We start from the raw sequence: 46,183 nt of genomic DNA, 5'->3' as shown, positions 1-46,183 counted from the left end.
ACCCTCAACCGCCCCCGCGCCCCCATCAACGCGAACCCCAACAAATTCGCCCCCCGCCACCGCTCGGGATCCCCCGCCGCCACATCATCCGCGGCCAGCCCGATCCCCCACACCCGGTCCACCGGACTCGCCTCCACCAGCACCCGATCCCCCGTGCCCAGCAGAAACGCCCGCAGTTCCTCATCCGCCGCGAACTTGTGGACGCTCCCCTCGACGACGATCCCGAACCGCTCCCGCGCCCAGATCTCCTCGTCGAACCCCCGCACCAGCCGCCCCGCCTTCTTGGCCTGAGACGGATGCCCCGCCGCGAGCACCCGCGCGAGAGCGTCCTCGTCGCTGAACAGCCGCGCCTTGCCCGCCATCATCCAGTGCTCGGCGGTCGCATACGTCACCCCGTCCACGGTGAACGGCGACGGCCACCACTGGCTCAGACAGCTCGCGCCCACGCGTCCGTCCGGGCGTGGCCGGTGGCCCCAGAAGTGCAGGTACTTGACCCTGGCCCCCGAGCGCACTTCCCTGATCAGGGCTTCCCGCGAATCGATCTTTTCCGCGGCCCCCGCCGCGAGCTTCCCCGTGATCCTGTCCATACACGCGAGTCTTGCAGGCACCACTGACACTCCGTCCCCCCTTTTCCGTACGGACTCGACACCTGGTCGACAGATTCCGTCGCGTAACCAAAAGGCAACAACGGAATCACTTGTTGGAGTCCCTTTGCTCTGTCAGGATCGGCATTCAAATCGAGCTGGAGCTACGCCACCCGCCAGCGGACGAAGCGGGGCGAAGGCGGAGGAGAGCGACATGCACAACCCGGGCAGCGTCACCCCGGACCGATTCCCCGCTCAGGAGTACTTCGCGGACGGCGCGCAGTTCATCGCGGGCCGCCTGACGAAGGGCACCTCGGGCCACACCCACGCGGTCGTCGACCCGGCGACCGGCGAGGACGTCTACACGTACGAGCTGGCTGGCACGGCGGACGTGGACGCGGCCGTGGCCGCCGCCCGCGCCGCCTTCCCGGGCTGGTCGGGCGCCACGCCCGGCGAGCGCTCCGACGCGCTGCACCGCTTCGCCGCCGTGCTCGCCGAACGCGCGGACGACTTCGCCCGCGCCGAATCCCTCCAGTGCGGCAAGCCCCTCAAGCTGACCCGCGAGTTCGACATCCCCGGCACCATCGACAACACCGCCTTCTTCGCCGGTGCCGCACGGCATCTGCAGGGGCAGTCCGCCGGTGAGTACTCGGGCGACCACACGTCGTACGTACGCCGTGAACCCATCGGTGTCGTCGGCTCCATCGCGCCCTGGAACTATCCCCTCCAGATGGCCGCCTGGAAGATCCTCCCGGCGATCGCCGCGGGCAACACGATCGTCCTGAAGCCCGCCGAGCTGACCCCTCTCACCTCGCTGATGTTCGCGCAGGCCGCCACCGAGGCCGGCATCCCGGACGGTGTCATCAACATCATCACCGGCACCGGGAAGGTCGCCGGTGAGCATCTCGTCGGTCACCCGGATGTCGCCATGACCTCCTTCACCGGGTCCACCGCCGTAGGCAAGCGCGTCGCCGAGATCGCGACCGCCACCGTCAAGCGCATCCACCTGGAGCTCGGCGGCAAGGCGCCCTTCGTGGTCTTCGACGACGCCGATCTCGAGGCCGCCGTCAACGGAGCCGTCGCCGGTTCGCTCATCAACACCGGGCAGGACTGCACGGCCGCCACGCGCGCGTACGTGCAAAGGCCCCTCTACGAAGCGTTCGTCCAGAAGACCGCCGCCCTCATGGCGGGCGTCCGGGTCGGCGACCCCTTCGCCCCGGGCACCGACCTCGGGCCACTGATTTCGCACGTCCAGCGCGACCGCGTCGCCGGGTTCGTCGACCGGGCACGTGCCTACGCGCGCGTGGTGACCGGCGGCGAGGCTCCTCAGGGAGATCTCAAGAACGGCGCGTACTATCGCCCCACCCTGGTCGCGGACGCCGCCCAGGACAGCGAGATCGTGCAGTCCGAGCTGTTCGGGCCCGTCCTCGTGGTCCTGCCCTTCGACACCGACGACGAAGGCATCGCGCTCGCCAACGACACCCCGTACGGCCTCGCCGCCTCCGCGTGGAGCCGCGACGTCTACCGGGCGAACCGCGCGACCCGCGAGATCAAGGCGGGCTGCGTGTGGATCAACGACCACATCCCGATCATCAGCGAGATGCCCCACGGCGGCTACAAGGCGTCCGGCTTCGGCAAGGACATGTCCGCCTACTCGTTCGAGGAGTACACCCAGATCAAGCACGTCATGTTCGACAACACCGCGGTCGCCAGGAAGGACTGGCACCGCACGATCTTCGGGGACCGATAGCAGAACTGACGGCCGCCGGAGCCGCGGCCGTCTCCTCCCGAAAGGGCAGCACGCGCATGAAGCAGTACGAGCCCGACCGCCTGACCCCGGCCGAAGTGGCCGCCGTGCGGCGCAGCTTCCGCAAGAGCAGGTCCGCGATGACCCGCCGTTCGGTGCTGCGCGCCTCCGCGGGCGGCGCGCTCGCCGTCGGCGGACTCGGGGCCCTGAGCGGCTGCGGGATCCCCGCGGCAGGCAAGACGCAGGGCGGCGTGTCCGCCGACGACCACTCGGCCAAGGAGAGGGAGATCGACTTCTCGAACTGGCCCGAGTACATCGACACGGACGACAGCGGCAAGCACCGCCCGACGCTCGACGCGTTCACCAAGCGGACCGGCATCAAGGTCAAGTACACCGAGGACATCAACGACAACGACGAGTTCTTCGGCAAGATCCAGCCGCAGCTCGCCGCAGGGCAGGCCACCGGCCGTGACCTGATCGTCCTCACCGACTGGCTGGCCGCCCGCATGATCCGCCTGGGCTACGTCCAGAAGCTGGACGCGTCCAATCTGCCGCACGCGTACGCCAATCTCTCGGACCAGTTCCGCAGCCCCGACTGGGACCCGGGCCGGGCGTACTCGTACGTGTGGCAGGGCATCTCGACCGTCATCGCCTACAACAAGAAGGCGCTCGACGGCGTCGAGGTGAAGTCGATCTCCGACCTGCTCGACAACGCCAAGCTCAAGGGCCGCGTCGGCTTCCTCACCGAGATGCGCGACAGCGTCGGCATGACCATGCTCGACATGGGCAAGGACCCGGCGAAGTTCACCACCGACGACTACGACGCGGTCATCGCCCGCCTCCAGAAGGCCGTCGACAAGGGCCAGATCCGCCGCTTCACGGGCAACGACTACACGTCCGACCTCACCAAGGGCGACTTCGCCGCGTGCGTCGCCTGGGGCGGCGACATCGTCCAACTCCAGTCGGACAACCCGGACGTCGGCTATGTCATCCCCGAGGCCGGCTACATGACGTCGACCGACAACATGCTGATCCCCAACAAGGCGCGCCACAAGACGAACGCCGAGCGGCTGATCGACTACTACTACGAGCCCGAACCGGCCGCCGAACTCGCCGCCTACGTCAACTACGTCAGCCCGGTCGCGGACGTGAAGCCGTATCTCGCGAAGATCGACAAGTCGGCGGCGAGCAACCCGCTGATCCTTCCCGACAAGGCCATGGCGGCCAAGTCCCACGCCTTCCGCTCCCTGAGCTCGAAGGAAGAGACGGCCTACCAGCAGAAGTTCGCAAAGCTCACAGGGGCGTGACGACGATGAACACCAAGGACAACAGCGGCGACGTCCGCCTCTCCGGTATCAGCAAGACCTACGACAACGGCTTCACCGCCGTCCAGCCGCTCGACCTGACCGTCCCCCAGGGCTCCTTCTTCGCCCTGCTCGGCGCCTCCGGCTGCGGCAAGACCACCACCCTGCGCATGATCGCGGGCCTGGAGGAACCTTCCTCCGGCACCGTCCACCTCGGCGACCAGGAAGTCACCAACCTCCCGCCGTACAAGCGGCCGGTGAACACCGTCTTCCAGTCGTACGCCCTCTTCCCGCACCTCGACATCTTCGAGAACGTCGCCTTCGGCCTGCGCCGGCGCGGCATCAAGTCGGTGAAGCAGCAGGTCGTCGACATGCTCGACCTGGTCCAACTCGGCGAGCAGGCACGGAAGAAGCCGCACCAGCTCTCCGGCGGCCAGCAGCAGCGCGTCGCGGTGGCCCGCGCCCTGATCAACCACCCCAAGGTGCTGCTCCTCGACGAGCCCCTCGGCGCCCTCGACCTCAAGCTGCGCCGCCAGATGCAGCTGGAGCTCAAGCGCATCCAGACCGAGGTCGGCATCACGTTCATCCACGTCACGCACGACCAGGAGGAGGCCATGACCATGGCCGACACGGTCGCCGTGATGAACGCGGGCCGCGTCGAGCAACTCGGCTCGCCCAGCGACCTGTACGAGAACCCGAACACCACGTTCGTCGCCAACTTCCTCGGCACCTCCAACCTCATCGAGGCCGAGGTCGACTCCAAGAGCGGCGACGAGATCATCCTCAAGGCGGGCGGCGGCAAGCTCGTCCTGCCCGAGGCGCGATGTTCGGCGCCCACGACGACCGGCGGCAAGGTCCTGGTCGGCGTACGCCCGGAGAAGATCACCCTCACGCCCGCCGACGACGCGGGCGAGATCCCGGCCGGCCGCAACCGCATCACCGGCAAGATCGCCGACTCCAGCTTCATCGGCGTCTCCACCCAGTACGTCATCGACAGCCCGGTCTGCCCCGAGTTCGAGGTCTACGCCCAGAACATCGACCGCGACGCCCGGCTGCGGCCCGGCGCCGATGTCGTCCTGCACTGGAACCCGGCCCACACCTTCGGCCTCGACGCGGCGCAGGACATCGACGCGGGCGTCGACATCGAGGAGGAGGCCGCCTGATGGCCGCTGTCACCGAGGCGCCGCCCCTGGCGCCCGCGCCGGAGGAGAAGCCTCCGCGCAAGAAGCGGGGCCGCTGGACGCCGTACTGGCTGCTGCTGCCCGGGATTCTCTGGCTGATCGTCTTCTTCGCGCTGCCGATGATCTACCAGGGCTCCACGTCGATCCAGACGGGCTCCCTGGAGGACGGCTACAAGGTCACCTGGCACTTCGCGACCTACTGGGACGCGCTGTCCGAGTACTGGCCGCAGTTCCTGCGCTCGGTCCTCTACGCCGCCGCCGCGACCATCCTCTGTCTGCTGCTGGGCTACCCGCTGGCGTACCTCATCGCGTTCCGCGCGGGACGCTGGCGGAACCTGATCATGATCCTGGTGATCGCGCCGTTCTTCACCAGCTTCCTGATCCGCACGCTCGCCTGGAAGACGATCCTCGCGGACAGCGGCCCGGTCGTGAGCGTCCTCAACACGCTGCACGTCCTGGACGTCACCAACTGGCTCGGCTGGACGTCGGGCGACCGTGTCCTCGCGACTCCACTCGCGGTCGTCTGCGGACTGACGTACAACTTCCTGCCGTTCATGATCCTGCCGCTCTACACCTCCCTCGAACGCATCGACGGACGGCTGCACGAGGCGGCCGGTGACCTGTACGCCAAGCCGTTCACCACCTTCCGCAAGGTCACCTTCCCGCTGTCGATGCCCGGCGTCGTCTCCGGTACCCTGCTGACCTTCATCCCGGCGGCCGGTGACTACGTGAACGCCGAACTCCTCGGCTCCACCGACACCCGCATGATCGGAAACGTCATCCAGACGCAGTTCCTGCGCATTCTGGATTACCCGACGGCGGCGGCACTCTCCTTCATCCTCATGGCCGCCATCCTCGCCATGGTGACCATCTACATTCGCAAGTCCGGGACGGAGGATCTGGTTTAAATGGCCGTCGTACGCTGGTTCAAGCGCCATTTCGTCGTCATCGCCGGGCTGTTGACGCTCGGATATCTCCTTCTCCCGAACGTCATCGTCACGGTGTTCTCCTTCAACAAGCCGAAGGGGCGCTTCAATTACGAGTGGCAGCAGTTCTCGCTGGACGCCTGGAAGCAGCCGTGCGGTGTCGCCGACATGTGCGGCTCGCTGAGCATCAGCCTCCAGATCGCCGTCTGGGCGACCATCGGCGCCACGCTCCTGGGCACGATGATCGCCTTCGCGCTGGTCCGCTACCGCTTCCGCGCCCGCGGCGCGATCAACTCGCTGATCTTCCTGCCGATGGCGATGCCCGAGGTCGTCATGGCGGCCTCGCTGCTCACCCTGTTCCTCAACATGGGTGCCCAACTGGGCTTCTACACCATCCTGATCGCCCACATCATGTTCTGCCTCAGCTTCGTCGTCACCGCCGTCAAGGCCCGCGTGATGTCGATGGACCCGCGCCTGGAGGAGGCGGCCCGGGACCTCTACGCCGGTCCGGTGCAGACGTTCGTCAGGGTCACCCTCCCCATCGCGGCCCCCGGAATCGCGGCGGGCGCGCTGCTCTCCTTCGCGCTCTCCTTCGACGATTTCATCATCACCAATTTCAACGCGGGTTCGACCGTCACCTTCCCCATGTTCGTCTGGGGTTCGGCGCAGCGCGGGACACCCGTTCAGATCAATGTCATCGGTACGGCCATGTTCCTCGTCGCCGTATTGTTGGTGCTCTTCTCGATGGTGATCACCAACCGCCGCAACAAGGTAAAGGCATAACCGCTAACGCCCTGTAGGGAGTTGAAATCATGGCCCCAAGCGCCATGAGCCGTAACACCAATTGGACGAAGTCCCTCTCCGAGGCCCGGCCGGTTCCGTACTGGCTGGACGACCCCGGCAAGCCCCACCCCGAGCCCGCGCTCACCGGCGCCGAGACCTGCGATCTGCTGGTCGTCGGCGGCGGTTACAGCGGACTGTGGACCGCGCTCATCGCGAAGGAGCGCGACCCGCAGCGGGACGTGGTGCTGGTGGAGGGCCGCGAGGTGGGCTGGGCCGCCTCGGGTCGCAACGGCGGTTTCTGTGCCGCCTCCCTCACCCACGGCCTGTCCAACGGCCTCACCCGCTGGCCGGACGAGATCCACCAGCTGGAGGAGCTGGGCGCCCGCAACCTCGACGAGATCGAGAGCGCGGTCGCCCGCTACTCCCTGGACTGCGAGTTCGAGCGTACCGGCGAGATCGACGTCGCCACCGAACCCCACCAGGCCGAGGAACTCCACGACTGGCACGCCGAGTTGAAGAGCCAGGGCCTCGCCGACGGCACCGAGTTCCTCGACGCAGAAGCGGTCAGGGAACAAGTCGACTCACCGACCTTCCTCGCCGGCCTGTACGACAGCCGCGGCGTCGCGATGCTCAACCCGGCCAAGCTGGCCTGGGGGTTGAAGCGCGCCTGCCTCCAACTCGGCGTCCGCGTCTACGAACACACCCCCGCCCTCGCCCTCAAGCCGTACGGCGCCGGCATGGCCGTACGCACCCCCTACGGCTCGGTCCGCGCCCGCCGGGTCGCGCTCGGCACCAACATCTTCCCGAACCTGATCAAGCGCGTCCGCTCGTACACCGTCCCGGTCTACGACTACGCCCTGATGACAGAACCGCTCTCCGCCGACCAGTTGGCGTCGATCGGCTGGAAGAACCGCCAGGGCCTCGGGGATTCGGCGAACCAGTTCCACTACTTCCGGCTGTCGGCCGACAACCGCATCCTGTGGGGCGGTTACGACGCGATCTACCCGTACGGCGGCCGGGTGCGCGCCGAGTACGACGACCGGCCGGAGACCTACGCCAAGCTCGCCGAGCACTTCTTCACCTGCTTCCCGCAGCTGGAGGGCCTCAACTTCAGCCACGCGTGGGGCGGCGCGATCGACACCTGCTCGCGCTTCTCGGCGTTCTTCGGCACCGCCCACCAGGGCAAGGTGGCCTATGCGGCGGGCTTCACCGGACTCGGTGTCGGCGCGACCCGCTTCGGCGCCGACGTGATGCTCGACCTGCTCGCGGGGGAGCGGACCGAGCGCACGGAACTGGAAATGGTCCGCAAGAAGCCGCTGCCCTTCCCGCCCGAACCCTTCGCCTGGACCGGCATCGCGCTCACCAAGTGGTCGCTGGCCCGCGCGGACGACCACGGCGGCCGGCGCAACCTGTGGCTGAAGACGATGGACAAGCTGGGCCTCGGCTTCGACAGCTGAGGACCGGTCGGCGGGTGTGATCCGGTTCACTCCATCGGGGTGCCGGAACCCGCGTAATGCTCGCCGCAGACCTCCCTCTCTCCTGTGACGCGACCAGCGTCGACATGAGAAAGGGAGGTCTCCTCATGACTGGGGCGAAGACGGCCGTCGAGTGGCTGGCATCCGTGGCTCCGGATCCCGAGGCCTGCCGCTGGGAATGGGAGCGCAACCCCCTCGGGGTCGCGCTGCTGCCCGCCGGCAAGGCCTGGGACGTACTCATCCTGCCGGGTGAGCTCGGTTATCCCACGCTCGATGTGCTCACCCGGGTCATCGACCAACTGGGCCCGGTACTCGTCGACTTCGGCGACGCGCGCATGGGCTTCCTCGTACCGCCCGGCACCGCGACCCGCTGGCTCGGCACCGGCATTCGTACGGCCGGACTCGGCACCTGGATCGTCGTGCCGTACCCGGGCCGGTCGACCGGCGGGGTCCGCTGGCTGGTACCGCCGGACGGCTCCGGCACCCTCACCGACCCCGCACTCCTCGAACTCGCCATGCACGAGGCGGCGGCGGGGCTCGCCACGGAGGGGGAGTAGCGATGGACGGGTAGCCGGCAGATGTCTCGGCAGCGCATGTCCTGACCGCGCATGTCTTGACAACGGTAATTGGTCTGGACCAAATTGGGCGCGCTCCACCCCTCCAAATCCCCCATGCCCGGAGGCACTTGTGGACCGCTCCAGACCTGTACTCGCCGTGTTCGCGACCGTGGCCCTGGCCGTGTCCGGCATCACCGCGCTCTCGTCGGCCGCCCGTGCGGCCGACGCGGACCTGGCGAAGAACGGAGGCTTCGAAGCGGGCCTCGACAGTTGGTCCTGCTCCGCGAGCAGCGGTACGACGGTCAAGTCGCCCGTGCACGGCGGCAGTTCGGCGTTGCAGGCGACCCCGGCCGGCAACGACTACGCCCAGTGCGCGCAGACGGTGACCGTGAAACCGAACTCCTCCTACTCGCTCGCCGGTTACGTCCGCGGCAGCTACGTCTACCTCGGCGCGAGCGGCACCGGCACCACAGACGTCTCCACCTGGACCCAATCGGCCCCCGACTGGCAGCGGTTGACGACCAGCTTCACCACCGGCGCGTCCACCACCAAGGTCACGATCTACACGCACGGCTGGTACGCCACCGGCGCCTACTACGCCGACGACATCTCCCTCATCGGCCCGGCGGTCGACGTAGGCCAGCCGCCAACCACCCCCACAGGCCTCGCCGTTGGCACGGTCACCTCCTCCTCGGTCGCCCTCTCCTGGTCCGCCGTCACCGGCGCGACGAGCTACGCGGTCTACCGTGACGGGGTGAAAGTCCAGACGGCGAGCGGCACTTCGGCCACCGTGAGCGGCCTGTCGTCCGCGACGGCGTACAGCTTCCAGGTCACCGCGGTCAACGACGCGGGCGAGTCCGCGAAATCCACGGCGGTCACCGCGACCACGTCCACCGGCTCGGGCCCCACCTCCGGCCTGCCGACCCACGCCCTCGTCGGCTACCTCCACGCGAGCTTCGCCAACGGCTCCGGTTACACGCGCCTGGCCGATGTTCCCGACAGCTGGGACGTCATCGACCTGGCCTTCGGCGAACCGACCTCCGCCACCTCGGGCGACATCCGCTTCAACCGCTGCCCGGTCAGCGCATGCCCGAACGTCGAGAGCGACGCCGACTTCAAGGCGGCCATCAAGGCCAAACAGGCGGCGGGGAAGAAGGTGCTGATCTCCATCGGAGGCGCCAACGGCCAGGTCCAACTGACCACCACGGCGGCCCGCGACACCTTCGTCTCCTCGGTCTCGAACATCATCGACACCTACGGCCTCGACGGCCTGGACATCGACTTCGAGGGCCACTCACTCTCCCTGGACGCGAGCGACACGAACTTCAAGAGCCCCACAACTCCCGTGGTGGTCAACCTGATCGCGGCCCTGAAGACCCTGAAGGCCAAGTACGGCGCGAAGTTCGTGCTGAGCATGGCGCCCGAGACGTTCTTCGTGCAGATGGGCTACCAGTTCTACGGCACCGGCAAGTTCGGCGGCCAGGACCCGAGGTGCGGGGCGTATCTGCCCGTCATCTACGCCCTGCGCGACGACCTCACCCTGCTCCACGTCCAGGACTACAACTCGGGCCCGATCATGGGCCTCGACGGTCAGTACCACACCATGGGCGGCGCCGACTTCCACATCGCGATGACCGACATGCTGCTCACCGGCTTCCCGGTGGCGGGCGACACGAACAACGTGTTCCCGGCCCTGCGCCCCGACCAGATCGCCATTGGCATGCCGGCGTCGGTCAACGCGGGCAACGGCTATGTCGCCCCGGCCGAGGTCACCAAGACCCTGGACTGCCTGACGAAGAAGGTGAGTTGCGGCTCGTACACGACCCACGGCACCTGGCCCGCCCTGCGCGGACTGATGACCTGGTCGATCAACTGGGACCGCTACTCGAACTGGGAGTTCCAGAAGACGTTCGACGGCTACTTCGGCTGACATCCCGGGTCAGGAACAACCAGAACGAGGCGAGCAGCACCGTGCACAGGCACCAGCTGGCCACGACGTCCAGTGGCCAGTGGTAGCCGTGCCGCACCAGACCGAACGGGACGGCGACGTTGACGAGGGCACAGGCGACGACCAGCCCCCGGCGCGCGTACGTCGCCCGGAGCCAGGGGAGGAGGAGCAGGGTCGCGGAGCCGTACGCGATCATCGCGGTGGCGGTGTGGCCGGAGGGGTAGTAGCCGGTGCCGGGCGGTACGGCCGGGGTGCCGCCGCGGGCGATCAGTTCCTTGAGGGGGACGACCAGCGCAGGCACCAGGGCCATCAGCAGGGTCGCCGCGAGGGGCGCACGCCACCAGCGGTCCATACCTGCGGCGCGGGCGCGCCAGGCGACGTAGCCGAGGACCACGGCGAGGACGGGGAGCGCGACCCGGACGTCGCCGAGGTCGGCGAGGAGTTTGGCGAAGAGGTCCGGGTGGACGAGCGCGCGGCTGAGCCGGGCGTCCAGGCGGAGCAGCGGGCCCTTGGCGGCGACCTGCCAGGTGATCAGCGCGAAGAACAGCGCGGGAAGGGCGATAAACAGCCAGAAGAAGGAGGTCGGCCGGCCCGGAACAGGGGGGGTAGTTCCGAGCCGGCCGTCCGGATCGGCGGGTCGCGCGCCCCGGGGGGTTTGGGGCGGGCGACTGTCCGATCGGTGAGGAGATTCGGAGCCAGAGGCTCCTGTTGTGTGCGCGAGGGCACGACCAGGTCGAAGCTGGGGAGGCCCCGGCCTGAAGTCGCCCACAGTCCCCTGTGGGCGGGGTGTATCTCTCATCTGGGTAGAACCTACGGCAGGGGCGGCGGGTACGACAGGCGGATTCGCGTCCCGTCATGCACCCCGCACACCTTCTTCACACGGCCTGCCGCCCGCCGCCCCAGCCTGTGAATCACTGTGGATGAAAGGGCTGGGGCGGGTGGGACGCATGGGGCACGGCCCCTGTGCGGGAACTACGGGTTCCCCGTGGCCTGGACGGGCTGGAGTGTGTGGCTCAGATACGTGCGAACGCCTGCTCGATGATGTCGAGCCCCTCGCTCAGCAGTTCGTCCCCGATGACCAGCGGGGGCAGGAAGCGGAGGACGTTGCCGTAGGTGCCACAGGTCAGGACCAGCAGCCCCTCCTGGTGGCACGCCTTGGCGAGCGCGGCGGTCGCCTCCGGGTTCGGCTCCTTGGTCGTACGGTCCTTGACGAGCTCGATGGCGATCATCGCGCCGCGTCCGCGGACATCGCCGATGATGTCGAACTTCTCCGCCATGGCACCGAGCCGGGCCTTCATGACCACCTCGATGTTCTTGGCCCTGGCGTTGAGGTCCAGCTCCTTCATGGTCTCGATGGAACCGAGCGCACCGGCGCAGGCGACGGGGTTGCCGCCGTAGGTTCCCCCGAGGCCGCCCGCGTGCGCGGCGTCCATGATCTCGGCGCGACCGGTGACGGCGGCGAGCGGCAGACCGCCCGCGATCCCCTTCGCGGTGGTGATCAGATCCGGGACGACACCCTCGTCCTCACACGCGAACCACTGCCCCGTACGGCAGAACCCGGACTGGATCTCGTCGGCGACGAACACGATCCCGTTGGCGGCGGCGAACTTGCTCAGTGCCGGCAGGAAGCCCTTCGCGGGCTCGATGAAGCCGCCCTCGCCGAGGACGGGCTCGATGATGATCGCGGCGACGTTGTCGGCGCCGATCTGCTTGTTGATCATGTCGATGGCCTGCGCGGAAGCCTCGGCACCGGCGTTCTCCGCACCGGTCGGCCAGCGGTAGCCGTAGGCCACCGGCACGCGGTACACCTCGGGCGCGAACGGCCCGAAGCCGTTCTTGTACGGCATGTTCTTCGAGGTCAGCGCCATGGTGAGGTTGGTACGGCCGTGGTAGCCGTGGTCGAAGACGACGACGGCCTGGCGCTTGGTGTACGCCCGCGCGATCTTGACGGCGTTCTCGACGGCCTCGGCGCCGGAGTTGAACAGCGCGGACTTCTTGGCGTGGTCACCCGGGGTCAGCTCGGCGAGCGCCTCGGCGACCTCGACGTAGCCCTCGTACGGCGTGACCATGAAACAGGTGTGGGTGAAGTCGGCGAGCTGCGCGGCGGCACGCCGTACGACGGCCTCGGCGGAGGCGCCGACGCTCGTCACCGCGATGCCTGAACCGAAGTCGATGAACCGGTTCCCGTCGACGTCCTCGAGGATCCCGCCGCCCGCACGCGCGGTGAACACGGGCAGCACGGAGCCCACACCGGCCGCGACCGCGGCGGTACGGCGGGCCTGCAGCTCCTGCGACTTCGGGCCGGGGATGGCGGTGACGACGCGGCGCTCCTGCGGAAGTGCGGTCATGAGGGGCTCCTGGGGGGTGGTGCGGACGCTTTTCTTCTTTCTTCCTTTCTCGCAGGCTAGGGCGGGTGACCGGGGGTGGGCATGCTCCATGTGGGCGGTGTCGGCGGGCCGGCTTGTCCGTGGTGGACATGGCGAGCCGATCAGGGGAGTGGGCCGGTGCGGCCGCGTAAGCGGTGAACTCCCCTTGCGGGCGCGTTAGATTGACTCGCTGACGGTGTACGGAACGGCTGGTCAAGGGGCGAGGGCGATGGACAGCGACGGGACGCGGGACGCGCGACACACACAGGCCAATCCTGTGCCGCGTCCGGCGGGGCCGCCGGAGGTACCGGCCATGCCGCCGCGGCCTGCGCGGACACCGGGTACGACACCCCCGCCCGAACAGCCACCGAGGTTCGGCCCGGCCGTCGCCGACTGGCTGAACGAGCCCCGCCCGGCCGCCGGACCCGGCATCTGGCGCTACGGATATCGGCCGCCCAAGGCCGATCGGGCCTCGGCGCGGCTCTCGCCGGTCGCGATCCTCGGTCTGCTGATCCCCCTGGTGGTGGCGCTGATCCTGTGGTCCTTCTGGCGCCACGGCGCAGTTCCGTACCAATGGGTCGTGCTCAAGCTGTTCACCCCGAACGACTGGTGGTGGGCCGGCACCACGTCTCCCAAGGGGTACAAAGGCGCAGAGGCCATCAGCGTCTACGACGGTGTCTTCTTCGCCCTGCTCGTCTATGCCGTCGTCAGGCTGGGCGGCTGGCTCGACGGCGCCCGCCACGTCATCGGCGGTCGCCCACAGCCCGTTCGCGCTCTGCTGGCGGCCGTCGGCGGCCTGGTCGCGCTGAGCTTCGTGTTCCCCAACGCCTTCGGCGCCGGCTGGAACGCCTTGCCGGTCCAGGACCCCCTGTTCTCCCTCATCGTCCTGATCTCCGGCGGCTACGGTCTCTTCGGGTCGGTGCTCTTCACCGACACCCTGTACGGCCTCATCACCGTGGCGGTCCTGTGGCCCTTCGCCCGCCTCGGCGGCTGGTGGACGCTCGCGAAGGAACGGCTCGCCGCGCGCAACCACACGGAAGCGGCCGACGCCAAGCCCACGCCCTCCGCCCTTCCGCCCGCCCAGTGGCCCGAACTGCGGGAGGCGGGCCAGTACGAGGCGGCGGAGCTGCTCACCGCCGAAGTACTCACGGGCCGTATGAACGACGTGGACTGCGCCCGGGTCGGGCACGCGTGGGAAACCGCCCGCAAGGAGGCACGGCTGGTCGCCTTCACCGACACGGTGCTGCGCAACGGGGCGGCGGCCTGGGTCCACCCGTCGGGCGCCCGGGACCTGCCCGGCCGTGCCGCACGGCACGACGTACTCGAAGGACAGGTGCGCATCGGCCAGTGGACCGCCGGGGACCGTACGCCGTCGGCCTACCGCGGCGCGGGTACCGCTCTCGGCCCCGACGCGCTCGGCACCTCGCTCCTCGTCGTGGGGCCGTCCGGCTCCGGCAAGACCAGGCACGTGGTCGCCCCGGTCGTAGAGTCCCTGGCCCTGCGGGCGCTGACCGGACAGTGTGCCGTCGTGGTGGTCTGCGCGGCCGGCACCCCGCTCGGCCCGGACTCGGCGTTCGACGTCGTGGTGCGGATCGGCGACCCCGCCTCCGTCTACGACCTGGATCCGTACGCCGACTCGACCGACCCCGACGCGGCCGCCGGATTCCTTGCCGAGGCACTGGTCGGAGACCTCGACACCGTCGGTGCCCAGCGGGCCGCGACGGCACTCGCCCAACTCCTCGGGCCGTATCGGGCGGTGCACGGCACCTTCCCGTCCCTGCCGGTGCTGCGGGAACTCCTGGAGGGCGAGCCGACGGAGCTCGCCACCCTGCGCCAGGCGCTGTCGGCGCCGGAGCACGCCGGGTTGCGCCGGGATCTCGACGCCCGTGCCCGGCAGACCGGTGGCGCGGCGGACCCGGGCCCGGTGCTCGCCGACCGGCTCGCGCTGCTGGACCGGCCCGTGTTCGCGGAGTTCTTCGCCACGGGCGACGCGGCCGCCCGGCCGTTCTCCCTGCGCGCCGTCGCCCACCACCCCCTGCGCGTCCGCATCGACGTGCCGGCCCATGGCCACGAGGAGGCCTCCCGGCTGATCACCCGGCTGATCCTGGCCCAGTTCGACCACGTCGTGCACGACACCGGTCGCCGTCACTTCGCCTGTCTCGTCCTCGACGACGCCACCGGCACGGTGACCACCGAGTCGGTACGGCGCATGCAGCGGCTGCGCTCCCAGAACGCGGGCGTGGTCCTTGCCCTGCGCACGCTCGGCGACGTTCCCGAGGCACTGCACGGACCGCTGCACGGGGCGGTCGGCTGCCGGATGGCCTTCTCCGGAGTCACGACCTGGGACGGCAGTCGCTTCGCGCACGCCTGGGGCACCGAGTGGGTGGAGACCACGGACGTCGCCCAGCACACCGTCTTCGCGGACCAGCCGATGACCCGGGCCATCCACGCCCTGCGCAAGCTGGTGACGGGCCGGGCGGTGACGACGCAGGCGGTGACCGTACGGCAGATCGAGCGGGAGCGGTGGTCGGCGTCCCAACTGGCACACGAGGTGCCGCCGGGGCACGCCGTGCTGTCGCTGACCACGGTCGACGGCGAGCACGCTCCACCGTCGCTGGTCGACCTCCGCACCCCCACCCCCTGAACCGGACAAACAGGTACGGCCCGACCATACGGTGAGGCAGAATCGGCACAGGTCGTTCATACGCGACGGCCAAAAGATCGCAATGATCGCCTGTGCCTGATCCTCTTCGACCTGAAGGCCCCATGCCCCCCACGCTCGCCTCCCTCGTCCACCACTCCGCGCTCAAGCTCACCGTGCGCGCCGGCGAGGACCGCCTGGACGTGCCCGTCCGGTGGGCGCATGTCAGTGAGCTGGCGGACCCGGTGCCGTACATGGAGGGCGGGGAGCTGCTGCTGATCACCGCGTTGAAGTTGGACGCGGAGGATCCCAAGGCCATGCGGCGGTATGTGAAGCGGCTGGTGGGGGCCGGGGTCGTCGGGCTCGGGTTCGCCGTCGGGGTCAACTACGACGAGATTCCGAAGGTGCTGGTCGACACCGCGGAGGAGGAGGGGCTGCCGCTGCTCGAAGTGCCCCGGCGGACCCCCTTCCTCGCGATCAGCAAGGCCGTCTCCGCCGCGATCGCCGCCGACCAGTACCGGGCCGTGACCGCCGGTTTCGCCGCGCAGCGCGAGCTCACCAAGCAGGCCCTCACCGACGGCCCGGAGGGGCTGCTCGGCGCGCTCGCCGCGCAGGTCGACGGATGGGCCGCGCTCTACGACGCGTCCGGAGCCGTCGTCGCCACCGCACCGGAGTGGGCCGGCCGCCGGGCCGCCAGGCTCACCGCCGACGTCGAACGGCTCCGGGACCGGCCCGCGCCCGCCTCGTCCGTGGTGGGCGGGCCGGACAACGAGGACCGGGTCGAACTGCACACCCTCGGAACCGGACGCCGCCCGCGCGCCGCGCTCGCCGTGGGGACGGAATCCGCGCTGGGGACGGCGGAGCGGTACGCCGTGCACTCCGCGATCGCGCTCCTGACCCTCACCACGGAACGCTCGCAGTCCCTGCAGGCCGCCGAGCAGCGGATCGGGGCGGCGGTGCTGCGGCTGCTGCTCGCCGGGCACCCGGATCACGCGCGGGCGGTCGCCGGGGAGTTGTACGGCGGGCTCCTCGACGCGCCGTTCCGGGTGATCGTGGGGGAGTCGGCCGCAGCGGGCAGCGATCCCCTGGGCGGGCTCGCCGAGGTCGTCGAGTCGGCGGCGGCGCGGTCCGGGGAGACCGTGCTCGTCGTACCGGAAGGGCCGGAACGGCTGGTGGTGCTGGCCTTGGACGGGGGCGCGGCGGTCGAGGCGTGCGGGGAGTACGCGGCGGTGCTGGAGGCCGAGCGTGCCTCTTCGGACGGGCGGGAGCAGGGCGAGAACGACGAACTGGTCGTGGGGCTCTCGGCACCGGCCGGGCCCATCGCCGCGGCGGCCGCCTACAAGCAGGCCGAGCAGGCGCTGTCCGTGGCCCGCAGGCGCGGGCGGGTGTTCGTCGAGCACGAGCAGCTCGCCGCCGGGTCCGTGCTGCCGCTGCTCGCCGACGACGCGGTGCGGGCCTTCGCCGACGGGTTGCTACGGCCGCTCTCCGAGCACGACGCGACCGGCCGGGGCGATCTCGTCGCCTCGCTGCGGGCGTGGCTGTCCCGGCACGGCCAGTGGGACGCGGCGGCGGCCGACCTCGGAGTGCACCGGCACACGTTGCGGTACCGGATGCGGCGGGTCGAGGAGATCCTCGGGCGGTCGCTCGACGATCCGGACGTACGGATGGAGCTGTGGCTGGCGTTGAAGGCGACGGCCGCGGCGGAGTGACGGCCGCAGCCGAATAGCGGCCCCTGCCGAACTGTAGTGTTCCCGTCCGGCACCACTACGTCTCGGCTAAACGCACCGCAGTGCTCCCGCCCCTACGGTTGACCGAGTAGCCCCAAGACCACCCCCAACGCGGAAGGGCCGGGACATGACTTCCACCCACGCCTTCTGGCTCGCCGGCCGCCAGGCCACCGGCGAGGACACCTTCGACGTCACCTCCCCGTGGGACGGACGTCTCGTCGGCAAGGTCACCGTGCCGACCGACGCCCAGGTCGAGGAGGCGGTGGCCGCCGCGTACGCCGTACGGGACGAGTTCGCCGCGACCCCCGCCCACGTCCGCGCCGCCGCCCTCGACCACGTCAGCCGACGTCTCGTCGAGCGCACCGAGGAGATCGCGCAGCTCATCTCCGCCGAGAACGGCAAGCCGATCAAGTGGGCGCGTGGTGAAGTCGGCCGGGCCGTGTCCGTGTTCCGGTTCGCCGCCGAGGAGGCCCGGCGCTTCAACGGCGGCGAGGCCCAGCGCCTCGACACCGACGCCGGCGGCCAGGGCCGGCTCGCCCTCACCCGGCGCTTCCCGAAGGGCGTCGTCCTCGGCATCGCGCCCTTCAACTTCCCGCTGAACCTGTGCGCCCACAAGATCGCCCCCGCGATCGCGGCCGGCGTGCCGATCATCCTCAAGCCGGCCCCGGCCACCCCGCTCTCCGGCCTGATCATCGGCGACCTGCTCGCCGAGACCGAACTGCCCGCCGGTTCGTGGAGCATCCTCCCGGTCGCCAACGACCACATGCCCGCCCTCGTCCAGGACGAGCGGCTGCCGGTGATCTCCTTCACCGGTTCGGAGAAGGTCGGCTACGCGATCATGGACTCGGTGCCGCGCAAGCACTGCACCCTGGAGCTGGGCGGCAACGGCGCGGCCGTCGTCCTCGGGGACTACTCCTCCGACGCCGACCTCGACTGGGCCGCGACCCGCATCGCCACCTTCTCCAACTACCAGGGCGGCCAGTCCTGCATCTCCGTGCAGCGGGTCATCGTCGACGCGGCCGTCTACGACCGGCTGCTCCCGCGCATCGTCGCGGCGGTGGAGGCCCAGGTCACCGGCGACCCGTCCGACCCCAAGACCGATGTCGGTCCGCTGGTCAGCGAGGCCGCAGCGCAGCGCGTCGAGTCGTGGGTCCAGGAGGCCGTCGACGCCGGCGCCACTCTTCTCACCGGCGGCAAGCGCGACGGCGCCTCGTACGCGCCGACCGTGCTGACGGACGTACCGGCCGACACGACGATCTCCTGCGAGGAGGTCTTTGGACCGGTCCTGACCGTGACGAAGGTGGACGGTGAAGCAGCCGCCTTCGCCGCCGCCAACGACTCCAAGTACGGCCTCCAGGCAGGGGTGTTCACCCACGACGTGCAGGTCGCCTTCCGCGCCCACCGCGCGCTCGAGGTCGGCGGAGTCGTGATCGGCGACGTCCCGTCCTACCGCGCCGACCAGATGCCGTACGGCGGCGCCAAGCAGTCCGGCGTCGGCCGCGAGGGCGTGAAGTTCGCGATGGACGACTACACCTACGAGCGGGTGCTGGTGCTCACAGGGCTCGCGCTCTGACCGTTCTCTCACCGAGCAGCTCTAGCTAATGGGATCCATTTTCATATAGCCTTCTCGAAGGGGCCCGGCACCGATGCCTTCCGGTGCCGGGCCCCTTCTATGCGTCGACCCCTCCGGACCCTCAGCCGGAGAAGCCGACGCGCGCGAGCCGCAGCGGGCCGCGCAGCCTGAGGTGCACATCGTGCACACCATCGGCGACGATCCCGGCGCCGAGGATGGTGTAGTCGTAGGGGCCCGATGCGGGTGCGGGCAGGGCGAGTTCGGCGAGTGACGGGCCGCCGTCCAGGGACAGTTCTACGACCCCCTCGCCCGCCACCTCCACGGTCACCTCCGTCACACCGGCGCCGAAGTCGCAGTGCCGGTAGACCAGTTCGGCCGTGCCGCCGCCCGCCGGAGTCACCGCGTCGCCCGCCGTCTTTGTCCGGTCGACGATCTCGCCGCCCGACAGTTCGTCGAAGTCGGCTGCGGTCAGGCCCTGTTGGAGGAGATCACGGGGTGCGGCGGGTTCACCGGTGAGCGTCACCGTCGTACGCAGGCGGATGTCCTCGCTGGAGGCGCCGACGAGGAGGTCGTACGGGCCGGGTTCCAGGCGTCGGCCGCCTCGCGCCACATCCCAGAACTCGAAGGCGTGGAAGGGGACTTCGAAGGAGAGTTCCGCCCGCTCGCCCGGGGCGAGTGTCACGCGACGGTGTGCGGTCAGTTCGCGGCGCGGGCGCGGGACCGACGGGTCGGCGGCGTGCGTGTACAGCTGTGCGACCTCGTCGGCCGTCACATCGCCCGTGTTGGTGACCGTGAACTGCACCTGCACCGCGCCGAGTTCGACCCGGACGGTCAGGTCGTCGTAGGAGAAGGTCGCGTACGACAGGCCGTGGCCGAACGGGAACAGCGGGGTGCCCTCGAAGTAGAGGTAGGTCTGCCGGCCGCCGATCACGTCGTAGTCGAGGAGGTCGGGCAGGTCGGTGTCGGCGGCGTACCAGGTCTGGGGGAGGCGGCCCGCCGGGGAGACGTCTCCGGCGAGGACGCGGGCCAGAGCCGTGCCCGCAGCCTGGCCGCCGTGGGCGGTCCACAGGATCGCGGGGAGGCCGGGGAGGTCGGCGGGGTCGACCGTGTACGGGTACGCGGAGACCAGTGCCAGGGCCGTCTTGGGGTTCGCCGCCCGGGCCGCGCGCAGCAGGCGCTGCTGGTGGGCGGGGAGTTGGAGTGTCGTACGGTCCTCGGTCTCGCGGCCGTTGATGTGCGGGTCGTTGCCCGCGACGACGAGCACCACGTCCGCCGCCTCCGCGGCCCGGGCCACCGCGTCCTCGCCGCGCTCGGCGACCAGCAGCTCGAGAACTTCCCCGCCTTCTTCGGCAACCTTCACGCCGTCGGCGGCGACAGAGACGTGGCGACCCGTACCGACGTGCAGCAGGAGGTGACCGTTCTCGTGGGGTTCCAGACGGAATGTCTCCTGGACGACCCAGCCTCCGGGCTGGTCCGCGGAGGCGCGCACATAGCCGTCCTCGGCGACCGAGAGGTAACGGCCGTCGGGGGCGCGGAGGGTGAGGACGCCGTCGCCCCAGTCGACGAGCGCGAGTTCGGTGCCGGCGGCGTCGGTGGTGAGTGGCGGGAGGTCGGTGCGGCCCGCGAGCAGGGCGGGGTCCAACGCGCCCTCGGCGCCGCGCACTTCGACGGACACGTCCGTCAACGGCACGTGCAGGAAGGCGCCTTGGGATGTCCGCAACCTGACCCGGTCCACGCCCTCCGCGAACTCGACGCGCTCCGCGCCGAACCGCTCGTACAGGCCCTCCAGCGGAGTCGAGCGGTGGATCAACGTGCCGCTGTACCAGTCGAGTTTGCACTCGTCCGCGAGCAGACCGACGACGGCGAGGCGGGTGTCGTGGGCGAGGGGCAGCAGGTCGCCGTCGTTCTTGAGGAGGACGACCGCCTGTTCGGCGGCCTCCTGGGCGAGGGCCCGGTGCGCCGGGGTGTCGAAGTCCTTGCTGCCGGCGTGCGGGTCGTGTGCCGGGTCGAACTCGCCGAGCCGGAACCGGACCGAGAGCTGACGGCGTACCGCCGTGTCGATGTCGGCCTCGGTCAACAGCCCCTGATCCAGGGCACCTTGGACGCGCGCCACGATCGTCGAACCGTCCGTGCCGTGGTCGGTGAAGCTGTCCACGCCGGACAGCAGCGAAGCCGCCGTCGCCTCCTCGTGGGTGTCGAAGTAGTGCTCGGAGTCGACCAGGTTGGAGGGCGCGCCCGCGTCCGAGCAGACGAGGAGGTTCTCGTCGGTCCAGGTGCGCAGGTGCTCGCGCAGATACGGCGAGACGTGGTTGGGGCGGCCGTTGACCAGGTTGTAGGCCGGCATCACGCCCGCCACCGCGCCCGCCTCGACCGTCTCGCGGAACGCGCGCAGGTCGTACTCGTACAGCACGCGCGGACGGACGGAAGAGGACGAGACGTCGCGGCCCGTCTCGTTGTTGTGGGCCAGCCAGTGCTTGAGGACGGGGGCCGTGCGCCAATACGTCGGGTGGTCGCCGCGCAGGCCGCGCGTGTACGCGGTGGCGATCGCCGAGGTCAGCTTCGGGTCCTCCGAGTAGCCCTCCTCGTTACGGCCCCACAGCGGGTGGCGCAGCAGGTTCACGGTGGGGGACCACACGTTGAGGCCGACGCGGTCGTCGCGGGCGCGCATCGCGCGGGCCTCCTTGGACACCGCGTCGCCGATCCGCCGTACGAGATCCTCGTTCCAGGTCGCGCCCAGGCCCACCGCCTGGGGGAAGACCGTCGCCGGGCCCATCCATGCGACGCCGTGCAGGGCCTCCTGGCCGGTGCGGAACGCGGCGACGCCCAGGCGCTCCACGGCGGGTGCGTACTGGTGCAGAAACCCGACCTTCTCGTCGAGGGTGAGCCGTGCCAGCAGATCGTCGATGCGCTTCGCGAACGGCAGCTGCGGGTCGCGGAAAGGCGGCGTAGGCGGCGTTTGTGCGGTCACGTGGGGTTCCCCTTGCGATGGAGCGGCGCGGCTCTTTCGAAGCGCTTCGATGCTCATTCGACGCAGGGGTGGGTGTCAAGAGACCTTCACCGTTATTTCAAGCAGCACATACGGACAGGTCATCCCCTACACCTCGGAGGAATCTTGGGAACGACCCTTGTGCACCCTCGGGCGTTCACTTAACCTCGCAGCAACATCGAAGCGCTTCGACTAAGTGCTCTGTTCCACTCAAGACACCGCAGCCGACGGCTCCACCGCCGGGTGTCCTGGTGCGCCATGAAGGGTTGACGCAATGACGCCGAACGCCTCCGCCGCCTCCGCTCCCAGCCGGAGAAGTTTCCTCGCCTCCACGGCGGTCGTCGCCGCAGCGGTGGCGGGAGGGGTACCGCTGCTCTCCGCCTGCGGGGCCTCGGACAGCGGTTCGGGCGGGGGCAGTTCGGAGGGCAAGGGCGTCAAGAAGCTGCTGCCGGCCTTCGTGGCCAGCAATGTGGTGACCCCGGACCTCGCCTCCAAGAACGGCTCCGCGATCGGCTTCACCAGCAAGCTCGACCTCGCCACGCTGAAGACCTCGGTGCCGAAGAAGCTCGGCAAGGGCGGCAAGGTCTCCATCATGTCGCCGTTCTGGGGCTCCCCGCCGAAGAGCGACAACGCCTACTACAAGGCGATGAACAGCCTCATCGGCGTCGACGTGGCCTGGCAGAACCAGGACGGCAACACCTACGACCAGAAGCTCGGCGCGGTCCTCGCCTCCAGCGACATCCCCGACATTGTGGTCGTCCCCGGCTGGAACATGGGCGGCAAGATACCCAGCGCCATCATCGGCAAGTTCGCCGACCTCGGCCCCTACCTGGCCGGTGACAAGGTCAAGGACTACCCGAACCTCGCGGCGATCCCGTCCGACGCCTGGCAGCGCTGCATCTTTGGCGGCAAGCTGCGCGGACTGCCCATGCCGTCCTCGTACGTCCCCAACATCGTGCCGCTCTACCGCAAGGACATCTTCGACAAGGAGGGGTACGAAGTCCCCACCTCCGCCGACGAGTTCATGGCCCTGGCCAAGGAGATCACCAACGCCAAGGCCAAGCGCTGGGCCTGCATGGACATGAAGTGGACCGCCTTCAACGCCTGGGGCGTGCTCTCCGGCAGTGAGAAGTCGCTCGGCTGGAACCTCGTCGACGGCAAGCTGGTCAACCGCATCGAGACCCAGGAGTACCTCGAAGCGCTGGAGTGGACCCGCAAGCTGTTCGCCGCCGGATACGTGCACCCCGACGCCAAGCTCGGCAAGAGCCAGGCCACCGACCCCGGGCCCAAGTTCGCCGCCGGCGAGTTCCTCATCTACAACCAGGACATCTCGCAGTGGTGGAGCCGCACCGCCGAACAGGCCACCCAGAACCCGGACTACAAGATCTGGGGCATGGACATCTTCGGCCACGACGGCGGCGACCCGACCCTCTGGGCCGGCGAACCGGCCGGCATCTTCGCCTTCATCAGCAAGAAGGCCTCCGAGTCCGTCGTGCGTGACGCGCTGGCCGTCGCCAACGTCACCGCCGCGCCGTACGGCACCAAGGAGTACATGCTCACCAACTACGGTGTGGAGGGCACCCATTACACCGTAAAGAACGGTGTGCCCACCAAGACCGACCAGGGCAACAACGAGGTCATCAACGCCTACGTCATGGTCGCCAGCCCCGCCGCGACGATCGCCCACCCCGACTTCCCCGAGGTCGCCAAGGCGCAGGTCGAGTGGCAGCAGCGGATGGGCGCCTTCACAAAGAAGTCGAGCTTCTACGGCCAGCAGATCACCGAGCCGAGCCGCTACACCAACCTCTCCAACGACTTCGAGCAGTTGGAGGACGACATCGTCCGCGGCCGCAAGAAGATCAGCGACATGCAGCAGGCCGTATCGGACTGGAAGAGCAAGGGCGGCGACCAACTCCGCGCCTGGTACCAGAAGTTGCTCGACGACAACGGCACTGCGGCGAGCTGACCGGGTACCGAGGCAAGGAGAACGGCCGTGTCCCACAGCACGGTGCCTCGGAGCAGGACCGAGGCCGACACGACGGACAAGACCCCGGTGGCGTCCGGCGGCGCCACCGGCACCCGGCAGAAACGTCCCGGCGGGAAGGTGAGCCTGCGGCTCAGGTTCAGACGCGACCGCGTCCTGCTCCTGATGACCCTGCCGGCCGTCCTGCTCATCCTCGTCTTCAACTACCTGCCGATCCTCGGCAACATCGTCGCCTTCGAGGACTACGACCCCTACGTCAGCGACAACGGCATCGTCTCGATGCTGCACAGCCCCTGGGTCGGCCTGGAGAACTTCCAGCAGATCTTCGCGGACTCGGCGTTCTGGAGCGCCGTACAGAACACGCTCGTTCTGTTCTCCCTCCAACTGGTCCTGTTCTTCCCGATCCCCATCCTGCTCGCGCTGCTCATCAACAGCGTGGTCAGGCCCCGGGTCCGGGCACTCTCCCAGGCCATCCTCTACCTCCCGCACTTCTTCTCCTGGGTGCTGGTCATCGCCGTCTTCCAGCAACTCCTGGGCGGGGCAGGGCTGTTCTCGCAACTCCTGCGGCAACACGGCTTCGACGGCCTCGACGTGATGACCGACCCCAACACGTTCAAGTTCCTGATCACCGCGCAGAGCGTGTGGAAGGACGCGGGCTGGGGGATCATCGTCTTCCTCGCCGCGCTGTCGTCCGTCAGCCCCGATCTGTACGAGGCCGCCGCGATGGACGGCGCGGGGCGCTGGCGCCGGATGTGGCACGTCACGCTGCCGGCACTCCGACCGGTGATCGCGCTGTTGCTGGTGCTGCGGGTGGGCGATGCGCTGACCGTCGGCTTCGAACAGATCCTGCTCCAACGTGACGCCGTGGGACCGGGAGCGGCGGAGGTCCTCGACACCTTCGTCTGGTGGAACGGCGTCCGCAACCAGGACTTCGGCTACGCGGCCGCCGCCGGACTCGTCAAGGGCGTGATCAGTCTCGGCCTGGTCCTCGCCGCGAACAAAGTGGCCCACCTCATGGGCGAGCAGGGGGTGTACAAGAAATGACCGCCGTCATCGACCAACCCGTCGAGCGCTCGAAGTCTGCCAAGTCCGTACGGCCGCCCGGGCGTTGGGCCGCGCCGCCCCGGCCGACCTGGGAGGAGGAACCCAGTAGGGCCGGTCTCGCGGGCAAGGGGCTCGTCCTCACCCTCGCCTGTTTCGCCATCCTCTTTCCGCTGTGGATCGTCCTCGTCACCAGCCTCTCCTCACGCAAGACCATCGATGAGGCCGGCGGTCTGGTCATGGTGCCCAAGGGCATCACCTTCATCGCCTACAGGGAACTCCTCAGCGGCGGCCAGGTCACCCGCGCGGCGGTCATCAGCGTCCTCATCACCGTCGTCGGTACGGCGTTCTCGATGACGGTTTCCGTTCTGTGCGCCTACGGCCTCTCGCGTATCGGGTCGCTGGGGCACCGGTGGATTCTGATGATGATGCTGGCCACGATGTTCTTCAGCGCCGGGCTCATTCCGACGTATTTGCTGGTCCAGTCGCTCGGCCTGACCGACAGCTATCTCGCGTTGATCCTGCCCAGTGCGCTCAGTGTCTTCAACATCCTTGTGTTGCGCGGGTTCTTCATGGGCATCTCGCAGGAACTCATCGACAGTGCGCGGATCGACGGGGCCGGTGACTTCCGGATTCTTTGGGTGATCGTGATGCCGTTGTCGCGTGCGGTGCTGGCCGTTATCACGCTGTTCTACGCCGTGGGTTATTGGAGCGCCTGGTTCAACGCGTCCCTGTATCTCAACGACCAGGACATGATGCCGTTGCAGAACGTCATGATCCAGCTTGTGCAGAAGCAGGAGGCTCCGGTGGGGCTCGGTCAGGCGATCAAGACGGGTGAACTGTCCGGGCTGGCCGTGCAGATGGCGGTCATGGTGATGGCTTTGTTGCCGGTGGCTGTGCTTTCGCCGTTTGTGCAGCGGCACTTTAAGAAGGGGATGCTCACAGGCGCCGTTAAGGGCTGATTTGTTTTTGTCTGCAGGCGCGTTGGGGCTGGTCGCGCAGTTCCCCGCGCCCCTTGGGTACGTCTCCTTACCCCATCTCATACAGCGAGGTATGTGCATGCTTGCGTCCCGAGTGAGCCGCCGGGCCGTTCTTGCCGGGGCTGCGGCTGGCGCCGCGCTCACCGCCATGCCGGGTTTCACCGCGAAGGCGAATGCGGCGGAAGCCCCTTCCTATCGCTGGCGAAACGTTGCAATCGGCGGCACCGGCTTCGTCACGGGCGTCCTCTTCCACCCCTCCGTCCGGGGTCTCGCCTACGCCCGTACCGACATCGGCGGTGCCTACCGCTGGGACGACCGGACCGCCCGTTGGACCCCGCTCACCGATCAACTCGGCTGGGACGACTGGAACTTGCTCGGGGTGGAGGCTCTCGCCGTCGACCCTGCGCACCCGGATCGGCTCTACCTCGCCGTCGGCACGTACGCCCAGTCCTGGGCAAGCAACGGGGCGATCCTCCGTTCCGAGGACCGCGGTGCCACCTGGACCCGTACCGACCTCGCCGTGAAGCTGGGCGGCAACGAGGACGGGCGCGGTGCGGGGGAGCGGTTGCTCGTCGATCCGCGTGACAGTGACACCCTGTGGCTCGGTACCCGGCACGACGGGCTGCTCAAGTCGACGGACCGGGGCGCCACTTGGGCAGCGGTGACCGGCTTCCCGGCGACCCCGAGCGCCTCCGGTCAAGGCGTCACCTTCCTCGTCGCCGTCGGCCGTGCCGTCTACGCCGGGTGGGGTGACGGCGACGGGAGCGCGACTGCCGTCAACCTCTACCGCACCACCGACGGCAGCACCTGGACGGCCGTCCCCGCGCAGCCCACCGGCACCTCCGCCAAGGTCCCGATCCGCGCCGCGTACGACGCCCGCAGCCGCGAGCTGTACGTGACGTACGCCGACACACCCGGGCCCAACGGGCAGTCCACCGGCAGCGTCCACAAGTTCGCCCCCGCCACTGGTCCTTGGACGGACGTCACCCCCGTCCAGCCCGGCAGCAGTGACACCTTCGGCTACGGCGGAGTCGCCGTCGACGCCTGTCGCGCCGGGACCGTCGTCGTCTCCACCAACAACCGTTGGGCGGCCGTCGACACCCTGTACCGGACCACCGACGGTGGTCGCACCTGGACGTCCCTCAAGGACGTTGCTGTCTTCGACGTGTCCGAGACTCCTTTCCTCAAGTGGGGTGCGGAACAGCCGAAGTTCGGCTGGTGGATCCAGGCGGTGGCCGTCGACCCGTACGACTCGCAGCACGTCGTCTACGGCACCGGCGCCACCCTCTACGGCACCCGTGACCTCACCCACTGGGCACCGCAGATCCGTGGCCTGGAGGAGACGTCCGTGATCCAGCTGATCTCGCCCCCGGTCGGGGAGGCGCACCTGATCAGCGCCTCGCGGGACATCGGCGTGATGCACCACGAGCGGCTCACGGCGTCTCCGTCGCGCGGCATGGCGACGAACCCCGTGTTCGGGTCGGCGACGGGAATCGCGCAGGCCGCGGGCAGGCCGACGTATGTCGTCCGCACGGGTTGGGGCGACAACGGCAACGGTGCCTACTCGGGCGACGGCGGCCGGACCTGGGCGCCCTTCGCTGCCCAGCCCTCCCTCGCCCACGACGCACCGGGGCCGATCGCCACCAACGCCGACGGCAGTACGCTGCTGTGGTCCTTCGTGCACTGGGACGGCACGAAGTACGCAGCCCACCGCTCGGCGGACAACGGCGCGACCTGGTCCGAGATCTCCTCCTTCCCGAAGGGCGCCACGCCGGTCGCCGACCCGGCCGACCCGACGCTCTTCTACGCATACGACACCGACACAGGAACGCTATACGCCAGCACTGACAGTGGCCGTTCGTTCACGGGGCGTGCGAGTGGGCTGCCTGCCGGGGACAGTCAGTTCCAGCTGGTCGCGGCGCCGGGGCGGTCCGGTGACCTGTGGTTGAGCGTCAAGTGGAACGGGCTCTACCGGTCCGTCGACGGGGGCGTGAGCTTCGACAAGGTCGCCAGTTGCTGGGCCTCGTACACCCTCGGCTTCGGCAAACCCGGCCCCGGCGCCGACTACCCCGCGATCTACCAGGTCGGTTCGACCGAGACCATCACCGCCGTCTACCGCTCCGACGACGAGGCGAAGACCTGGGTGCGGATCAACGACGACCAGCACCAGTGGGGTTGGATCGGTCAGTCCATCGCCGGTGACCCACGCGTGTACGGCCGCGTGTACCTCGCCACCAACGGGCGCGGCATCCAGTGCGGGGAGCAGATCTGATGCCTCGGCTCAGCGACGCCACGCGCGGCCGCATCCTCTTCGGCGGCGACTACAACCCCGAGCAGTGGCCCGAGGAGACCTGGCACGAGGACGTCCGGCTGATGAAGGACGCCGGCGTCAACTCCGTCACCCTCGGCGTCTTCTCCTGGGCCAAGCTCGAACCCGAGCCGGGAGCACGGGAGTTCGGCTGGCTCGACCGCCTGATGGATCTGATGCACGGCAGTGGGATCGGCGTCGTCCTCGCCACGCCCACCTCCTCCCCGCCCCCGTGGCTGGGCCGCCTCCACCCGGAGACCCTGCCCCGCGACGCGGACGGCCGTATCGAATGGTGGGGCGGGCGGCAGCACTTCTCGCACTCCAGCGCCGTCTACCGCCGCCACGCAGCGGCCATCACCGAGGACCTGGCCGCCCGTTACGCCGGCCACCCCGCCCTCACGATGTGGCACATCAACAACGAGTACTGCACCTTCGACTACGGCGACGAGGCCGCCGTCGCCTTCCGCGGCTGGCTGCGCGCCCGGTACGGCACGCTGGACGCCGTCAACTCGGCCTGGGGGACGGCATTCTGGAGCCAGGGCTACGACACCTGGGACGGCATCCTGCCCCCGCGTCACGCCCACTACCTCAACAACCCCACCCACGTGCTCGACTTCCGGCGCTTCACCTCCGACATGCTCCTGGAGTGCTACACCGCCGAGCGCGACATCGTCCGCCGGCACACCCCGCACATCCCGGTCACCACCAACTTCATGCCGTTGTGGATGGGCCAGGACGGCTGGCGCTGGTCCGAGGAGGAGGACGTCGTCTCGGTCGACCTCTACCCCGATCCGCGTGATCCGCTCGGCGCCCAAAGTGCCGCCCTCGTGCAGGACTTGACCCGCTCGCAGGCGCACGGCCCGTGGATGCTCATGGAACAGGCGGCCGGACCGGTCAACTGGCGCGGTGTGAACCACCCCAAGCCCCGTGGCCTCAACCGTCTCTGGTCCCTCCAGGCCGTGGCCCGCGGCGCCGACGCCGTCTGCTACTTCCAGTGGCGCCAATCCCGCCAGGGCGCCGAGAAGTTCCACTCCGGGATGCTCAGCCACGCGGGGGAGCGGGGCCGCACGTTCCAGGAGGTCAAGCAGCTGGGCGCCGAACTCGCCCGCATCGGAAGTGAGGTGACGGACACTCACATCACCTCCGACATCGCGATCCTGCACGACTGGCACGCGTGGTGGGCCGGCGCCCAGGACGGCCGTCTCTCCACCGAGGTCGACCACCCCGAGGTCGTCCGCGCCTGGCACCGCGCCCTCTGGGAATCGCACCTCACCACCGACTTCGCCCACCCCGAACACGACCTCTCCGCCTACAAGTTGGTGGTCGTCCCCCAGCTCTACCTCCTCACGGACACCGCGATCGACAACCTCCTCGCGTACGTCCGTGCCGGCGGCACCCTCGTCTCCGGCTTCCTCACCGGCATCGCCGACGAGGACGACCGCGTACGGCCCGGCGGCATGGACGCCCGCCTCCGCGACCTGTTCGGCATCCGCACCCTGCACGAGTGGTGGCCACTGGACGCGGGGGAGACCGCCGCGTGCGAGGGCTTCCGCGGCACACTCTGGTCGGAGGAGATCGAGCCGGAGGACGACACCGTCGACGAGGTGATCCCTTACAAGGGCGGCGAGTTGGACGGTCTCCCCGCTGTCCTGCGCAGGGGCCGTTCCTGGTACGTCTCGACACTCCCGGAGCCGCACGCGCTGCGCGCCCTGCTCACCCGTATCGCCACCGACGCGGGCGTCTGTCCGGTGCTCGCCGAACTCCCGCCGGGCGTCGAGGCCGTACGACGCGGAGAACTGCTGTTCCTGCTCAACCACAGCCGCGACCCGATCACCGTCGAACTCCCGGGCGCGCACCGTGACTTGCTCACCGACGAGACCGTCGAGGGCGAGGTCACCCTCGGCCGCTACGGCGCGGCGGTACTGCGACCATGACCGGCCGCTCCGCCCACACCACCTGGGAACCTCTCCCAGCCTCCCGCTGGGAGGACGCCTTCCTGAGCGGCAACGGCCACCACGGCGCCCTCGTGTTCGGCGATCCGAACGACGACCTCGTCATCGTCACCCACCACACCCTCGTCCGCCCGAACGGCGGAGAGCACGCCCGGCCCCCGCGTCTCGCCGCCGAACTCCCCGCGCTCCAGGACCAGTTGCTCGCAGGAGACCTCACCGCAGCCGAAGACTTCACGGACGGCCGCCCGCTCCAGTGGGTGCAGCCCTTCCACCCGGCCTTCCAGACACGGCTGCACAGGCCGCCCGGCCCGGCACGCGACTACCGCCGGTCCGTCGACTTCACCACCGGCGAGGTCAGCGCCCACTGTGACGACTGGCGCAGCCGTGTCTTCGTCTCCCGTGCGGACGATGTGATCGTCCAGCACGTCACCGCCCCCGACCTCACCCTCGACCTCGCGCAGGACCATCAACTCCCAGGAGCGCCAGCCGGGTTGGGCGTCGGTCACGGCACACTCCTCACCCCCGACGGCGCCCTGCTCAGCCTCCGTGTCCGCTACCCCGACAGCGACCGCGCGTACACCGGGGTGACCCTGGTCGTGGTCACCGGCGGAGCAACCCGGCTCGCCCCGCCCGGAGTTCACATCGCCGGGGCCACCGAGGTCCTCCTCCTCACCCGCGTCCGACGCCACACCGGCGAGCTGGACGTCGTGGCGGAGACACGTGCCCTGCGGGACCTCCTGCTCGATGAGCGGCAGCCCTACGACACCCTCCTCGCCCGCCACCTCCCCCTCCACTGCACGGCCTACGACCGCGTCACCCTCGATCTCCATGCCGACGACACCGAACGCGCCCTCCCCGGCACCGAGTTGCTCAAGCGGCCCCGCAGCCCGGCCCTCCTGGAACGCCTCTTCGCCGCCGGCCGGTACCACCTCCTCTCCTCCAGCGGCCTGCTCCCGCCCCGGCTCACCGGACTGTGGACCGGTGACTGGAACACGGCGTGGTCCGGGGCGTTCACCAATGACGCGAACCTCAACCTCCAGACCGCCTCCGCCGCGAGTGCCGCCCTCCCCGAAGTCACCGACGCCCTCGCCTCCTTGATCCACCGTCAGTTCGACGACTGGCGGGAGAACGCCCGTGCCGTCTTCGGCGCCCGGGGTGTCGTCGCGCCCGCGCACACCGACGGCGAGTCCGGGCTGTCGTACCACTTCAGCCGCGAGTACCCGCTGCACCTGTGGACCGCGGGGGCCGACTGGCTGCTCAAGCCGCTCGTCGACCACGACGAGACCCGTGGCGAGCGAGATCCGCGCACGGCCGCCGCACTGGCCGAAGTCGCCTTGTTCTACGAGGACTTCCTCAGCCGCACCGACGCCGGCGGCCAACTCGTCGTCGTCCCCTCCTATTCGCCCGAGAACCGTCCCGCGAACGCCAGTTGGGGTGCCGTCAACGCGGCGATGGATCTCTCCGCCGCCCGGCACGCGCTGCACACGGCCGCCGACTACCACCCGGACACCCCGGAGGCCCTCCGCTGGCGTGCCCTCGCGGAGCGGCTTCCGCCGCACCGGGTCAACGCGGACGGCGCCCTCGCCGAATGGGCGTGGCCGGGGCTGGGCGACACCTACGACCATCGGCACCTCAGTCATCTCTACGGTGTCTGGCCGCTCGACGAGATCAACCCGTACGACACCCCGCGGCTCGCCGCCGCCGCGCACCGGGCGCTCCAACTCCGGGGCGCCGAGAACGATTCCGCGCACGGGTATCTCCATCACGCGCTTGTCGCCGCCCGTCTCCGGGACTGCGAACGCGTCGCCCACACCCTCGGGCAGGTGCTGGACGGCGACTTCTTCCACGCCTCCCTGATGAGCGCGCACTACCCGAAGCGTGACGTCTACAACGCGGACGCCGCGCACACCCTGCCCGGCGTGCTCGTCGAGGCGCTCGTGCAGTCGACCCCGGACCGGCTGGTCCTGCTGCCCGCGCTGCCGGCGGCCTATCCGCACGGTCAACTCACCGGCGTGCGCACGAGGTTCGGGGCGGAGGTCGACCTGAGCTGGACACCCCACTCCGCCACAGCGGTCGTCCGACCCTCCCGCACCCACCGCGTCGAACTCCGGACTTCCTCCGGCACGGAGCCGCTCGACCTCGTCGCCGGAGAAGACCGCGTCCTCACCCTGGGGGCGCGGTAGCCACTCGCAACTCCCCCCACCCATGGAAGGGACACCATGGCAACACGCAAGCTGGGCCGCGTCATTACAGCGGTTCTCGCCCCCGCACTCGCGCTCGGTGCCACCGTCGGCCTCGCCTCGGCCCCCGCCTCCGCCGCCGTCTGGAGCTCCTGCGACCAGTGGGGCACCACGACCCTGAACGGCTACACGCTCTACAACAACATCTGGGGTTCCGGCGCCGGCAGCCAGTGCATCTGGGCCAACTCCGGTACCAACTGGGGCGTCAACGCCAACCACCCCAACACCGGCGGCATCAAGTCCTACCCCAACGCCAAGAAGGTGATCAACAAGTCGATCACCTCGCTGACTTCGCTCACCAGCAGCTACAACGTCACGGTGCCGTCGTCCGGCGCGTACAACACGTCGTACGACATCTGGGACACCAACTACGACTACGAGATCATGCTCTGGATGAACAAGACCGGAGCCGTCGGCCCGCTCGGCACCTCGCAGGGCACCCTCACGCTGGGCGGTCACACCTGGACCGTCTACAAGGGCAACAACGGCGCCAACGACGTGTTCTCGTTCGTGCGCACCTCGAACTCCAGCTCCGGCACGGTCAACGTCCTGCCGATCCTCAAGTGGATCAAGGACACCAAGGGCTGGTTCGGCAACGTGACCATCGGGGACCTGCAGTTCGGGTTCGAGATCACGTCCTCGTCCGGTGGGCTCGACTTCACCACCAACAGCGAGAGCGTCACCAGTAGTTGACCCACCCGGGCACCTCGGTGCTCCGCTCAGCCGCCCGGTCCTCGTACTCCGCGAGGGCCGGGCGGCGCCACGACGAGCGCGGCGACCCAGCAGCCGAGTGCGGTCAGCACGAGGCCGAACACCGCCGGATTGACGTACCCGGGAACGGTGTTGGTGACGTAGCTGCCCCCGCCCGTCATCTCGCAGACGAACCTGAGCGGGACGAAGTCCACCGAGTAGTCCACGACTTGGGCGGCTCGGGGGTCCTCCGGCCCGCCCTCCTGCCCGTTGGTCGTACGACAGGGCAGTATCGGCGAGGAGTCGGCGCCACCGTCCTCGGCCTGGAGGATCGCGCCCAGGACGTAGAGCAGACCCCAGAGATACAGGGCGAACGCGGCGAGACCCGCAGCAAAAGCGAGCTTGCGTAACACCATCGGAGGAGTCCAGCAGAACAAGATCGGTACTGCTGTGACGGAGGCCACAGTTCCGCGCAACGGAAGCGTCACGGCCCGGGCGCCCTGCCCCCTACTCCGCCACCGGCAACGTCGCCCCGTCCCGCAGGAACAGCGGAATCCGGTCCAGCGGCGCGTCGACCGTGACCGCCGTACCGCCCTCGTACGTCTCGCCCGTCCACGCGTCCGTCCACCACGCGCCCGCCGGAAGATACGCCGTACGGACCGTGGCGCCCGCCGTCAGCACCGGCGCGACCAGCAGGTCCGGGCCGAAGAGGTACGCGTCGTCGACCGACCAGGCCGCCGGGTCCTCGGGGAACTCCAGGAACAGCGGCCGCATCACCGGCAGCCCCTCCTCGTGCGCGGCGCGCATCACGTCGAGGACGTACGGCTTCAGGCGCTCGCGCAGCCGCAGGTACTTCTCCAGGATCGGCAGGGCCCGATCGCCGTACGACCAGACCTCGTTGGGGCCGCCGGTCATGTCGGGGCCCAGTGGCATGCCCGGGTCGCGGAAGCCGTGCAGGCGCATCAGCGGGGACAGCGCGCCGAACTGGAACCAGCGGACCATGACCTCCTGGTACGCCGGGTCGTCCGGGTCGCCGCCGTGGAAGCCGCCGATGTCGGTGTTCCACCAAGGGATGCCGGAGAGCGCGGTGTTGAGACCGGCGGCTATCTGGCGGCGCAGGGTCGGGAAGTCGGTGCCGATGTCACCCGACCAGAGCGCGGCGCCGTAGCGCTGACTGCCCGCCCACGCCGAGCGGTTGAGGGTGATGATCTCGTCGTCGTCCGAGCCCGAGGACCGCAACCCCTCATAGAACGTGCGGGAGTTCTCGGCCGGGTAGAGGTTGCCGACCTCCAGGCCGGGGCCCGCCCAGTAGCGCAGGTTCTCCGGGAAGCCCGGCTTCAGCTCGGGCTCGCAGGCGTCCAGCCAGAACGCCGTAATGCCGTACGGGACAAGGTAGTTGTCGCGGATCTTCGACCACAGGAACTCGCGGGCCTCGGGGTTGGTGGCGTCGTAGAAGGCCACCTGGACCGTCGACGCCACACCCTTGTCGGGCCAGTCGGCGTGAGCCATCGGGCCGTACTGGGTGCCGATCAGGTACCCGCGCTGTTCCAGCACCGAGTGGTTCTCGCTGAGCGGGGAGACGGAGGGCCAGACGCTCACCACCAACTTCACGCCCAGCTCGTCCAGTTCACGCACCATCGCCGCCGGGTCCGGCCACTCCGCCGGGTCGAACTTCCAGTCGCCCAGGTGCGTCCAGTGGAAGAAGTCGCAGACGATCGCCGAGAGCGGGAGTTCACGGCGCTTGTACTCCCTTGCCACGGCGAGGAGTTCGGCCTGGGTGCGGTAGCGCAGCTTGCACTGCCAGAAGCCCGCCGCCCACTTCGGCAGCATCGGCGTACGGCCCGTCACCGCGCTGTAGCGGCGCTGGCCGTCGGCCGGGTCGCCCGCGGTGATCCAGTAGTCGATCTGCCGGGCCGAATCGGCCACCCAGCGCGTGCCGTTGCCGGCCAGCTCCACGCGGCCGATCGCCGGGTTGTTCCACAGCAGGGTGTAGCCGCGGCTGGAGACGAGCACCGGGATGCCCACCTCGGCGTTGCGCTGGACCAGGTCGAGGACCAGCCCCTTCTGGTCCAACTTCCCGTGCTGGTGCTGGCCGAGGCCGTACAGCTTCTCGTCCTCGTACGCGGCGAAGCGCTGCTCCAGGCGGTGGTGGCCGTTGCCGACCGCCGTGTAGAGGCGCGAGCCGGGCCACCAGAAGTGGGCGCGGGCCTCCGCGAGGAGTTCGGCGGAGTCGTCGGTGCGCAGGAAGCGGATCAGGCCCTCCGCGTCGACATGGACGGTCAACGCGCCGACGGCCAGGGTCCCTTGACCCTCCTCGATCTTGATGCTCGCCTCGGTGGGCGGCGCCGTTTCCAGGAGTGCGCCCGGCAGCCCGTCGAGGACGGGTCCGCCGAGCCGCGTCCGCACCCGGACCGAGTCCGGGCCCCAGGGCTCGATCCGTACGGTCTCCTGACGCCCGCTCCACTCCAGCGCGCCGTCCCTCTCACGGAACGTTCCGATGGTGGGGGAGGACTGCGCGAGACTGACCTCGGACTGGATTTCGGCAGGCTGATTCACGAGGAGTGCTCCTGGAGGAAAGCAGACAGGGGGTAACCGCACAAACGCGTGGAGCGTGGCTGGTCAAGAAGCTGACGGTGCCGGTCCCGTACTCGCCCGCACCGTCAACTCGGGGGAGATCAGCACGACTTCGTCGCTGCCGCGCCCGTCCAGCTTGGCCACCAGGTGCTCCACGGCGTAACGGCCCATCTCCTGCGCGGGGATGGCGACGGACGTCAGCCGCACCGAGGCCTGGGTGGCGACCTGGTCGGGGCAGACCGCGACTACCGACACGTCCTCCGGTACGGCCCGGCCCTGCTGGCGCAGCAGGGCGAGCAGCGGCTCGACCGCCGACTCGTTCTGCACGACGAAGCCCGTGGTGCCGGGGCGCTCGTCGAAGATCCGGGCCAGAGTCATGGTCATCGCGTCGTACCCGCCCTCGCACGGCCGGTGCAGTACCCGCAGGCCCAACTCCCTCGCCCTGGACCGGAGTCCGTCGAGGGTGCGTTCGGCGAAACCGGTGTGCCGTTCGTAGACCGCGGGCGCCTCGCCGATGACAGCGATGTCCTGGTGACCGAGCTTGGCGAGGTGTTCGACGCACAGCGCGCCGGTCGCCCCGAAGTCGAGGTCGACGCAGGTCAGTCCGGTGGTGTCGGCGGGCAGGCCGATCAGCACGGACGGCTGGTCGGTGCCGCGCAGCAACGGCAGCCGCTCGTCGGCGAGTTCGACGTCCATCAGGATCATCGCGTCGGCGAGCCCGCTGCCGGTGACCCGGCGTACCGCGTCGGGACCCTCCTCGCCGGTGAGCAGCAGCACGTCGTAGCCGTGCAGGCGGGCGGTGGTCGCCACAGCGATGGCGATCTCCATCATCACCGGCACGTACATGTCCGTGCGCAGCGGGACCATCAGCGCGATGATGTTCGACTTGCTGCTGGCGAGGGCGCGGGCGCCCGCGTTCGGGTGGTAGCCCAGCTCGCGGATGCTCTGCTCGACCCGCTGCCGGGTGGCTCCGGAGATGGACCGCTTGCCGCTGAGGACATAGCTCACCGTGCTCGCCGAGACTCCGGCGTGCTGGGCGACCTCGGCGAGGGTGACCATCCAGCTCTCCAAGCTTTGTGAAGCGCTTCGACAGTGCGCGTTGCTGACAAGGGCGAGTGAGGGTGGTTCGACATTAGCTTCAGGCGGTGTGGGTGTCCATAGGTTGTCGAAGCGCTTCGACACTTTCTCCGAAGACCCGGCTCAACGGGGTGCCCCCGGGATTCTCCGCGCGGGAAAGGCAACCTACGGGCGGGTCGGCGGCCACTGAGAGGTCGTAGACGAACCGTCCCCCGGAAGGACCCCCGATGCAACACCGCAGACCCCGCCTCTCGAAGAAGGCGAAGGTGCTGGCCGCCGCCGCGGTCGCCCTCACGGCCGTCGCCGGCGTCACCGTCGCCCAGGCGGGCGAGACCAGCAAGAAGTGCGGGGCCTTCGACACCGTCACGCTCGGCAAGTACTACGTGAACAACAACCTCTGGGGCCAGGACAAGGCCACCGGCAGCCAGTGCGTCTGGGACAACTCCCAGTCGGGATCGACCATTTCGTGGGGCACGTCCTTCAGCTGGGCCAACAACAGCAAGGGCACCGACGCGGACGTGAAGTCGTACGCGAGTACCGTCCTCGGCTGGCACTGGGGCTGGAAGGTCGACAAGGCGACCACCGGGCTGCCGATCCGGGTCGGCGACCGCAAGCCGGTGAAGACGACCTGGGACTTCTCGCTCAGCTCCAATCCCGGCACGCTCGACGTCGCCTACGACCTGTGGCTGCACTCCAAGAACACCGCCGACTGGGCGGACCAGCCCACCGACGAGATCATGATCTGGCTCAACCGGCAGGGCGGCGCGGGCCCGCTCGGCGCCAAGTACGGCAGCGTCAGCCTCGACGGCGCCATGTGGGACATCTACCGGGGCAACATCGGCTGGAACGTGTACTCCTTCGTCCGCACCGCCAACACCACCAAGGCGACCCTGAACATCGACGACTTCACCCAGGCCCTGGTCCGCCGCAAGCTGCTCGGCAACGACAAGTACGTCTCCGGCATCGAGTCCGGCACCGAGGTCTTCAAGGGCTCGGGGCGCCTTGACACGAAGGCGTACTCCGTCGACATCGGCTGAACGGCCGCGCGAAGGGTGGCTGCTTCGCGGCGGATCGGGTACATACGAACGGGTAGCACCCGTCGGTAACCAAAATGGTCCGAGAACCCGATTCGCGGCGAGGTGAGCCTCATGTCCGCTCCACCCAGCAAACCAACCGTCTCCGAACGCGAGGCCCGCCAGGTGGCGGAGGCCGCCCGGGAACAGGACTGGCGCAAGCCCAGCTTCGCCAAGGAACTGTTCCTCGGCCGCTTCCGGCTCGACCTCATCCACCCCCACCCGCTCCCGCCGGACGAGGACGTCCAGCGCGGCGAGGAGTTCCTCGCCAAACTGCGCGTCTTCTGCGAGACGGAGATCGACGCCGCCCTCATCGAACGCGAGGCCCGCATCCCCGACGAGGTCATCAACGGCCTCAAGGAACTCGGCGCCCTCGGCATGAAGATCGACACCAAGTACGGCGGCCTCGGCCTCACCCAGGTGTACTACAACAAGGCGCTGGCCCTCGCCGGCTCGGCCTGCCCCGCGGTCGGCGTGCTGCTCTCCGCGCACCAGTCGATCGGCGTACCGCAGCCGCTGAAGCTCTTCGGCACGGACGAGCAGAAGGCGGAGTTCCTGCCCCGCTGCGCCCGCACCGACATCAGCGCCTTCCTGCTCACCGAACCGGACGTCGGCTCCGACCCAGCGCGCCTCGCGACCAGCGCGGTGCCGGACGGGGACTCCTACGTCCTCGACGGGGTGAAGCTGTGGACCACCAACGGCGTGATCGCCGACCTCCTGGTCGTGATGGCCCGGGTGCCGAAGAGCGAGGGCCACAAGGGCGGCATCACGGCCTTCGTCGTGGAGACCGACTCGCCCGGCATCACCGTCGAGAACCGCAACGCCTTCATGGGCCTGCGCGGCATCGAGAACGGCGTCACCCGCTTCCACCAGGTCCGGGTCCCCGCCGCCCACCGCATCGGCCCCGAGGGCGCGGGCCTGAAGATCGCCCTCACCACCCTCAACACGGGCCGCCTCTCCCTCCCCGCGTCCTGCGTCGCCGCCGGCAAGTGGTGTCTGAAGATCGCCCGCGAGTGGTCGGCGGCCCGAGAGCAGTGGGGCAGGCCGATCGCCGAGCACGAGGCGGTGGGCGCGAAGATCTCCTTCATCGCGGCGACGACCTTCGCCCTGGAGGCCGTACTCGACCTGTCCTCGCAGATGGCCGACGAGGACCGCAATGACATCCGCATCGAGGGCGCGCTGGCCAAGCTCTTCTCCTCCGAGATGGGCTGGCTCATGGCCGACGAGCTGGTCCAGATCCGCGGCGGCCGGGGCTTCGAGACGGCCGCATCCCTCGCGGCCCGCGGCGAGAAGGCGGTCCCCGCCGAACAGGTCCTGCGCGACCTCCGCATCAACCGCATCTTCGAGGGTTCGACGGAGATCATGCATCTCCTCATCGCCCGCGAGGCCGTCGACGCCCACCTCAAGGTCGCCGGCGACCTCATCGACCCGGACAAGTCCCTGCAGGACAAGGCGAAAGCGGGCGCCAACGCGGGCGTCTTCTACGCCAAGTGGCTCCCGAAACTGGTCGCGGGCAACGGCCAACTCCCGGGCACGTACGGCGAGTTCCGCCAAGGCATCGACCTCTCCAAGCACTTGCGGTACGTAGAGCGAAGCGCCCGCAAGCTCGCCCGCTCCACGTTCTACGCCATGTCCCGCTGGCAGGGCCGCATGGAGACCAAGCAGGGCTTCCTGGGCCGGATCGTCGACATCGGGGCCGAGCTGTTCGCGATGAGCGCGGTCTGCGTAAGGGCCGAACTCCTGCGCACCCAGGGCGATCACGGCCGCGAGGCCTATCAACTCGCCGACGCCTTCTGCGCGCAGTCCCGCATCCGCGTCGAGGAACTCTTCGGCCGCCTGTGGACCAACACCGACGACCTCGACCGCAAAGTGGTCAAGGGAGTCATGGGCGGCGCGTACACCTGGCTGGAGGAGGGCATCGTCGACCCGTCGGGCGAGGGCCCGTGGATCGCGGACGCGTCCCCTGGGCCCAGCAAGCTGGAGAACGTGCACCGCCCGGTCAACTGACCCCGGATCAGCAGTACTTGTCGCTCGGATCCCGCGTCGTCCAGGAGCAGGTGTCGACCTTGCTGCCGGTCGCTCTGGTCAGCGTCGCCGTGTCACTGGTGTTGTTCCAGACATAGGCGGCGCGGTTCTGGAACGTGTTCGACGCGGTGTCCGAGCCCTTGCCGGTGTGCACCTTGATGTACTTGCCCGCGCCGATCTTGATGTTCTTGAAGGTGTACCGGTGGTTCGAGACGTCCTTGAGGATCCACCCCTTGAGGGAGATCGCCGACCGGCTGGTGTTCTTGATCTGCACCCACTCGCCGTTCAGGCTCGCGTTGGACCGGTTGTCCGAGCCCGGGCTGTCGAACCAGACGTGGTAGATCGTGACCCCGCCGGCGGCCTCGGCCGGGGTGCTCAGCAACGTGCCGGTGAGTATCGCGGCGCCCGCGAGCGCGGGCAGGGCAGTGCGTATCCGCATGGAGAATCCCCCCAGGATGTCGTCCACGCGCCGGTCGTCCACCGGCGCAGGACTGAAGTGTTATCACACGACCTTCACGCCGTATTCACAAAGGGGGATTTCCCTTCAATCACCGACGAGAGCCGATAAGCCACCCGCCCGAGGGAACCGCTGTCCCCCCGGCCACCCGTTGCGGCAACAATGGAGGGATGAGCGACAGTCCAGCACCCCTCGCCGACCCACATCTCGTCTACGACCCCGTCGTGGGCGACGGTCCCAAGGCCCTGGTGATCCTGGGGTCCACCGGGTCCATCGGCACCCAGGCCATCGACCTCGTGCTGCGCAACCCGGACCGCTTCCGGGTCACCGCACTCTCCGCCAACGGCGGCCGGGTCGGGCTTCTCGCCGAGCAGGCGTACCAGCTCAGGGTGCGGACGGTCGCGGTCGCCCGTGAGGACGTCGTACCGGCACTGCGGGAGGCGCTCGCGGCGCGATACGGCGCGGGGGAGCCGCTCCCCGAGATCCTGGCCGGCCCGGACGCGGCCACCCAGCTCGCGGGCTCCCCGGACTGCCACACCGTGCTGAACGGCATCACCGGGTCCATCGGACTCGCGCCCACCCTCGCCGCCCTGGAGGCGGGCCACGTCCTCGCGCTCGCCAACAAGGAGTCGCTCATCGTCGGCGGCCCGCTGGTGAAGGCGCTCGCCAAGCCCGGCCAGATCATCCCGGTGGACTCCGAGCACGCGGCGCTCTTCCAGGCCCTCGCGGCCGGCACCCGCGCCGACGTCCGCAAGCTCGTCGTCACGGCGTCCGGCGGCCCGTTCCGCGGCCGTACGAAGGCGGACCTGGCGCGAGTGACCGTAGAAGAGGCCCTCGCGCACCCCACTTGGGCGATGGGCCCGGTGATCACGATCAACTCGGCGACCCTGGTGAACAAGGGGCTCGAAGTGATCGAGGCGCACCTGCTGTACGACATTCCCTTCGATCGCATTGAGGTGGTCGTGCACCCGCAGTCGTATGTCCACTCGATGGTGGAATTCAATGACGGTTCGACACTCGCCCAGGCGACGCCCCCCGACATGCGCGGGCCCATCGCCATCGGGCTCGGCTGGCCCGAGCGGGTCTCGGACGCGGCGCCCGCGTTCGACTGGAGCAAGGCGTCGACGTGGGAGTTCTTCCCGCTCGACACCGACGCGTTCCCCTCGGTCGGCCTCGCCCGGCATGTGGGACAGCTCGCGGGCACGGCCCCGGCGGTGTTCAATGCGGCCAACGAGGAGTGCGTGGAGGCGTTCCGCGCGGGCGCGCTGCCGTTCAACGGAATCATGGAGACGGTGACACAGGTGGTCGCAGAACACGGGACACCGGCCACGGGAACCTCGCTCACCGTGCCGGACGTCCTCGAAGCGGAGACCTGGGCACGCGCCCGGGCCCGCGAACTGACAGCGCAGACGACCACGGCGAACGCGGAGGCCCGTGCATGACAGCCCTGATGATGATCCTCGGCATAGTCGTCTTCGCGGTCGGCCTGCTGGTCTCGATCGCCTGGCACGAGCTGGGGCATCTCTCGACGGCGAAGCTCTTCGGCATCCGGGTGCCCCAGTACATGGTGGGCTTCGGCCCGACCATCTGGTCCCGGAAGAAGGGCGACACCGAGTACGGGTTCAAGGCCATCCCGTTCGGCGGCTACATCCGCATGATCGGCATGTTCCCGCCCGGCGACGACGGCCGGATCACCGCCCGCTCCACCTCGCCCTGGCGCAGCATGATCGAGGACGCCCGCTCGGCGGCCTTCGAGGAACTCCAGCCCGGCGACGAGACCCGCCTCTTCTACACCCGCAAGCCCTGGAAACGGGTCATCGTGATGTTCGCGGGCCCCTTCATGAACCTCATCCTCGCGGTGGCGCTCTTCCTCACCGTCCTGATGGGCTTCGGCATCTCGCAGCAGACCAACACGGTCAGCTCGGTCTCCCAGTGCGTGATCGCGCAGAGCCAGAACCGCGACACGTGCAGGTCGACCGACCCGGCCTCCCCAGCCGCCGCGGCGGGCCTCAAGGCGGGCGACAAGATCCTCAGCTTCAACGGCGTGAAGACGACGGACTGGAACAAGCTCTCCGACCTGATCCGCGCCGCCCCCGGCAAGACGGTCGCGATCGTCGTCGAGCGCAAGGGCCAGGAAGTCACCCTGCACGCGAAGATCGCGAGCAACCAGGTCGCCAGGAAGGACTCCAGCGGCCAGATCGTCCAGGGCCAGTACGTCACCGCCGGCTTCCTCGGCTTCAGCGCGGCCACCGGTATCGTCCGCCAGGACTTCGGCGACTCGGTCACCTGGATGACCGACCGCATGGGCGAGGCCGTCGACTCCATCGCGGCACTCCCCGGCAAGATCCCGGCCCTGTGGAACGCGGCCTTCGACGGCGCCCCCCGCCAGGCCGACTCCCCGATGGGCGTGGTCGGCGCGGCCCGCGTAGGCGGCGAGATCTTCACCCTCGACATCCCGCCGACCCAGCAACTGGCGATGGCCCTGATGCTGGTGGCAGGCTTCAACCTCTCCCTCTTCCTGTTCAACATGCTCCCGCTGCTCCCGCTCGACGGCGGGCATGTCGCGGGCGCGCTGTGGGAGGCGCTGCGACGGAACCTGGCGAAGGTGCTCAAGCGGCCGGACCCGGGACCGTTCGACGTGGCGAAGCTGATGCCGGTCGCTTATGTGGTGGCGGGGATCTTCGTCTGCTTCACGTTGCTCGTCCTCGTGGCGGACGTGGTTAACCCGGTGAAAATCTCCTAGCCATTCGTAGTTTGTGGCGGCCCGGCATCTTCTGTGCCGGGCCGCCTTCCATTGGGTGGGTTTACGGCCGGGATGTGCTCGGGCCCGCACGCTTGACGTAATCTCGAAGCCTGGAGCCCGCTGTTCCGGGACCGGGGCCTTGATCCACGACTTGGGGTTGCACAGCAGATGACTGCGATTTCTCTCGGCATTCCGTCCGTTCCGACCCGGCTTGCCGAGCGCCGCAAGAGCCGGCAGATCCAGGTCGGCACTGTGGCGGTAGGCGGCGACGCGCCGGTGTCCGTGCAGTCCATGACGACGACCCGTACGTCGGACATCGGCGCCACCCTCCAGCAGATCGCCGAGCTCACCGCGTCCGGCTGCCAGATCGTCCGCGTGGCCTGCCCCACGCAGGACGACGCCGACGCGCTGGCGACCATCGCCCGCAAGTCGCAGATCCCGGTCATCGCGGACATCCACTTCCAGCCGAAGTACGTGTTCGCGGCGATCGAGGCCGGCTGTGCCGCGGTCCGCGTGAACCCGGGCAACATCAAGCAGTTCGACGACAAGGTCAAGGAGATCGCGCGGGCCGCGAAGGACCACGGCACCCCGATCCGCATCGGTGTGAACGCGGGCTCGCTGGACAGTCGACTGCTGAAGAAGTACGGCAAGGCGACCCCCGAGGCGCTGGCCGAGTCCGCCCTCTGGGAAGCGTCCCTCTTCGAGGAGCACGGTTTCCAGGACATCAAGATCTCGGTGAAGCACAACGACCCGGTCGTGATGGTCGAGGCGTATCGCCAGCTCGCCGCCCAGTGCGATTACCCGCTCCACCTCGGCGTGACGGAGGCGGGCCCGGCGTTCCAGGGCACGATCAAGTCGGCGGTCGCCTTCGGCGCGCTGCTCAGCCAGGGCATCGGCGACACGATCCGCGTCTCCCTGTCGGCCCCGCCGGTGGAGGAGATCAAGGTCGGCCTCCAGATCCTGGAGTCCCTGAACCTCAAGCCCCGCCGCCTGGAGATCGTCTCCTGCCCCTCCTGCGGCCGCGCCCAGGTCGACGTCTACAAGCTGGCCGAGGAAGTCACGGCGGGCCTGGAGGGCATGGAGGTCCCGCTGCGCGTCGCCGTCATGGGCTGCGTGGTGAACGGCCCGGGCGAGGCCCGCGAGGCCGACCTCGGCGTCGCCTCCGGCAACGGCAAGGGCCAGATCTTCGTCAAGGGCGAGGTCATCAAGACCGTCCCTGAGTCGAAGATCGTGGAGACCCTCATCGAGGAGGCGATGAAGATCGCCGAGCAGATGGAGGCGGACGGCGTGGCTTCGGGCGAGCCGACGGTGGCGGTCGCGGGCTGAAGGGTCCATGGGGCGGGCTGAAAGGTCTTGGGGCTGCGCCTGTCCTGTCAGCGCCGGTCGGCTCTTTGTCAGCGCAGGCCGGCACCATCAGCCCGTCCGGCGCTTGAGGACGAGGCCGTCCAGGCCGAAAGCGGGGGCCTGGGGGCGGCAGCCCCCAGAGACGCCCACTTCACCCACCCCCGCTGAGAAGCAAGCGGCAACACAAAGCACCGCTCAGCTTCCGCAGGTACAGTGCGGAGATCAGCAGACCCTCAGGGTGAGGTCCCGTACGTGTTGACCCAGACCACCTCTCGGGTGCTCGAACCGAGCGACCTGGACGCCGCGCTCGCCGTACTGGACCGCGAGCCGGTCACGAACGCCTTCGTGACCTCGCGGGTGCAGGTCGCGGGCCTGGACCCGTGGCGGCTCGGCGGCGAGATGTGGGGCTGGTACGAGGACGGGATGCTGACGTCCCTCTGCTACGCGGGCGCCAACCTCGTCCCGATCTGCGCGACCCCCAGGGCAGTCCGCGCCTTCGCCGACCGCGCCCGCAGGGCAGGCCGCCGCTGCTCCTCGATCGTCGGCCCCGCCGAGGCCACCGCCCAGCTGTGGCGACTCCTTGAACCGAGTTGGGGCCCGGCCCGCGAGGTCCGCGCCCGGCAGCCCCTCATGGTCGCCGACCGCATGCCCGGCGACATCGCCCCCGACCCGTACGTCCGCCGTATCCGCAAGGACGAGATGGACACGATCATGCCGGCGTGCGTGGCGATGTTCACCGAGGAGGTGGGCGTCTCCCCGCTGGCCGGCGACGGCGGCCTCCTCTACCAGGCCCGAGTGGCCGAACTCGTGGGCTCCGGCCGTTCGTTCGCCCGCCTCGACGAGTACGGCAAGGTCGTCTTCAAGGCGGAGATCGGCGCGGCAACCCCCAAGGCCTGCCAGATCCAGGGCGTCTGGGTGGCCCCCGAGTACCGGGGCCTGGGCGTGGCGGCCCCCGCGATGGCAGCGGTACTGCGCTACGCCCTCGCGGATGTCGCCCCGGTCGTCAGCCTCTACGTGAACGACTTCAACACGCCAGCAAGAAGGGCCTACTTGAGGGTGGGCTTCCAGGAGGTAGGCGCCTTCATGAGCGTTCTGTTCTGAGCCGCCTAAGGGCGCACCCCCCAAGGGGCGCGGGGAACTGCGCGCTCAGCCACATGCGGCCCGCACTCAAACGACAACCGCCACCCCCCTGTACTCTCCCCACATGCGATTTCCCGGTCACGGCCACCGCCACCCCGAAGACGTCGTGATCACCCCCCTGGACCTCTCGGCCCACGTAGACGAAGCCCTCGCAGTCCAAGCCCTCGCATTCGGCCTGGGCCCGGACGAGGTAGCCGTACGCAGACAGATCGTCCTGCGCCACATGACCTACCCCGGCGCCAACGCCCTCGGCGCCACCACCCAGGGCCGACTGGTCGGTTTCGTCTACGGCATGCCCAACAACCGCACCCACTGGTGGTCCACGGTCGTAGAGCCGTACCTCCGCGCCGGCGGCCACGACACCTGGCTCGACGACTCCTTCGTGATCACCGAGCTGCACGTCCACCCGCACTACCAGAACCGCGGCCTCGGCCGTTCCCTGATCACCACCATCACGGACGCCGCCACCGAACCCCGCTCGATCCTCTCCGCGATCGACACCGACAGCCCGGCAAGGGGCCTCTACCGTTCCCTCGGCTACGAGGACCTCGCCCGCCAGGTCCTGTTCCCGAGCGCCCCTAAGCCGTACGCAGTGATGGGCGCCCCGCTGCCACTCCGCCGCCGTTAACCGATTTCCACCGGCACAGCGAGCCCGGCTAACCTCCTAGCCATCACCCTTTCCCGGCAGGAGTACAGGAACCATGGCGAACGCACCGGTCCAGCGCATGTCCCAGTTGATGGCGAAGACGCTGCGCGA

At 69.3% G+C, this 46,183-nt stretch carries 34 protein-coding genes (1 of these 34 running past the window's edge); 26 read left to right on the top strand and 8 right to left on the bottom strand.

Features of this window, described 5'->3' with window-relative positions; all coding sequences use genetic code 11:
- Positions 1 to 587 (bottom strand): NADAR family protein (locus OO70_RS40830; protein WP_043683624.1); only part of this gene is annotated, 587 nt, incomplete at its 3' end.
- 211 nt (positions 588 to 798) lie between these two features.
- Here OO70_RS40830 and OO70_RS40825 point away from each other — a divergent pair.
- The 8 genes from OO70_RS40825 to OO70_RS40790 all read left to right on the top strand — a co-directional run bounded on the left by OO70_RS40825 (position 799) and on the right by OO70_RS40790 (position 10,487).
- Positions 799 to 2,334 carry a gamma-aminobutyraldehyde dehydrogenase gene (locus tag OO70_RS40825; protein ID WP_043683621.1) on the top strand — a complete coding sequence of 512 codons (1,536 nt, stop codon included), beginning with the start codon at positions 799 to 801 and terminating at the stop codon, positions 2,332 to 2,334.
- A 56-nt stretch (positions 2,335 to 2,390) separates the two neighbouring features.
- Positions 2,391 to 3,638, top strand: coding sequence for an ABC transporter substrate-binding protein (locus OO70_RS40820; RefSeq protein ID WP_043683619.1), 1,248 nt, complete (start codon positions 2,391 to 2,393; stop codon positions 3,636 to 3,638).
- Between the two features lie 5 nt (positions 3,639 to 3,643).
- On the top strand, positions 3,644 to 4,798 hold the full coding sequence (locus OO70_RS40815) for an ABC transporter ATP-binding protein (RefSeq protein WP_106971855.1): 1,155 nt from the start codon (positions 3,644 to 3,646) through the stop codon (positions 4,796 to 4,798).
- On the top strand, positions 4,798 to 5,724 hold the full coding sequence (locus OO70_RS40810) for an ABC transporter permease (protein ID WP_043683613.1): 927 nt from the start codon (positions 4,798 to 4,800) through the stop codon (positions 5,722 to 5,724). Before OO70_RS40815 ends, OO70_RS40810 begins: the two co-directional genes overlap by 1 nt.
- A complete protein-coding gene (locus OO70_RS40805) occupies positions 5,725 to 6,525 on the top strand; it encodes an ABC transporter permease (protein WP_043683610.1) in 801 nt (266 codons plus the stop codon).
- A 29-nt stretch (positions 6,526 to 6,554) separates the two neighbouring features.
- Entirely contained in the window at positions 6,555 to 7,982 is a 1,428-nt protein-coding gene (locus OO70_RS40800) for an NAD(P)/FAD-dependent oxidoreductase (RefSeq protein ID WP_043683608.1), read from the top strand.
- A 125-nt stretch (positions 7,983 to 8,107) separates the two neighbouring features.
- Positions 8,108 to 8,557 carry a hypothetical protein gene (locus OO70_RS40795; protein ID WP_043683640.1) on the top strand — a complete coding sequence of 150 codons (450 nt, stop codon included), beginning with the start codon at positions 8,108 to 8,110 and terminating at the stop codon, positions 8,555 to 8,557.
- Positions 8,558 to 8,687: 130 nt separating this feature from the next.
- Positions 8,688 to 10,487, top strand: coding sequence for a chitinase (locus OO70_RS40790; protein WP_043683605.1), 1,800 nt, complete (start codon positions 8,688 to 8,690; stop codon positions 10,485 to 10,487).
- On the opposite strand, the gene OO70_RS40785 is transcribed toward OO70_RS40790, so the two are convergent.
- Positions 10,426 to 11,304 carry a phosphatase PAP2 family protein gene (locus tag OO70_RS40785; protein WP_078651747.1) on the bottom strand — a complete coding sequence of 293 codons (879 nt, stop codon included), beginning with the start codon at positions 11,302 to 11,304 and terminating at the stop codon, positions 10,426 to 10,428. The genes OO70_RS40790 and OO70_RS40785 overlap by 62 nt on opposite strands.
- A 214-nt stretch (positions 11,305 to 11,518) precedes the next feature.
- Complete coding sequence (gene gabT / locus OO70_RS40780; RefSeq protein ID WP_043683599.1) at positions 11,519 to 12,853, bottom strand: 4-aminobutyrate--2-oxoglutarate transaminase; 1,335 nt, start codon at positions 12,851 to 12,853, stop codon at positions 11,519 to 11,521.
- A 247-nt stretch (positions 12,854 to 13,100) separates the two neighbouring features.
- On the opposite strand from gabT, the gene OO70_RS40775 reads away from it, so the two are divergent.
- From OO70_RS40775 to OO70_RS40765, 3 genes are all read left to right on the top strand, one after another.
- Positions 13,101 to 15,515 (top strand): ATP/GTP-binding protein, encoded by a 2,415-nt coding sequence (locus OO70_RS40775; RefSeq protein ID WP_043683597.1) that lies wholly within the window; start codon positions 13,101 to 13,103, stop codon positions 15,513 to 15,515.
- 122 nt (positions 15,516 to 15,637) lie between these two features.
- Positions 15,638 to 17,221 carry a PucR family transcriptional regulator gene (locus tag OO70_RS40770; protein ID WP_043683594.1) on the top strand — a complete coding sequence of 528 codons (1,584 nt, stop codon included), beginning with the start codon at positions 15,638 to 15,640 and terminating at the stop codon, positions 17,219 to 17,221.
- Between the two features lie 145 nt (positions 17,222 to 17,366).
- The gene (locus OO70_RS40765) at positions 17,367 to 18,812 is read left to right on the top strand and encodes an aldehyde dehydrogenase family protein (protein WP_043683591.1); all 1,446 of its coding nucleotides are present in this window, start codon (positions 17,367 to 17,369) and stop codon (positions 18,810 to 18,812) included.
- Positions 18,813 to 18,933: 121 nt separating this feature from the next.
- Here OO70_RS40765 and OO70_RS40760 read toward each other — a convergent pair whose 3' ends face one another.
- The gene (locus OO70_RS40760) at positions 18,934 to 21,780 is read right to left on the bottom strand and encodes a glycoside hydrolase family 3 C-terminal domain-containing protein (protein ID WP_043683588.1); all 2,847 of its coding nucleotides are present in this window, start codon (positions 21,778 to 21,780) and stop codon (positions 18,934 to 18,936) included.
- A 292-nt stretch (positions 21,781 to 22,072) separates the two neighbouring features.
- On the opposite strand from OO70_RS40760, the gene OO70_RS40755 reads away from it, so the two are divergent.
- The 7 genes from OO70_RS40755 to OO70_RS40725 all read left to right on the top strand — a co-directional run bounded on the left by OO70_RS40755 (position 22,073) and on the right by OO70_RS40725 (position 32,996).
- The gene (locus OO70_RS40755) at positions 22,073 to 23,764 is read left to right on the top strand and encodes an extracellular solute-binding protein (RefSeq protein WP_043683586.1); all 1,692 of its coding nucleotides are present in this window, start codon (positions 22,073 to 22,075) and stop codon (positions 23,762 to 23,764) included.
- A gap of 27 nt (positions 23,765 to 23,791) precedes the next feature.
- Complete coding sequence (locus OO70_RS40750) at positions 23,792 to 24,826, top strand: ABC transporter permease (protein WP_043683582.1); 1,035 nt, start codon at positions 23,792 to 23,794, stop codon at positions 24,824 to 24,826.
- Positions 24,823 to 25,785, top strand: a complete 963-nt coding sequence (locus tag OO70_RS40745; protein ID WP_043683580.1) for a carbohydrate ABC transporter permease — start codon at positions 24,823 to 24,825, stop codon at positions 25,783 to 25,785. The genes OO70_RS40750 and OO70_RS40745 overlap by 4 nt, the downstream gene beginning before the upstream one ends.
- 97 nt (positions 25,786 to 25,882) lie before the next feature.
- Entirely contained in the window at positions 25,883 to 28,075 is a 2,193-nt protein-coding gene (locus OO70_RS40740; RefSeq protein WP_043683577.1) for a sialidase family protein, read from the top strand.
- Positions 28,075 to 30,045, top strand: coding sequence for a beta-galactosidase (locus OO70_RS40735; protein ID WP_043683575.1), 1,971 nt, complete (start codon positions 28,075 to 28,077; stop codon positions 30,043 to 30,045). Before OO70_RS40740 ends, OO70_RS40735 begins: the two co-directional genes overlap by 1 nt.
- Complete coding sequence (locus OO70_RS40730; RefSeq protein WP_043683572.1) at positions 30,042 to 32,246, top strand: glycosyl hydrolase family 95 catalytic domain-containing protein; 2,205 nt, start codon at positions 30,042 to 30,044, stop codon at positions 32,244 to 32,246. The genes OO70_RS40735 and OO70_RS40730 overlap by 4 nt, the downstream gene beginning before the upstream one ends.
- Before the next feature lie 36 nt (positions 32,247 to 32,282).
- A complete protein-coding gene (locus OO70_RS40725) occupies positions 32,283 to 32,996 on the top strand; it encodes a glycoside hydrolase family 12 protein (RefSeq protein ID WP_043683569.1) in 714 nt (237 codons plus the stop codon).
- 26 nt (positions 32,997 to 33,022) lie between these two features.
- Here OO70_RS40725 and OO70_RS40720 read toward each other — a convergent pair whose 3' ends face one another.
- From OO70_RS40720 to OO70_RS40710, 3 genes are all read right to left on the bottom strand, one after another.
- The gene (locus OO70_RS40720; RefSeq protein ID WP_043683566.1) at positions 33,023 to 33,409 is read right to left on the bottom strand and encodes a hypothetical protein; all 387 of its coding nucleotides are present in this window, start codon (positions 33,407 to 33,409) and stop codon (positions 33,023 to 33,025) included.
- Between the two features lie 91 nt (positions 33,410 to 33,500).
- Positions 33,501 to 35,549, bottom strand: coding sequence for a glycoside hydrolase family 31 protein (locus OO70_RS40715; protein WP_043683564.1), 2,049 nt, complete (start codon positions 35,547 to 35,549; stop codon positions 33,501 to 33,503).
- A gap of 63 nt (positions 35,550 to 35,612) precedes the next feature.
- Positions 35,613 to 36,626: a LacI family DNA-binding transcriptional regulator gene (locus OO70_RS40710; RefSeq protein WP_043683561.1), complete on the bottom strand. Its 1,014-nt coding sequence runs from the start codon at positions 36,624 to 36,626 to the stop codon at positions 35,613 to 35,615.
- A 245-nt stretch (positions 36,627 to 36,871) separates the two neighbouring features.
- On the opposite strand from OO70_RS40710, the gene OO70_RS40705 reads away from it, so the two are divergent.
- Positions 36,872 to 37,681 (top strand): GH12 family glycosyl hydrolase domain-containing protein, encoded by an 810-nt coding sequence (locus OO70_RS40705; RefSeq protein WP_043683559.1) that lies wholly within the window; start codon positions 36,872 to 36,874, stop codon positions 37,679 to 37,681.
- A 111-nt stretch (positions 37,682 to 37,792) separates the two neighbouring features.
- Complete coding sequence (locus OO70_RS40700; RefSeq protein WP_043683557.1) at positions 37,793 to 39,724, top strand: acyl-CoA dehydrogenase family protein; 1,932 nt, start codon at positions 37,793 to 37,795, stop codon at positions 39,722 to 39,724.
- Between the two features lie 7 nt (positions 39,725 to 39,731).
- Here the strand turns inward: OO70_RS40700 and OO70_RS40695 are convergent, their stop codons facing one another.
- Positions 39,732 to 40,181 (bottom strand): lamin tail domain-containing protein, encoded by a 450-nt coding sequence (locus OO70_RS40695; RefSeq protein ID WP_043683637.1) that lies wholly within the window; start codon positions 40,179 to 40,181, stop codon positions 39,732 to 39,734.
- Between the two features lie 188 nt (positions 40,182 to 40,369).
- Here OO70_RS40695 and dxr point away from each other — a divergent pair, with 188 nt between their 5' ends.
- The 6 genes from dxr to OO70_RS40665 form a co-directional block, all read left to right on the top strand.
- Positions 40,370 to 41,641, top strand: a complete 1,272-nt coding sequence (gene dxr / locus OO70_RS40690; protein WP_043683554.1) for a 1-deoxy-D-xylulose-5-phosphate reductoisomerase — start codon at positions 40,370 to 40,372, stop codon at positions 41,639 to 41,641.
- Positions 41,642 to 41,649: 8 nt separating this feature from the next.
- Entirely contained in the window at positions 41,650 to 42,942 is a 1,293-nt protein-coding gene (locus OO70_RS40685) for a M50 family metallopeptidase (protein ID WP_199827503.1), read from the top strand.
- A 168-nt stretch (positions 42,943 to 43,110) separates the two neighbouring features.
- Complete coding sequence (ispG, locus tag OO70_RS40680; RefSeq protein ID WP_043683548.1) at positions 43,111 to 44,268, top strand: flavodoxin-dependent (E)-4-hydroxy-3-methylbut-2-enyl-diphosphate synthase; 1,158 nt, start codon at positions 43,111 to 43,113, stop codon at positions 44,266 to 44,268.
- Between the two features lie 270 nt (positions 44,269 to 44,538).
- Complete coding sequence (locus tag OO70_RS40675) at positions 44,539 to 45,387, top strand: GNAT family N-acetyltransferase (protein WP_043683546.1); 849 nt, start codon at positions 44,539 to 44,541, stop codon at positions 45,385 to 45,387.
- Positions 45,388 to 45,490: 103 nt separating this feature from the next.
- Complete coding sequence (locus tag OO70_RS40670) at positions 45,491 to 46,054, top strand: GNAT family N-acetyltransferase (RefSeq protein WP_051742066.1); 564 nt, start codon at positions 45,491 to 45,493, stop codon at positions 46,052 to 46,054.
- Positions 46,055 to 46,127: 73 nt separating this feature from the next.
- Positions 46,128 to 46,183: the 5' portion of a proline--tRNA ligase gene (locus OO70_RS40665; protein WP_043683541.1), read on the top strand. Its footprint extends 1,648 nt past the window's final position; 56 of the gene's 1,704 nt are visible here — the first part of the coding sequence; the start codon lies at positions 46,128 to 46,130; its stop codon lies off the right edge, out of view.

Source organism: Streptomyces xylophagus, from assembly GCF_000716435.1.
GTDB lineage: Bacteria > Actinomycetota > Actinomycetes > Streptomycetales > Streptomycetaceae > Streptomyces > Streptomyces xylophagus.
This window is presented reverse-complemented; position numbering and strand designations above follow the sequence as displayed.

What these genes read in the sequence shown, in the direction of transcription:
- OO70_RS40710 (WP_043683561.1), bottom strand. Translation starts at nt 36,626, where the DNA reads ATGGTCACCCTCGCCGAGGTCGCCCAGCACGCCGGAGTCTCGGCGAGC.
- ispG (WP_043683548.1), top strand. Translation starts at nt 43,111, where the DNA reads ATGACTGCGATTTCTCTCGGCATTCCGTCCGTTCCGACCCGGCTTGCC.
- OO70_RS40720 (WP_043683566.1), bottom strand. Translation starts at nt 33,409, where the DNA reads ATGGTGTTACGCAAGCTCGCTTTTGCTGCGGGTCTCGCCGCGTTCGCC.
- OO70_RS40755 (WP_043683586.1), top strand. Translation starts at nt 22,073, where the DNA reads ATGACGCCGAACGCCTCCGCCGCCTCCGCTCCCAGCCGGAGAAGTTTC.
- OO70_RS40700 (WP_043683557.1), top strand. Translation starts at nt 37,793, where the DNA reads ATGTCCGCTCCACCCAGCAAACCAACCGTCTCCGAACGCGAGGCCCGC.
- OO70_RS40805 (WP_043683610.1), top strand. Translation starts at nt 5,725, where the DNA reads ATGGCCGTCGTACGCTGGTTCAAGCGCCATTTCGTCGTCATCGCCGGG.
- OO70_RS40775 (WP_043683597.1), top strand. Translation starts at nt 13,101, where the DNA reads ATGGACAGCGACGGGACGCGGGACGCGCGACACACACAGGCCAATCCT.
- OO70_RS40740 (WP_043683577.1), top strand. Translation starts at nt 25,883, where the DNA reads ATGCTTGCGTCCCGAGTGAGCCGCCGGGCCGTTCTTGCCGGGGCTGCG.
- OO70_RS40725 (WP_043683569.1), top strand. Translation starts at nt 32,283, where the DNA reads ATGGCAACACGCAAGCTGGGCCGCGTCATTACAGCGGTTCTCGCCCCC.
- OO70_RS40770 (WP_043683594.1), top strand. Translation starts at nt 15,638, where the DNA reads ATGCCCCCCACGCTCGCCTCCCTCGTCCACCACTCCGCGCTCAAGCTC.
- OO70_RS40810 (WP_043683613.1), top strand. Translation starts at nt 4,798, where the DNA reads ATGGCCGCTGTCACCGAGGCGCCGCCCCTGGCGCCCGCGCCGGAGGAG.
- OO70_RS40765 (WP_043683591.1), top strand. Translation starts at nt 17,367, where the DNA reads ATGACTTCCACCCACGCCTTCTGGCTCGCCGGCCGCCAGGCCACCGGC.
- OO70_RS40795 (WP_043683640.1), top strand. Translation starts at nt 8,108, where the DNA reads ATGACTGGGGCGAAGACGGCCGTCGAGTGGCTGGCATCCGTGGCTCCG.
- OO70_RS40685 (WP_199827503.1), top strand. Translation starts at nt 41,650, where the DNA reads ATGATGATCCTCGGCATAGTCGTCTTCGCGGTCGGCCTGCTGGTCTCG.
- OO70_RS40820 (WP_043683619.1), top strand. Translation starts at nt 2,391, where the DNA reads ATGAAGCAGTACGAGCCCGACCGCCTGACCCCGGCCGAAGTGGCCGCC.
- OO70_RS40800 (WP_043683608.1), top strand. Translation starts at nt 6,555, where the DNA reads ATGGCCCCAAGCGCCATGAGCCGTAACACCAATTGGACGAAGTCCCTC.
- OO70_RS40785 (WP_078651747.1), bottom strand. Translation starts at nt 11,304, where the DNA reads ATGAGAGATACACCCCGCCCACAGGGGACTGTGGGCGACTTCAGGCCG.
- OO70_RS40735 (WP_043683575.1), top strand. Translation starts at nt 28,075, where the DNA reads ATGCCTCGGCTCAGCGACGCCACGCGCGGCCGCATCCTCTTCGGCGGC.
- OO70_RS40705 (WP_043683559.1), top strand. Translation starts at nt 36,872, where the DNA reads ATGCAACACCGCAGACCCCGCCTCTCGAAGAAGGCGAAGGTGCTGGCC.
- OO70_RS40745 (WP_043683580.1), top strand. Translation starts at nt 24,823, where the DNA reads ATGACCGCCGTCATCGACCAACCCGTCGAGCGCTCGAAGTCTGCCAAG.
- OO70_RS40695 (WP_043683637.1), bottom strand. Translation starts at nt 40,181, where the DNA reads ATGCGGATACGCACTGCCCTGCCCGCGCTCGCGGGCGCCGCGATACTC.
- OO70_RS40825 (WP_043683621.1), top strand. Translation starts at nt 799, where the DNA reads ATGCACAACCCGGGCAGCGTCACCCCGGACCGATTCCCCGCTCAGGAG.
- OO70_RS40730 (WP_043683572.1), top strand. Translation starts at nt 30,042, where the DNA reads ATGACCGGCCGCTCCGCCCACACCACCTGGGAACCTCTCCCAGCCTCC.
- OO70_RS40815 (WP_106971855.1), top strand. Translation starts at nt 3,644, where the DNA reads ATGAACACCAAGGACAACAGCGGCGACGTCCGCCTCTCCGGTATCAGC.
- dxr (WP_043683554.1), top strand. Translation starts at nt 40,370, where the DNA reads ATGAGCGACAGTCCAGCACCCCTCGCCGACCCACATCTCGTCTACGAC.
- OO70_RS40670 (WP_051742066.1), top strand. Translation starts at nt 45,491, where the DNA reads ATGCGATTTCCCGGTCACGGCCACCGCCACCCCGAAGACGTCGTGATC.
- gabT (WP_043683599.1), bottom strand. Translation starts at nt 12,853, where the DNA reads ATGACCGCACTTCCGCAGGAGCGCCGCGTCGTCACCGCCATCCCCGGC.